Here is a 57,218-nt window from a genome sequence, read left to right as displayed (position 1 = left end):
CGGCCCAGGCCCTGGTGCTGTGCGCCAGCCTGGGCAAGCTGCTGGTGCTGGGCCTGGCCTGCCTGCTCGGCCAGCGCCATAACGGCGAGCACGGCTTCTGGCTGGCCGGGTTGGCCGCCACCCTCGTCCTGCTGGTGTTTGCCGAATACCTGCCGCGGCGCCTGGCCCGGCGCAACCCGCAGGCGTTCGTCAGCCTCGGCACCAGCCTGCTGAAAGTACCCCTCGCCCTGCTGCAACCGCTAGCCTGCCTGCTGGATGGCATTGCCAAGCTGATCCTGCGTCCGTTCCGCGTGCAACCCACGGCCGTGGCCCTGCACCCGCAGGAAGCCGACGAATTCGACGAGGATGAGGAACACGAAGCACCGCGCCACGGCCTGCTCGACGGCCTGCAGTCACTGGACAAGATGACCGTCAACGACATCCTGGTACCGCGCAACGAAGTGGACGGCATCAGCCTAGACGAGCCGATCGAGCGCATCATCGAGCAACTGATCGTCAGCCGCCACACCCGTCTGCCGGTGTACCACAGCGACATCAACCAGGTTGAAGCAATCCTCAATACCAAGCTGATCAGCCACCTGCTGCCCAAGGCCGAGCTGACCTTGGAGATGCTGCTCGGCGCCTGCTACGAACCCTATTTCGTGCCCGAGAGCACGCCCCTGCAAATGCAGCTGCTGAACTTCCACAAGCAGCAGCGCCGCCTGGGCGTGGTGGTGGACGAGTACGGCGAAGTGCTGGGCATCGTCACCCTGGAAGACATCCTCGAAGAGATCGTTGGCGAGTTCGAGGATGAACACAGCCTGGACAACCCCCACGTGCACCCGCAGCCCGATGGCACTTTCGTCATTGACGGCACCGCTTCGCTGCGTGAAATCAACCGCAGTCTGGGCTGGCACCTGCCCTGCGACGGCGGGCCGAAAACCCTCAACGGGCTGGTCACCGAAGCGCTGGAAAGTATCCCGGAAAGCGCCGTTTGCCTGAAGATCGGCCGCTATCGCCTGGAAATCCTCGAAACAGAGGACAATTGTGCCAGCAAGGTACTGGTGTGGACCGTGACCCGATAGCTATACTCGGGTCACGCTTACCCAGCCCCGCCGTCCCGCCTGCTACCCGCACCCGGCGCTCCACGGCCAGTCCGCTCCACTGACACGCCCCGCGGTCCTGCTTCAACACCCCGAACAGTGCCCGCCCCCGCCCCTATCCCCCTTGGGCTATCGTCAGTCGGGCGCACACAACAACAAAACGCTCCGGCGCCCGCGCCACCGTGCCTGCCCTTTTGCATTGCACGCCGCGGGGCTTATCCCAATGGAGCCGGACCAGACTGTCAGGGACCTATTCAATGACAACCAGCAGCACCTATGCCGAAGCGCCTGCCGCGCCGGTCAACTCGCCCGCGCGGGTAGCCACCGCCAGCTTCATCGGCACCGCCATCGAGTTCTACGATTTCTACGTCTACGCCACTGCCGCCGCCCTGGTGATCGGCCCGGTGTTCTTCCCGTCCGGGTCGGGCACCGCGCAGATGCTGGCGGCCTTTCTCACCTTCGGTATCGCCTTCCTGGCGCGCCCGCTGGGTTCGGCACTGTTCGGCCACTTTGGCGACCGTATCGGCCGCAAGTCGACCCTGGTCGCCTCGCTGCTGCTGATGGGCGTGTCCACCACGGCCATCGGTGTGCTGCCAGGATATGAAAGCATTGGTGTATGGGCGCCGATCATCCTCTGCCTGCTGCGCTTTGGCCAAGGCCTGGGGCTGGGTGGCGAATGGGGTGGCGCGGCCTTGCTGGCCACCGAGAACGCGCCCGAAGGCAAGCGAGCCTGGTTCGGCATGTTCCCGCAGCTGGGCCCGTCGATCGGCTTTTTGGCCGCCAACGGCCTGTTCCTGACCCTGGCCCTGGTGCTCAGCGACGAGCAGTTCCGCGAGTGGGGCTGGCGCATTCCGTTCCTGCTCAGCGCCGCGCTGGTACTGGTGGGCCTGTATGTGCGCCTGAAGCTGGAAGAAAGCCCGGTATTCGCCAAGGCTGTCGCCCGCCACGAGCGGGTGAAAATGCCGGTGGTCGACCTGTTTTCCAGATACTGGCTGCCGACCCTGCTGGGCGCAGCGGCGATGGTGGTGTGCTACGCGCTGTTCTACATCTCCACGGTGTTCTCGCTGAGCTATGGCGTGACCACGCTGGGCTACAGCCGCGAAACGTTCCTTGGCCTGCTGTGCTTCGCGGTGGTGTTCATGGCCCTGGCCACACCACTGTCGGCCTGGCTCAGCGACCGCTACGGGCGCAAACCGGTGCTGATCGTCGGCGGCCTGCTGGCAGTGGCCTCGGGCTTTACCATGGAGCCGCTGCTGACTTCGGGGTCGACCGCAGGTGTGGCGCTGTTCCTGGCCATCGAACTGTTCCTGATGGGCGTGACTTTTGCGCCGATGGGGGCACTGCTGCCTGAACTGTTCCCGACCCACGTGCGTTATACCGGCGCTTCGGCGGCCTATAACCTGGGCGGCATCGTCGGCGCATCGGCGGCACCGTTCTTTGCCCAGAAGCTGGTGAGCATGGGTGGGTTGAGCTGGGTGGGGGGTTATGTGTCGGTGGCGGCGGTGATCAGCTTGATTGCCGTGCTGTGCCTGAAAGAGACCCGCAATACGCAGCTGTAAGTAATTGGGGCCGCGTTGCGGCCCTTCGCGGGCACGCCCGCTCCCACAGGGGTAGCGCCGAAACCTGTGGGAGCGGGCGTGCCCGCGAAGGGCTGCAACGCAGCCCCAATCGGATCAGAACTCGACCTTGACCGCCTGCGAAGCACGGGTCGCCTTGGCACGCGCCGCTTCGACCGATTCGTCACGCGCCAGGCACACGCCCATGCGGCGGGTACCGTTGATTTCCGGCTTGCCGAACAGGCGAATGGCGGTATCCGGCTCGCTCAGCGCTGCACCCAGGTTGGCAAAGCTGGTCTGCTGCGACTGCCCCTCGGGCAAGATCACCGCCGAAGCAGAAGGGCCGAACTGGCGCACTACCGGAATCGGCAGGCCAAGAATGGCACGGGCATGCAGGGCAAACTGCGACAGGTCCTGGGAAATCAGGGTCACCAGGCCGGTGTCATGCGGGCGCGGCGAGACTTCGCTGAACCACACCTGGTCGCCCTTCACGAATAGTTCCACGCCAAACAGGCCACGACCACCCAGGGCATCGGTGACCGCCTTGGCCACCCGCTGCGACTCGGCCAGCGCCTTCGGGCTCATGGCCTGCGGCTGCCACGATTCCTGGTAGTCCCCTTTCTCCTGGCGGTGGCCGACTGGCTCGAGGAAGGTGGTGCCACCGACGTGGCGCACGGTCAGCAGGGTGATTTCGTATTCGAAGTCGATGAAGCCCTCGACGATGACCCGGCCTTTGCCGGCGCGGCCGCCTTCCTGGGCGTAGGCCCACGACTTCTGCAGGTCGGCATCGCTGCGCAGCAGGCTCTGGCCCTTGCCCGACGAGCTCATCACCGGCTTGACCACGCACGGGTAGCCGACATCGGCCACGGCCTTGGCGTAGTCTTCGTAGGTGTCGGCGAAGTGGTACGGCGAGGTTGGCAGGTCCAGCTCTTCGGCGGCCAGGCGGCGGATGCCTTCACGGTTCATGGTGAGCTGGGTGGCGCGGGCGGTCGGCACCACGTTGAAACCTTCGTTTTCCAGCTCGACCAAGGTGGCGGTGGCGATGGCTTCGATTTCAGGGACGATGTAGTGCGGCTTCTCGGCCTCGATCACCGCGCGCAGGGCCACGCCATCGAGCATGTTGACCACGTGGCTGCGGTGCGCCACCTGCATTGCCGGGGCATTGGCGTAGCGATCGACGGCGATCACTTCGACGCCCAAGCGCTGCAGCTCGATCACCACTTCCTTGCCCAGCTCGCCACAGCCGCAGAGCAGTACACGGGTCGCGGTGGGCGACAAAGGGGTTCCGATACGGGTCATTTCAGGTCCTCGAAGGCGTCCGGGGCCGCACCAGGCTTGGCGCCGCCCGCTGAAAAAGGACCGCTATTCTACACCATCAACCCGCCACGGCGGCCCGCCGGGCGCGAAATGCCATGGCCAGCCATACGGCGGTGACCCCGGCGAATTTCGAGGCCATGGCGGTGCCGATCACGGCTGGGGTCAGGGCACCGATCATGCCGAAGAAGATGAAGGTGTCCACCGGGATGCTCAGCGCCGAGCTCAGCCACAGGCGGTCGCGCAGCGGTCGGCGCGTGACGCTGAACACCAGCCAGTCGATCAGTTCGGAAATGAAGAAGGCGGTGGCGCTGGCCAGAGCGATGGCCGGTTCCGAGGTGACGTAGGACAGCACCAGCGCCGCCAGCATGGCGACCAGGGCGCCATGGCCGAAGCGGGTTTGCACCATGTCGCGCAGGATGAACACCAGGCCGCCCCAGGCGGACCAGATGATGTCCAGGTGCGGCGCGCTGGAGAAGGCGTAGTTGATCAGCACTACGCTGCTGATGTAGGCAATCAGATAGAACATGGCGGGTAGTCTGTGGGCAAGCCGCACAGATTACCGCTGGCTGGTTCGCGGGTAAACCCGCTCTCACAGGTACAGCATCAGGTTCGAGGGCTACGCGATGCCTGTGGGAGCGGGTTCACCCGCGAAGAATCCAACACGGTGGATGGCACCGGCTGCGCCGGTGTTCGCGGGTGAACCCGCTCCCACAGGGGGGGGGGGGGGCGAGTCAGCCTTACAGGATGAGGCCGGCCTTTACTGCCCTTTCATGGCAAAGTTTGAGCACCGCCCGGCGCTCGTCGTTGTCCATCCGCCCCCAGCGGCCGATCTCGGCCACGGTCCGCTGGCAACCTGTGCAGATATCCTGCTCGTCCAGCGCACAGATACTCACGCACGGCGAGGCCACCGGCCGCTCCACCACATCACTCATCGTCAACCACCAACTCCCGTGCATAACGCTGGGCATTGTGCACGTAATGCGCTGCACTGGCTTCGAGCATGCGTTTCTGCTGTTCGGTCAGCTCGCGCACCACCTTGCCCGGCGAACCCATCACCAGCGAACCGTCGGGGATCTCCTTGCCTTCTGCAATCAGCGCATTGGCGCCAATGATGCAATGCTTGCCGATGCGCGCGCCATTGAGGATGACCGCGTTGATACCAACCAGGCTGTAGTCGCCCACCGTGCAGCCATGCAGCATGGCGTTGTGGCCAACGGTCACGCCCTTGCCCAAGGTCAGCGGCGAGCCCATGTCGGTGTGCATCACCGTGCCATCCTGCACGTTGCTGCCCTCGCCAATGTCAATCAGCTCGTTGTCCCCGCGCAGCACCGCGCCAAACCACACGCTGGCATCGGCCTGCAGGCGCACCTTGCCGATCAGCGTGGCGTTGGGTGCGGCCCAACTGGTGGGGTGGCTCTCGACCCGCAGGTCGCCCAGGCGGTATTTCATGCTTGCTCCTCAGGCTGCAACGCAGACGACGGGGTTGGCCCCGCTCAGTTTTCGATGTAACGCTCCGGGGGCTGGTGCAGGCTGATGCCGGCATCGAACAGCAGGTTGACCAGTTCGACGATCATGATCGCCGACAACCCCCAGATCTTGTATTCGCCATAGCGATAGCTGGGCACATACCAGCTGCGCCCCTGGTAATCGATACGGTGGGTATGGTCGCGCGGGTCCTGGCGGAAGAATTCCAGCGGCACGGTGAATACTGCCGCGATCTCGGCATCATTGGCACGGTATTCGACAAAATCGGGGATGAGCCCGACGAATGGCGTCACTTTCAGGCCGTGCAGCGAAATCAGCGGGCTGAGCGGGCCGATCACTTCCACCAGGCCTGGTGGCAGGCCGATTTCTTCTTCGGCTTCACGTAGCGCGGTGAACACCAGGTCCGGGTCTTCCGGGTCGCGGCGGCCACCGGGAAAAGCCACTTCGCCGCCGTGGGTGGACAGGCCCTTGGCGCGCAGGGTCAGGACCAGCTCGGGCGCTTCGCTGCGGGTAATGGGCAAGAGGACCGCCGCTTCGGGGAACCGCCGGTCGGTTTCCAGTGATGCGGGTTGGTGGTTGCTCATTCGGCGAAGTAGCTCGTCCAGCATTGCGCACGCTCATATCCAAGGCCTGCCTTGCATGATGCACCAAAGGCGCGAAGCACCCAAGCCCCGTGCGCTTGCGACGGCACGGCCGGCGCGCCAAGATAGCCCGGAGCAAAAGGAACGACACATGAAATTCTGCAGCGCGTGCGGCCAGCCGGTCACTCAGCGGATCCCCGAGGGCGACAGCCGCCTGCGGTATGTCTGCGAGGTTTGCCAGACCATCCACTACCAGAACCCCAACATCGTCGCCGGCGTGTTGCCGACCTGGGGCAGCCAGGTGCTGCTGTGTCGGCGCGCCATCGAGCCACGCCGCGGCTTCTGGACCCTGCCCGCCGGTTTCATGGAAAACGGCGAAACCCTGGACCAGGCCGCCCGTCGCGAAACCGTCGAGGAGGCCTGCGCCCGGGTCGGCAGCATGAGCCTGTACCAGCTGTTCGACCTGCCACACATCAACCAGGTGCACGTGTTCTTCCGCGCCGAGCTTGCGGACCTTGATTTCGCTGTCGGTGTCGAAAGCCTGGAGGTGCGGCTGTTCGAGGAACATGAGATTCCGTGGGGCGAGCTGGCTTTCCGCACCGTCACTCGCACACTAGAATGCTACTATCGCGATCGCATCGGGCAGCACTACCCCATAGGCCATGAATACCTGCCGCCGATGAACGTCTCGCCCACCACCTAGAAGCCTTCAGGGATACCGTTACATGCGCTGGTTGCTTGCCCTTTTCTGCCTTTGCGTTACCTCGGTGTCCCAGGCGGCCTTCACCGAGACCATCATCCGCAAGCCCCAGCCGGCAGTGCAAACCCCGTCGCCTTCGCAGCAGGCCATGCAACCGCTGATCGACAAGGTGCTGGTGATCAAGTCCGAGCGCCGTCTGCAACTGATCAGCCGTGGCGAACCGCTGAAGACCTACCGCATCTCGCTGGGCAAGCAGCCAAAAGGCGCCAAGGAGCGCGAAGGCGACAAGAAAACCCCCGAGGGCCTTTACTGGCTGGACTGGCGCAAGCAAAGCGACCGTTTCAACCTGGCCATACACATCAACTACCCGAACATCAACGACGCGGCCCGTGCCACTCGTGAAGGGGTGAGTGCCGGCAGCATGATCATGATCCATGGCACGCCGATCAACGACGAGTATCCGGAGTGGTACTTCCACACCCTGGACTGGACGGATGGGTGTATTGCCATGCGTAACCGCGACATGCAGGAAGTGTGGGACCTGGTGCGGGATGGCACGTTGATCGAAATTCGGCCCTGATAGCGGGCCTTTCAACTGATGCTGTAGGAAGCTTCCCACCATCAGGCAAGAACGCGCCCTACAAGCGCTTAGGCCGGGTACTGCATCCAGGCGAACCCCTTAATTTTTAGCATCCACGCAGACGAGTACGAAATCCGTACATCATTTGCGGGGTGCTTCAATGCCGTTCCACATTCATCGCGCCACCTGCTGGGCGCTCACCTGCTGCCTGTCAGGTTTGCTGGCCGCACCACAGGCGTTGGCCGACGACCCGGCCAGCCAGCAACTGCGCGATCAGCAGCGCGGGCTGCGACAGCTGGAACAGCAACAGCGCCTGGAACGCTGGCAGCGCCAGCCCGCCCCTGCCGAAAGCCACGACGCCACCGCACCCCTCCCCCACGACCAGCGCTGCTGGGCCATCACCGGCGTACGCGTGGCCGGCAACCGCGAGCTTTCCGACTCGGCGCTAACGCCAACCCTCCGCAGGTTCATTACCCCGTGCATGGGCATCGCGGAAATCAACGGGCTGCTGAAAGCCATCACCCAGCGCTATGTGCAAGCCGGATACCCGACCAGCCGGCCCTACCTGCAGCAACCGCCACAAGACGGCGCACCGCTGAACCTGGTCATCGTCGAGGGGTTCGTCGAGTCCATCGAAATGGCCGGCCCCGAGTTGCCCCTGTCGCTCCCCGGCGCCTTTCCCGGCCTGCTCGGGCAGCCACTGTTCCTGCCAGCCCTGGAGCAAGGCCTCGACCAGCTCAACCGACTGCGCGCTTATGACCTGTCCGCAGAGTTGCTACCCGGCGAACTGCAGGGCGGCACCCGGGTTGTCGTGCAGCCGCGCAAGGTGGCCTCGCGCGGGCACCTGGACAGCCGCTTCGACAACCGCGGCAGCGACCTGACCGGGCGTCATCGCCTGAACTTAGGCTTCGGCCTGGACAGCCCGCTGGGCCTCAATGATGACCTGCGCCTGTCACTGAACGGTACGGTGCTCGATGCGCCCGGGCAAAGCCAAGGCATCTCGCTGTACTACAGCATCCCCTACGGCGCCTGGACCTTCGCGCTCAGCGCCAGCGAGCTGCGCTACGAGGCGCCGCTCCCCCACAGCCGCCAGGTAGCCGACGGCAGCAGCAGCTACCAGGGCCTGAGCGTCGAACGGGTGCTGTGGCGCAACCAGCAAGGCATGCTCAGCGCCAGCGCCCGGCTTGACCGCAAGCAAATGGTCAACCGCAGCGCGGGCGCGGTGATCGTCCAGCAGAGCCCCACCCTGGTCTGCGTGGAAGCGGGTATCAACCTGCTGTGGCTCCAGGGCGGCCTGTGGAATGGCTACCTCGGTGTCGCCCAGGGCATCGATGCCTTCGGCGCCGACCGCTCACCGCTGGGAGCGGAACGCCTGCGCCCGGATTTTCGCAAGTACCGCGCCAACCTGCTGCACCTGCGCCAGGGCCCGGCCAGCCACCCATGGCGCTGGCAGAGCGAACTGGCTCTGCAATACAGCAGTGACCCGCTACCCGCCGTCGAGCAGTTGCTGGCCAGCGACGATTCGGCCGTGCGCGGGTTTCGCCTGCGTACCTACTCCGGTGCCAGCAGCGCCGTCTGGCGCAACACCGTCAGCCAGCCGCTGCCGGGGGGCTGGGCCGCTCCCCTGCAAGTACGCCCCTACATCGGCCTGGACCTGGGCTGGACCCGCACTGCCGAAGGCAAGCCTTCACAACGCCTTGCCGGGGCCACCGCCGGTGCCGAACTGAGCCTGCCCGGCAGCCACCTGCGCCTGGGTTACCAACGCGCGCTGTACGCCAGCGACCTACCCCGCCCGCTGCTGGAACCCGGTTTCTGGGTAGTGGAACTGGCCCTGAACATCTGATTCACCCACAACAAAGAGAACGAGAACATGCAAACACTCTCGCAGTCGTCTTCCCGCCCAGATACCTTGCGCTGGGCCATCTTCCTCGCCCTGCTCGGGCCCGGCGCCGCACTGGCCCAGGGCGGCCTGACAGCAACCAGCGGCCCCGGCGGCACACCGGTCATCAACGACGGCCACGGCGTCCCGGTCATCGATATTGTCGCGCCAAACAGCAACGGGCTGTCGCACAACCAGTTCCTCGACTACAACGTCGACCGCTCCGGGGTGGTGCTGAACAATGCCACCCAGGCCGGGCAGTCGGAGCTGGCCGGTGCCCTGGCGGCCAACCCGCAATTCCAGGGCCAGGCCGCCTCGACCATCCTCAACGAGGTGGTCAGCCGCAACGCCTCGCTGATCGAAGGGCCGCAGGAAATCTTCGGGCGCCCGGCCGACTACATCCTGGCCAACCCCAATGGCATCACCCTCAACGGCGGCAGTTTCATCAACACCACGCGCGCCGGCTTCGTGGTGGGCACCCCCGAGTTCGACGGCCAGCAACTGAAGTTCCTCGACACGCTGAACGCCAGCGGTACCCTGCAAGTGCTCGAGGGCGGCCAGCGAAACCCCAACGGCGCCCTCGAGCTGATTGCCCCGCGCGTGGACAGCAAAGGGCTGCTGATGGCGCGCAACTCCATCGATATCACCGTGGGTCGCAACCGCATCGACAGCACCAGCGGCGAAATTGTCGAGCACCTGCCCGGCACCCCGTCCAGCATCGATGCCAGCCTGTTCGGCGCCATGCGCGCCGGGCGCATTCGTGTGGTGAGCACGGCAGAAGGTGCTGGTGTGCGTGTGGGGGCATCGCAGCTGCTTGGCATCGACGGGGTCGACATCCAGTCGGCCGGCGCCCTGCAGGTCAGCGGCAAGGCCGACAGCCCCGTCGAACTGCACAGCGAACAGGGCGATCTGCGGCTGACCGCTGCCGATGACCTGACACTCGAAACCGTCGATGGGCAGGCTCGGCGAATCGAGGCCAAGGCGGGCAAGAAGCTCAAGCTGGATGCCACAACCCGCGAGAACATCGAGCGCGACAGCGACAGCTGGAACAAGAAGTTCCTGTTCGTCACCCGGGAAACCTACAACCGCGAAACTACCACCACCCAGCAACAGCAACAGGGCAGCCGCTTGCAAGGCAAGGACAGCGTGCTGCTGCAATCCGCTGACGACATGCGCCTGGTGGCTGCCAAGGTGGATGCTGGCAATGAGCTGACCCTCGACAGCGGCGCCAACCTGGCCATCGCTGCCGGCATCGACAGCCAGCACACCGAAGAGCAGGTTCGCCACCGCAAGGACTTGTGGCGCGGTGACAGTGATACCGACCAGTACAAGGAAACCGCACAAGGCAGTGCGCTCCAGGCCCAGCGCATGACGCTCAAGGCCAAGAATACTGTCGCTGTGAAGGGGAGCAGCCTGCACAGCCGCGGCGACATGGCGATCGAAGCCAAGGAGGCAAACATCGCTACCACCGCCCTGCAGCAGCGCGGTACCCGGCGCGACTATCGCGGCGACCTGGTATCCGGCACCTTCTTTGGCGACCGCAAGGGTAACGACAGCGAAGGCCAGGCCGTTGCCGGCAGCAGTGTCACGGCGGATGGCAAGCTTACCGTGACAGCTGACCAGGTAGCCATCAAGGGCAGTACCGTGTTCGGCAAGGAGGACTCGGTGCTCTATAGCACAAAAGGTTCACTGGCCATCGAAGCCGACCATGGTCGAACCACCTCTACCGACCGTACCAGCGACAGCAAGCTGTTCGGCCTGATTGGCAGCGACCGCGAGAACACCGAGCGTACGCAACAGGTGCTTACCAGCGACGTCAGCTCGGCCACCAATCTGCGCCTGGCCAGCGCCGAGGAAATGCGCATCCAGGGCGCCAAGGTCGTAGCGGGCGAGCACCTGCAGGTAGAGGCCAAGGGCGACCTGCTGATTACCAGCGCGCAAGCGGTTGACGAGCGCGAAACCCGTAACCAGCAACGTGGTTTCACTGCCAGCGCCAAGCAGACCCAGGAGGCCGAGGATGGCAAGCCCGAGTCCCGCCAGTATTCGGCCGGCATTGCCTATGACGTCGCCACCACCAGCAGCAGGCAGCGCACCACCAGCCAGGTCGCCAGTGAGCTCGAGGGCGCCTCGGTTAGCCTTGGCAGCAGGGCTCACCTGCAAGTCAACGGTTCCACGGTGAAAGCCGCCGCAGGCGACCTCGATGTGCAGGCCCAAAAGGTGACGCTGGGAGCAACCCGCAATGACCGCGACAAAACCACCAGCACCACCCGCAGTGGCGGCGGTTTGACGGTGACCGGCGGCATCGACCGGCTGGGCAGCTTGTTCGAAGGCCATCACAACCGCCAGGTGCAGACTGAACGCGACAGCAAGGCGCAACGCAGCACATTGCAGGCCAGCGGCGACCTGAAGCTCAAAGGCGATGAACTGGTCACCGAGGCCGCACGCGTCAAGGCTGGCAACACTCTGCAGGTAACGGCCAAACGCATCGACAACCGCGCGGTGCAGGATACCGAGGAACGTGAACAAAGCCGTGACGACTGGTCGGGCAGCCTCGGCGCCAGTGTCGAGTATCGCGACCTTACCCGCCCCATCGAACGCCTGGTGCTGGGCGAAGAAGCCGCACGCTTCCAGCAAGCCTCCCCCGAAGACGCCATGGCGCCGCCCAGCGTTGGCGCCGACATGACCGTGGACCACCTCAAGCGCCTGGAAAACCAGCGCCGCGGCTTTGCCCAGGTGAGCGAGTTGTCCGGGGCCAAGGTTGAAGTCAAGGCCGACAACATCACCGACCAGGGCACCGCCTGGCGCGCCAACGCCGGCAAGCTGCAGATCGAGGCCCGACAACACCAGATGCAGGCGGCCGAGAACACCCAGGAAAATACCGTGCAACGCCTGGCCTACGGCGGCGATGTGCGCCTGGACACCAGCACCGGCGAAGACCTCAATGTACGCGCCGCCGGCAAAGGCGGCTCGCTGGACAAAAAGGACAGCACCAGCAGCGCCGTACCCGGCAGCCTGTATGGGCAACAGGGCATCCAGGTGCAACTGGGCAGCTCAGGGCATTATGAAGGGACGCGCATCGATGGCGGTGAAGGCAGCGTGGTCATGAGCAGTGCCGGTTCGCTGACATTGCCCCAGGCAACCGACCAGGTCGAACAGCAGTCACGCCAGCTCGACGGCAATGCCTGGGCCAAGGTCGGCAACCGCCCGGGCAGCACCGGCGTCGATGGCCGGGGCTACCTCGACCATGGCCAGAGCCAGAGCACACAGCGCAAGGCCCAGGTGGCGCAGATCGACGCCAAGGGCCAGGTACAACTGAGCAGTGGCGGCGACCTGTTGCTCGAAGGCACCCGCATTGGCAGCCGTGAGGCCAAGACCGGCGACATTCAACTGCAAAGCGGCGGTCGGCTGCAGGTCAAGGCGGCCAGCGATACCCAGAACGCTACCGGCGCCAAGATGGGCGGCGGCGTGGAGCTGGCGGTCAAGGCTGGCGACACCAAGGGCGGTGCCATCGGAGGCCACTTCAGCCACGGCAAGCAGGATGAAGAGGCACGCCAGGCGGTGAATGCCCTGTTCGCAAGCAACGGCACAGTGACCCTGGGCAGCAGCGCCCGCGAGAATGTCGCCCTGCACCTTGAGGGCCTGCAGGCTTCGGCCGAACAAATAACCCTCGACGCATCGAATGGCGGCATGCTGGTGGAAGCGTCATCCAGCCAGGAGCGACGTGACAATCTCGACATCACCGCCGGGGCCGGCTTCGACATGGCCAAGGGCGCGCTCGATACTCGCGGCCTGCATGGCCGCGTCAAAGTGGAGCTCGACAAGCGCAACAACCTCTCCTGGAATGCCAGCGACCTGCGCGCCGAGCGCATCGACTTGCAAAGCCGCGGCGATACCCGCCTCGAAGGCGCCACCGTGGAAGCTGGGCATATCAAGGGAATGATCGATGGCGACCTGCGTATCGCCAGCCGCAAGGACAGCGTCGATACCCTGAGCGTGAAAGGTGATGCCCGTCTGAGCCAGGAGAAAAACCCGCGGGGCTACGTCAACGCGGCCACTTCGGTGGCAGGGCCGCTGGGGAGCAAGGTGAATGAAAAAGCTGGCTCCGCCCTGAGCAAGGCAGACCCGGGGCTGTCGCCCACTTTCAGCCTCGACGTGTCGCACGCGCAGCGCGACAGCGTAGGCCAGCAGGCCACGCTCAAAGGTAGCGACGGCATCGACCTGCAGATTGGTGGCAACGCTCAGCTGGTGGGGGCACGCTTGCAGTCGGCCAAAGGCGATGTGGTACTCGACGCCAACTCGGTTAGCCGGGAAACACTGAGCGGTAACGACTATCGCCGGGATGTGTCGATCGATGCGTCCAACTCGCCAGTGGACCTGGGCACCGCGGTGGCCGAAATGGCCAAGGGCAAGGGTGCGGCGGATGGGGAAAATGCACTGGACCTGGGGTTGTTGAGGACCAGTGGGCACAATCGCAGTGAGCAGTGGGCTTCGAGTGTGCAGGGCAAGAAAAACTGAGGCAGGCGCCGCGCTGGAGGGCACGGGCTTCGCCCGTGTTCGCGGGTAAACCCGCTCTCATGGAACTCATTGGTTCAGTGAGTTTTTGTAGGAGCCGAGCCAGTTTGCCGGCGACAACATCTGTCTACCAGCGCAAATCCCGCTGCCCTGCCAGCGCCTGCGGCCCAAGCCACTGCACGCCACGCAGCAAAGGCGTCAGCGCCGCTTCTGGCTGCAACTCCACCACCACTTGCGCCCGGCGTGCTGGCAGGTCAGCATCCACGGCCAACAGATGCTGCCCCGGCTGCGCCAACTGCCCGCGCAGGTGCCAGCCGCTGCGGCAGTCCATTTCCAGCCAGCCCTGCCCCAGGCCCAGTGACCAGGGCTCGCTCAAGGCAAGGTCGGTTACCGCGATGCGGCCTTCGCTGGCACGGCATTGCCGCCCTGCTCCCTGCACCCGCAACGCGCCTTGCCACTGGCCGGCCAAGCGGAAATCCGTCGTCACCGTCGCCTGGGCACCCATGGCCGTCGCCCCCAACCGCCAGCGCCATGGCCAGCCTTCGACGCGCAACTGCCAGGCCTGGCCCTGAAAGCCCAGCTGTGAATCCGCCTGCAAGCGCCAGGGCTGCACCGCCCAACGCAATGGCCCGACCGGCCCCAGTTGCTGCGCCTGGCCTTGCCACAGGCTGCCGCTGACATCGCGCGCTGGCAGGCCTATCCCGCGCACCACCCAGCTAGCCGGCAGTTCCACCAGCAATGTCACGGTGAATACCAACAGTACCCACGCCACACTTCTTCGGCTCATGGCCGCACCACCAGGTCGAAGCGCAATCTCTTTTCATGCTGTTCCAACCCCCACTGCAATGGCTGTACGCCTTCTGCACGCAGGGTCTGCAACCAGCCTTGCAGCACTCGCTCGTCGGCCACCTGCCCACGCAGTTGCCAGGTCTTGCCCTGCGCATCGACCTCGGCCAGTTCGATCTGCCGCGCCTGGGCCGACTGGCGTAGCCGCTCCAGGCTCAACCCCGGGCCGCCTTGAAGGCTGGCCGCCTGTTCGGCCAGCCCGCGCCACTGGCTGAGCTCGCGCCATTGCGCAAGGCCTGTGCGCAGGGCCAGGAAGGCCAGCAAAACAGCAATCAGTAGCCAGGCGAACTTCAAACGGTGACGCTGTATCCAGTCCCGGTTCATGAGGCTGCTCCCAGGTCGAACACCACTTGGCCGTCCTGCACCTGGACAGAGGCCCCGGCGGCTGTCGCCATGTCGCTCAATGGCGGCGCACCGCCCTCGCCTTCCAGCCGCAAGTGCCAGCGCTGGCCATCGAAGCGCACCGCTTGCAGGCGCCAGCCGGGATGGTCACGCAGCCAGGCCTGCAACGCAGCCTGCAGGTCTTCGAGCTGGCGCGTGCGCAGCTTCTGTTGCAATTCACTTTCGCCCAGGCGCTTGAGGGCCTGCGCGGCGTGCCGGGGGCTGGCCTGCTCACCGGTCACGGCGATGACCTGGCTGCGCCAGAGTTGCGCCTGGGCCCACTGCTTGCTCAACCACAGCCCGCCCCAGACGGCAGCCAGTACCAGGCAGGCCGCAAGCAACCGTTGCTGCGGCCGGGACACCACCGGCAGCGAACGCACCTTGCGGGTACGCTCGAACAGGCCGGGTAATGAGTCGAGCGGTGCCAACGTACAGGGCCAGTCGCCACTCAGCGCGACCTTTTGCAGCTCCGCCCATGGTTGCCGTGGCACCTCGCCAAGTGCATCCGGCCAGGCCAGCCAGTGCTCCTGCCCGCCTTCGGCCAGCCCTTTGTACAAATACATGCCGGGTGTGCGCTGCCATTGCCATGCACGTCCCGCCTCGGGCAGCGGCAGCAGCTGTAGTTCTGCCCAGCAACCTGCCACCTGCAAGCCCCATTCGGCGCACTGCCCGCGCCAGTCCTCCAGTTGCTGACGGGCCACTACCAGTAACCGAAGGTGGCCAGGCTCGCGGGCCAGGCAGGCGCATGCCACCTCGTCGACTGCCTGCAGCAAACGGTCTTCGAGCAACAGCGGCCATTCTTCACGCTTGAGCCCGGGCGGTGCCGGCACGCGGAAATAGCTGCAGGCCTCGGCAGGCAGGATCAACGCCACACGGGCCTGCAGGTTCGCCGGGGGCTCGCCCTGCCCATGGCGTTGCACAAGGCCGCCCTCGGCCAGCGCCCAGTGCCAGGCAACGCCCGGTCGCAGCAACAGCCACGACTGGGCCGGGCTGCGCCGCCGCCATTCAAACTTCATGAGCGCCCCCACGGGAGCGCGAAAGTGCAGACATAGGGTGCTCCGTCACGCTGCAGTTCCAGACGCACGCCACGGCCGGGGTGCGCAGGTTGGTCGGAAGGCCAGGCCAGCCAGCGGCCGCCCTGGTAATAAAGAACATTCATGGCGCTGACCCGGTCGAGCCGCTCGCGCTGGACCCAGCGTGGGGCGGCGGCGGCATAGAGATCGGCCGAGCTTTCCAGCAGCAGTCGCTGCTCACGCGCCTCGAAGCGCAGGCGCTGGCGCTGCAGGCGCGAGCCGCCTTCGGCTTCCGGCATGCCGGTAATGGCGACCCAGAGCAACTGGTTGCTTGCCGGTTGCCAGTCCAGCCAGCGGCTGGCCAAGGGCAGGCGCTGGTCGTAGACACGGCGCATTACCGGGCTGTCGAAGCGACGCTCCAGGGCCAGGCATAAATCCAGCACCGAGGTTTCCTGATTGGTGACCTGCAGGCGTTCGCGAACCTTGAGCCAGCCGTTGACCAAGGCGGCGAGCATGATGCCGAGCACGGCGGTAAGTGCCAGGGCTACCATCAGCTCGATCAGGGTAAGGCCGGCCTGGCGGTGCTTCACAGGCTGGATGCTGGGCTGACGGGTATACGCCCTCCCTGTGGGAGCGGGTTCACCCGCGAACACCGGCGCAGCCGTTGCCATCCACCGAGTCGCCTGCTTCGCGGGTAAACCCGCTCCCACAGGGACCGCACAAGCTTCACGATCTCTGTCACTCACGGCTGATCCAGGGGCAGGCACCTGCGCGGGGTGGTACTGGGCCTCTGTGGGAGCGGGCGCGCCCGCGAACACCGGCGCAGCCGGTGCCATCCACCGAGTCGCCTGCTTCGCGGGCATGCCCGCTCCCACAGGGACCGCGCAAGCTTCACGATCTCTGTAACTCACGGCTGCTCCAGGGGCAGGCCGGCCTGTCGCTGCTTCACACGCTGGATACTGGGCTGACGGGTATACGCCCTCCCTGTGGGAGCGGGTTCACCCGCGAACAACGGCGAAGCCGGTGCCATCCACCGAGTCGCCTGCTTCGCGGGTAAACCCGCTCCCACAGGGACCGCGCAAGCTTCACGGTTTCTGTAACTCATGGTCGCTCCAGGAACACGGTGTACTGGCCTAGCGGCAGGCGCTGGTCGCGGTCGGCGAACAACAGCAGCTCGCCACGGCGCAGGTCGCGTACGCCGGTGCGGCGCAGTTGCAGTTGCCAGTGGCAGCGCTGGCCGCCTTGGCTCAGTTCACCGCCAACCTGGTTTTCCGCCGGCCAGTACTGCTCGACGGCAAAGCGGGTTTGCAGTTCTCGCGCGCATAGCAGGCCAAGGCGGTGTTGCTGCAGGTTGTCCTGCACCGCCAGGCGCTGGCGCAAAACCTGGCTGGTGATCACCGCCAGCACCGCGGCAATCGCCAGGGCCACGGTCACCTCCAGCAGGGTGAAGCCACGCTGATGCCGCTTCATGGGGCGACCACCACCTGCAAGCGGCCATCGCGGCTCCAGGCCCATTGCTGGCTGCCATCAGCCCAACGCCAGCGCACGTTGCCTGGTTGCGCCCAGCCATGCGGAGTGAACAACAGGCGCGGCTGCGGGCTGGCCGGCCAGTCCGGGCGCAGCCCCTTGGGCCAGTCACCAAGGGCGACTGCCTCGACCACCCAGCCATTACCCTCGCGCCGGACGAACTCCGGACGCTGGCCATTCCAGCGCAGCCCGCGCAGCTGCCCGGCATGCCGGGCCAGCACGGCCTGCGACCGGGCCTCGCTCGCCAGCCGTTGCAGCGCCTGGTCGACACTGGCCTGGCTGTTGCCGAACCCGGCCACCGCCAATCCGGTCATCAGCCCGGCGATGGCCAGCACCACCAGCAATTCGATCAGGCTGAAACCCCGCTGACGACGCACCCGTTACAGCTCCCAGTTACCCAGGTCGGCATCCTGGCCTTCGCCGCCCGGCAGCCCGTCGGCACCCAGCGAGTACACGTCGACCCGGCCATGTTCGCCGGGCATGCGGTACTGGTAAGGGGTGCCCCACGGGTCTTCCGGCAGGCGGCGCACGTAGCCGTCGCTGCGCCAGGCCCGTGGCAGCGGCTCCTGGGCCGGCTTTTTCACCAGCGCGGCCAGGCCCTGCTCGCTACTGGGGAAGCGCAGGTTGTCCAGGCGGTACATGTCCAGCGCTTGCTCCAGGGTGGCCAGGTCGGCCATCACTTTCTGCTTCATGGCCTTGTCCTGGTTGCCCAGCACGCTGGGCGCGACCACGGCGATGAGCAGGCCGATGATGAAAATCACCACCATGATTTCCATGAGGGTGAAACCGCGCTGGCGGTTACGTCGATGCTGCATGGCAGTACTCCTTGTCGTCACAGTTGCAGGCCCTGGTTGAGTTGCATGATCGGCAACAGCACCGCCAGCACGATGAACAGCACCACGGCGCCCATCACCAGGATCATCAGGGGTTCGAACAGCGCCATGGCGGTATCGACCTGGCGGGCGAAGCCGCGCTCCTGGTCATCGGCCACGCGCTCGAGCATGTCGGCCAGGGTGCCGCTGGCCTCGCCGCTGCCGACCATGTTCACCAGCAGCGGCGGGAACTGCTGGCTGGCATCCAGCGCGCGATGCAGGCTGGTGCCGCCCTGAACTTGCTGGCGCACCTGCTCCATGGCCAGGCGGATACGCCGGTTGCCGACGGTTTCGGTGGCCACTTGCAGGGCTTCGAGCAGGGCCACGCCACTGCCGCTGAGGATTGCCAGGCTGCGTGCCAGGCGCGCGCTTTCCAGCACCTGTAGCAGGTTGCCTATATGTGGCAGGCGTAGCAGCAGCTGGTCACGGCGCAGGCACCAGTGCGGCTTGCGCAGCAACCAGCCGCCGAGCGCTCCAAGCAACAGGGCCAGCGCCAAAAGCCAGGGCCCGGCCTGCACCAGCCCTTGGCTCAGGCCGATCAGCAACGAGGTAATGAGCGGCAGGCTCTGCCCGGCATGGGCGAATTGTTCGGTGAGCTTGGGTACGACGAAGGTCATCAGGCCTACCACCACGGCAAGCGACACCCCCATCAACACGGCGGGGTAGATCAGCGCGGTACGTGCCTTGTGCTGCTGTCGTTGAACCTGCTCCAGGTGGTCGGCGAGGCGGGTCAGCACCTGGGCCAGGCGGCCGGACCGCTCGCCGGCCTCGACCAGCGCGCAGTACAGGCCGGTAAACGGTGCCCCCTGACGTGCCAGGCTGCGAGCCAGGCCCAGGCCTTCGGCCAACGAGCCGCGCAAGGCCACCAGCACACCGTGCAGGGCGGGATGGCGCAGTTGCCGTTCCAGGGTAGCCAGGGCGTCGACCAGAGGGATGCCGGCACCGGTCAGGGTGGCCAGCTGACGAGTCAGTTCGCACAATTGGGCGCGGCTCAGGCGCTGGCGCCGGGGTTGCCGGGTGCCGGCTTCGTGACGCTGCAAGCGGCGGGCGAACAGGCCCTGCTCACGCAACAACTGGCGGGCATGACGTTCGCTGTCGGCCTGCAAGCTGGCCTTGTGGGTCTTGCCGGCGAGGTCGACGGCCTGGTAGCGATAGGTCGGCATGGCTCAGCCCTGCACCACGCGTAGTACTTCGGCCAGGCTGGTCTCGCCACGGGCCAGGCAGTCACTGGCCATCGCCACCAGGCTCTGCCGGCGCCCGGCCAGGTAGTCCTGCATGGCCAGTTCGCTGGCGCCGTCGTACAACAGGCCGATCAGCCCGGCATCCAGTTCGACGAATTCATACAGGCCCAGGCGCCCGACATACCCGCTGCCCTGGCACTGCTCGCAGCCCACCGCGTGGTAGCTGCTGCCCAGCGCTGCCAGCTCGGGCCACAGGTCGCGTTCCGCCGGCTGCAGCGGGTGCGCCACGGCGCAACTGCACAGGCGCCGCACCAGGCGCTGGGCCAGTACGCCGCGCAGGCACGAGGCGATCAGGAACGGTTCGATGCCCATGTCGCGCAGGCGGGTCACCGCGCCCACCGCACTGTTGGTGTGCAGCGTGGACAACACCAGGTGGCCGGTGAGGCTGGCCTGCACGGCGATCTGCGCGGTCTCCGGGTCACGGATTTCGCCAAGCATGATCACATCCGGGTCCTGGCGCAGGATGGCGCGCAGGCCGCTGGCAAAGGTCAGCCCGGCACGCGGGTTGATGGCGGTCTGGCCGATGCCGGCGATAGCGTATTCCACCGGGTCCTCGACCGTGAGGATGTTGCGGCTGCCGTCGTTGAGGCTGTTGAGGCTGGCATACAGGGTCGTGGTCTTGCCCGAACCGGTCGGCCCCGTGGACAGCACGATGCCGTTGGGCCGCGCCAGGCAACTGCGCAGGCCCTGCAACACCGCCGCCGGCATGCCCAGGTTGCCCAGCGCCAGCAGGCTGGCCTGCTTGTCGAGCACGCGCATCACCACCCGTTCGCCGTGGATGCCGGGCAGTGTCGAGACCCGCACATCCACTTCGCGCCCCGCCGCACGCAGGGTGATGCGGCCATCCTGTGGCTGGCGCTTTTCGGCGATGTCCAGACGGGCCATGACCTTGATCCGCGACACCAGCATGGCCGACAGCGCACGCGGTGGGCGCAACACTTCGCGCAGGTGGCCATCGACCCGCAGGCGCACCACCAGGCTCTGCTCGAAGGTTTCTATATGAATGTCCGAAGCGCGCAGGCGCAGGGCCTGGCCGAACAGGCCGTTGATCAGGCGGATTACCGGGGCTTCGTCGTCGCTTTCCAGCAGGTCCTCAATGCGCGGCATTTCGCTCATCAGGCTGTCCAGGTCGACCTGGTCGCCGATGCCCTCGATCAGCGCCTCGGTGGCAGCATCGCCGGCCTGGTACAGCTGGCCGAGGCGTTCGTCGAACAGTGCAGGCTCCAGGTATTCGAGCAGGCTGGGCTGGCCGTGCACGCGCAGCAGCTCCTGCAATTGGGCGCTGTCGGCGTCGGGCCGCAGCCACAGCTGCCAGCCGTGCTCCGCCGGTGCCATGGCCACCCCGCTCTGCCGCGCCTGGCGATAAGACAGCATCACCAGTCACCGCCTTCCAGCCGTGCGCGGCTGGAGGGGAACACCTGCAGCAGCGGCGTAGCGCCTTGCGCATCAGCCAGGTCGGGCAACTGCAGCGGCGTGGTCTGCTGCAAGGTGCGGTACTTGTCTTCGCTGAGCCCGGCCAGGCTCGGCCCGTCACGCAGGATGCGCGGGCGGATGAACACCATCAGGTTCTGCTTGGTGTTCTTGGTGGCGTCGGAGCGGAACAGCCGGCCCAGGTAAGGGATATCGCCAAGCAGCGGCACACGCTGGTCGCTGGTGCTCAGTTCGTCGCTGATCAGGCCGCCGAGGATCACCAGGCCGTTGTCCTCGACCATGACCTTGGTCTTGATCTCGCGCTTGTTGGTGATCACGTCGCTGGCAGCCGTAGTGTCGGCAATCGATGACACTTCCTGGACGATGTCCAGGCGCACGCTGTTGTCGACGTTGATCTGCGGCTTGATGCGCAGCTTCACCCCGACTTCCTTGCGCTCGATGGTCTGGTACGGGTTGGCGTTGTTCTGCGTCACCGATCCAGTGACGAAGGGCACTTCCTGGCCGACTAGGATCGACGCCTCGGCGTTGTCCAGGGTCAGCAGGGTGGGCGTGGACAGCAGGTTGAAGCCGCTCTTGCCCTTCAGCGCGTTGACCAGCATGGCGAAATTGAAACCGCCGCCGAAATGGCCGATACCCGCCATGGCGCCGGTGGTGCTGGACAACAGGTCACCAAGGGCCTCGTTGTCGCCACTGGCAGCGGCCCCGGCGATGCTGGCGATGTTTACCCCGTTGCTGCCGAAATTGACGATGCCGGCACCGAACTTCTCGTCGGCGAACAGCCACTGCACGCCCAGTTCCTGGGCGCTGCTGTCGGACACCTCGGCGATGATCGCTTCCACCACTACCTGGGCACGGCGGATGTCCAGTTGCTCGACGATGGCGCGGTAAGCCGCCAGCTCGCTGTCGGGGCCGACCATGACCACGGCGTTGGTGCCCTCTTCGTATTCCAGGCGGATGCCCGAGCCCCCGGCGACAGGCACTACGGGCCTGTCCTTGCCCTCTGCTTCGCCCGCACCTTCAGAGGGCGCCATGCCTTCCTGGCTGAGCCCGCGCAACACCTTGACCACTTCACCAGCATTGGCATGGCGCAGGTAGATGACCTGGGTACTGCCACTGCCTGGTGCATCCTGGGGGCGGTCGAGCTGGCGCAGCAAGCTGGCGATACGTTCCAGGTTGCTGCGCCAGTCGGTAACTACCAACTGGTGCGCTGCCGGATAAGGTGTGATCACACCGACCCGTGGGTCGATCAGGGGCTTGAGAATGCCCAGCACCTGCTCGCTGGCAGCGTTGCGCACATTGAATACCCGCGTGGCCACGCTGTCGCTGCCTTCCCCCTGCTGCCCTCCCGCCTCCACCGGCACAGGCTCCAAGCGGGCGGCCTGGTCGGGAACGATCTTCACGCTGCCGTTGGGCAGGTCGACAGTGGCGTAGCCCTGGGCGCGCAGCTGGGCCAGAAAGATGTCGTAGATGGCATCGGCGTCGTGCAGGTCGACGGTGCGCACGGTGACCTTGCCCTTGACCCGGGGGTCGACGATGAAGGTGGTGCCGGTAATGCGCGACACGCTGTCGATGAACTCGCCCAGTTCGGTGTCGACGAAGTTCACCTCGTACATCGGCGTGCCGTTGTCGTCGAACACCGGCTCTTCAGCACAAGCCATGGACAGGGCCAGGCTCAGCGCGGCCGCCACACAATATCTAACAGGCATCGTTCATCCTTGCCGCTTGAAGCCGGTCACGGCGGGGCGTGGCGGCCAGGGCAGGCGTTCACGCCGCCCCTGGTTGTTGAAAATCAGGCCATCGCTGTCGATGTCCTGCAGCACGATCCCTGGCGCCAGGCGCTGGCCGCGGGCCAAGGTGCGCACCTGCTCGCCATAGCGCAGCACCACTACGCTGGAGCCCAGCGGCTGGGCCTTGAGGCCGCCCAGGTATTGCAACGGCAGGCGGGTGATAGCGATGGCACCGTCGTCGACAGGTACCTGCCAATGGCCGACCATCAAGCCAGGCAACGGTTTGTCGGCCACGGCAGGCGCAGTGGCCGGTTGCGGCTGGCGGCCCAGTTGCAGCACGCACTGGGCGGCCAGCCAGCCGGCCAGGGTCAGGCCAGCGCCAGTCAGCAGGCGCGAGGCGAGCATCACGAGGCCAGTTGCCTTGGGTGCCAGCCCGGGTGCCCCTGCACATAGCGCACTTCGGGCAGTTGCAGCGGTGCCAGTTGCCAGTCGGTCGCCTGGCGGGCGAGCCAGGCTTCGACCCGTTGCCACAGCGGCTCGCCGGCCTGGGTTTCGAATTGCAGGCCAAAGGTGCGGCACAGGCCCTGCACCGGTTCCAGGCCACTGATGCGCTTGCCTTGCGGGCTGTAGCTGACACGCCAGGCCTGGCCCTGCCAGCGCGGCAGGTCCTGGCTGTTGTCCAGCAGCAGCGGGTCGCCGAACAGTTGCTCCGCGGCGTTTTCCAGCACTTGTTCGACCTGCCGGGCCGGCGCTTCGACCACCGGTGCCGGGTAGCCACCGGTGAGGCTGATCAGGTGTTCGCGGGTAATGGCCGCCCCGGCGGGCAGCGGGTAGTCATAGCGCAGGCCCGGCAGCAGCACCGGCATGCTGCTGTCATCGGCCAGGGCCTGATGCAGCAGACGGTCCCAGCTGCCGCCTCGGGTGTCGCGGCGCCAGAGCGCCTGGGGCGCGCGGGCCAGCGGTTGGTCGAGCCAGGCCGCGTGGCCGGCGCGCTGCTGGCGCAGTTTTGCCTGCAATGCCCCGATACGCTGCTGCGCGGCGGGTGCCAGCTGGTGCTCAAAGGCCGGGTAGAAACGCCCATCGAACTGCCACAACCCCGCCACACGCTGGCAGCGCAGGCGGAAGGCGCCGCTGCCCCGGCACCCAGCGAACAGCACCGGCACGCGGCGGCCGCTGGCCTGGCTCACCTCGACAGGCGCCGGCCACAGGTCCTGGCCGCGGGCGCACAGCAACACGTCGATCTGCGGCACCCGCTCGGCCAGCCACAGGCCCGGCCCGGTACCGACATCGGCCATGGCTACCACCAAGTCAGCATCGCGCCGCGCCTGTTCGAACACCGGCTGCAATGACTGGTACCACTGTTTAAGAGAGGCTTTCTGGTCCTGGGCGTAGGGGTCGGTCACGCCGACCACAGCAATACGTGCACCGCCACGTTCGAAGACGTGCAAGGCTTCCAGGCCCAAAGCCCGGCGTTGCGTGTCTGCCAGCCCGGCGCCCAGGGTAACGGTGCCAGCCTGGCGATACAGCGCCGGGCTGCGCTGTGGCCACAGCACGCGCTCGTCGCTGCTGACCCGCGCTTCGCTGCCCAGCAGCTGGCTGCCCTGCAGGCCGCTTTCGCCCTGGGTCAGGTAGGCCAGGCCACTGCCATTCCAGCCCTGGCCGTTTTCCAGGGTCAGGCTGTTGCCCGCCCCAGCCTCGCCGCGCAGTTGCTCGAGCAACGCCGCCAGCACCGCATAGCCGCCAAGCTGGGCAGATGCAGCCTGGCTGGCATCGAGCAGTGGCGCCAGTTGCGGGTAGGCGATACTGGCACTGCTGCCGGTCATCCATGGTGCGCGGCCCAGGTGGCTGACCGGCCCCAGGCGGGTGGCCGGCACCACGGCCTGGCCAGGCTGGCGGGCATCGAGGGTGTCGGCCACGTACAGCAGGTCGAGGCTGGCGTTGCCGCCCTGCTGCCCAGGGAAGGCGGAGCAGGCGCCGAGCAACGGTGCCAAGGCGCCGATACCCATCCAGCCGATCACTTCGCGCCTGTGCACACTGCTTGCCATCGAACCCGCCATCCTTATCCATGTTCATTCAGGGCACCGGATGTTGCGGCGTTGGCATTACAGTTTGATGGCAGAAATCCGACAGCCATTCCAAATTGATCTGTAGAGCACACTTCTAAGAGCGAGTTGTTTTAAAACCCCTTTAACATTTCTGCCAATGAATCATCATATTTGCGCACTAAAGTCGCGGTTCCTCCAACTCAGCCAACATAAGGACACCCTGATGAGTCGAGATACCGGCGACAACCTGGACCGGAACCAAAGCGGCAACCTGCCGATGGCCAGCGTCATGGACGCCTACCTGAGCCGCCGCAGCGTGATGCGTGGCAGCCTGGGCGCCGCCATCGCCATGATTGCCGGTACCGGCCTGACAGGCTGCTTCGACGGCGGGGGTTCCGATCACGATGATCCGGTCACCGAGCCACCCGTGACTGAGCCGGAAGTGCCGAAACTGGCACTGGGCTTCCAGTCCATTCCGGGCTCGCGCACCGACGCCTGCGTGGTAGCCGCCGGCTACAGCGCCTACGTGCTGGCGCCCTGGGGCACGCCGATCAACAGCAATGGCAACCCGTGGAAATCCGACGGCAGCAACACCTCGACCGACCAGGCCAACGCCATGGGCATGCACCATGACGGCATGCACTTCTTCCCCATCAACGGCAGCTCCGAAGACGGCCTGCTGGCGATCAACTTCGAGTACATCGACACCGCTGCCCTGCACCCGGCCGGCCCGACCACCGATGTGAACGGCAAGCGCCCGGTCGAGGAAGTGCGCAAGGAAATCAACGCCCACGGTGCCGGCGTGGTGCGCCTGCAGAAAATCGGCGGCCGCTGGCAGGTGGTCGACAACGACCCGCTCAACCGCCGCTTCACTACTGCCTCGCGCATGGAAATCAGCGGCCCTCTGCGGGGTACCGACCACGTCAAGACCAAGTACTCCACCGCTGGCACCCACTGCCGCGGCACCAACAACAACTGCGGCAACGGCTACACCCCGTGGGGCACCTACCTGACCTGTGAAGAGAACTGGCCAGGCATCTTCGTCAACAAGGGCACCCGCCCCGAAGACCAGCGCCGTATTGGCGTGGGCACCTCCAGCGGCCAGTACAAGTGGGAAACCGCAGCCGGTGACAGCAGCGAAGTGGATGACGAATTCGCCCGTTTCGACGTCACCGTCAAAGGCGCCAGCGCCACCGACGACTACCGCAACGAAGCCAGCACCTACGGCTACATCGTCGAAATCGACCCGTACAACAGCAACACCCTGGCCACCAAGCGCACCGCGCTGGGCCGCTTCCGCCACGAAGGCTGCGCCCCAGGCCTGCCCGTCGTCGGCAAGCCGCTGGTGTGGTACATGGGTGACGACTCGAACAACGAGTACCTGTACAAGTGGGTGTCCACCGCGGTGTGGGACGCCGCCGACGCCAACCCGGCCGACCGCCTGGCCACCGGCGCCAAGTACCTTGACCAGGGCAAGCTGTACGTGGCCCGCTTCAATGCCGACGGCACTGGCGTTTGGCTGCTGCTGGACGTGGGCACTGCGACCACTGGCGGCAGCACCTTGGGTGCACTGTATGGCGACCTGCCGGGCATCATCCTCAACACCCGTGGTGCTGGCGATGCCGTGGGCGCAACGCCGATGGACCGCCCGGAATGGACCACGGTCAACCCGCTGAACGGCGACGTGTACCTGACCCTGACCAACAACAGCGCGCGCACCCCGGAAAAGGTCGATGCAGCCAACCCGCGCGGCCCGAACCGTCACGGCCACATCATCCGCTGGCACGACAGCGACGACCAGCTGAGCTTCACCTGGGACATCTTCGTGTTCGGCGCCAACGCTGCCGGCACCGCCGACATCAACCGCTCCGGCCTGACCGAACTGAACCAGTTCGCCAGCCCGGACGGCATGAGCTTCGATAGCCGTGGCGTGCTGTGGTTCGAGACCGACAACGGCGAGAGCACCGTGACCGACTACACCAACGACCAGCTGCTGGCTGTGATCCCCACCAACCTGGTGGATGCCAGCGGCAAGCAGGTGCCGGTGAACGCGCAGAACCAGGTGGACCTGCGCCGCTTCTTCGTCGGACCGAATGGCTGCGAAGTGACCGGGATTACCTTTACCCCGGACAACAAGACGCTGTTCGTCAACATCCAGCACCCGGATAACTGGCCGTATACCGACAAGGCCACCGATGCCACCCCGGCAGGTGCCACGGTAAGGCCGCGGGCTGCGACCGTGGTGATCCAGCGTATCGATGGCGGGGAGATCGGCACCGCCTGACAGGGCGCCGGTCAGTCAGCCTTGTGCTGGCTGTACCGGCCTCTTCGCGGGTAAACCCGCTCCCACAGGGACCGCACAGTTTTTGAACACTTTGCAGTACCTGTGGGAGCAGGTTTACCCGCGAAGAGGCCGGTGAATATTACCGAACAATCGGCTCCCGACTACGCACCCGCACCTGCTGCGCAGGCACCCGCGCATGCCATTGCACCACCCCCAGCGCCTCCACCTGGAACTCGCTGCGTATCACCCGCCCCTCCTCCGCGAACGACAGCTGCAACAGGAAATACCCGCTGTTCAGCAGCAGCCCTTCGCTCAACCGTTCGAAAGTTTCGTCATCCACCGCCCCGAGGGCCTGGCGTAGCGCAGTTGCATCCACATAACCCGACGCCGGCCGGCCGCTGATGATGCGGCTGAGCAACGAGCGCGGATAACGCCCTTCATACAGCGCTTCCAGCAACGGCAGATGCTCCAGCCCCAAGGCATTGGCATTCAGCCGCCAGCCGGTGGTCTGCGGCAAGGCGCACAGCATCGGGTAACGGCTTTGGCGGCTGGCATCCGGCTCCAGTAGCAGGTTCAGCTCGCTGGTATCGAGCATCGGCTGGTTGGCCGCCAGGCGCGGTGGTTGCTGGCGCAGGTACTGGGCGCTCTCGGCGCCCTGCAGGCGGGCATCGCTGTCGGCATCCAGCCAGTCGGCCAGGGCATCGACCAGGCGCTCGGCAGCCATGTCGTCGCCCAGCAGGTAGCGCAACTGGCGCGCAGCCCGCTCGCCGTCAGCACCGAGCAACGCATTGACATTGAAACAGGTGTGCTGGTCGCGCACCCGCAACTGCGCCTGGCCGGCGCCAAAATCGTAGTTCAACGGCTGCCCGCGCAAGGCCTGCCAGAACAGCGGGCTAAGCCGCCAGCTGGGGTCACGCAGGGCCTGCTCGGCATAGGCCAGGCCGGCCTGCTCCATCGCTCGCGCCTGCACCCGCTGGTGCAAGAGGCGCACATCATCGACCTGGCGCCGGCCATCTTCCACCAGCCAGGCCATGCCCGCCGCCAGCATCGCCAGCACCACCATCACCATCAGCAGGGCCGCGCCCTGCTGTTGCCTGCCACCCATCCTTGCCTGCCTCTGTCGCCGAATAAAGACGCCAGTCAACACGCCCGGTGTTGCAGGTAGATGGCAGTGACCGTTCGTCATGTGTACGTCATCTGCGCGCGGCAGGATTGTCTTTCCTTTTCATGACCTTACAGGAGTGGTCGCAATGGGTGGCATTGGAATCTGGCAACTGGTGATCGTACTGCTGATCGTATTCCTGCTGTTTGGTACCAAGCGCCTCAAGGGCCTGGGCAGCGATATGGGCGAGGCGATCCAGGGTTTTCGCAAGTCCATGGGCGGTGACACTGACGCCACTCCCCCAGCGCAAACGCAGGTGCAGCAACAGTGCCCGCTGACCGGTCAGGGTACGCAGCAACCGCAAGCGGACCGTCAGCCCTGATGTTCGAGGTAGGCTTCAGCGAGTTGCTGTTGGTCGGCATCGTCGCACTGTTGGTGCTGGGCCCGGAGCGCCTGCCGGTAGCGGCACGCACCCTCGGGCGCGGCCTGGGCCAGGCGCGCAGGGCCATGCACGCCTTGCGCAGGCAGGTGGAGCGGGAGATCGAACTGCCCGCTGTCGAGCTACCCAATCTCGACAGTGCGCCTTTGCAGCGCCTGGAACAGGAGATCCGCCAAGGCATCAGCCTGAAGGCGGAACCGGCCAATGATGCGGCCACGGTCGCTGCCCCAAAGGAAAACCTTTCATGAGCATTGCCCTGGACCCGGCGGCGAGCATGCCGCTAACCGAACACCTGCGTGACCTGCGCAAACGCCTGGTGCGGTGCCTGGCGCTGGTGGCGCTGGTGTTCGCCGGCCTGTTCCCCTTCGCCCAGGCGCTGTACACGCTGATCTCCGAACCGCTGCGGCGCTTCTTGCCAGAAGGCGCGAGCATGATCGCCACCAGCGTCACTTCGCCATTCCTGACGCCGTTCAAGCTGACTGCGATGTGCGCAGTGTTTATCGCCATGCCACTACTGCTGCACCAGGCCTGGGGCTTTCTGGCGCCGGGGCTGTACCGCCGTGAACGGCGCATTGCCCTGCCGTTGCTGGTATCGAGCATCGTGCTGTTCTACGCCGGCATGGCCTTCGCCTTTTTCCTGGTGTTCCCGATGATGTTCGGCTTCTTTGCCAGCGTGACACCGGAGGGGGTGGCGATGATGACCGATATCAGCCAGTACCTGGACTTCATCCTTGCGCTGTTTCTGGCGTTCGGGCTGGCATTCGAGATCCCGGTAGCGACGTTTATCGTGGTCTGGGTGGGGTTGGCCGATGTGGCTACATTGCGGCGCAGCAGGCCCTACGTGATCGTCGGCTGCTTTGTGGTGGGGATGATCCTGACGCCGCCGGATGTGTTTTCGCAGACGATGCTGGCGGTGCCGATGTGGGTACTGTTCGAGGTGGGGTTGCTGGCTTGTGGGTGGTTGAAGCGGCCTGGGCAGGGCAAGGAGATTGTGGCTGGATTGTAGGGCCCTATCGCCGGGAAGCCAGCTCCCACAGAGATATCACAGGTTCTGATGACTGCGATATTCCTGTGGGAGCTGGCTTGCCGGCGATGGCCTTGATGCGGTCTAGAACTCGGCGAGCCGCCAGACTTCGTAGGCTGGCGTCTCGTACGGGTGGCTCTGCTTGAGTGCAGCGACTACCTGGGCAATCAGGTCGTCAGCCACCACCAGCTCAACCTTCCACTCTTCCACCACCTCGACCTGGCCGGTTTGCCCGAGGAACGGCTGGCTGCCGTCCAGCGGGCGGAACTGGCCCTGGCCCAGCGTCTGCCAGGCGCAGTGGTCATAGTCACCGATGCGACCGCCACCAGCGGCGAACACAGCGGCCTTGACCACTTCGACGTGGCTGGCGGGGACGAAGAAGGCGAGCTTGTACACGCCTTAGTTCACCCACACCCGTGCGTTACGGAACATACGCATCAGCGCGGCATCTTCCTGCCACTCATCCGGGCGCCAGGAGTTCTGCACGGCACGGAACACACGCTCCGGGTGCGGCATCATGATGGTCACGCGGCCGTCGCGGCTGGTGAGGCCGGTGATACCACGCGGCGAGCCGTTCGGGTTGGCCGGGTAGGCTTCGGTGACCTTGCCGTGGTTGTCGACGTAGCGCAGGGCCACGCAACCGGACAGGTCGGCTGCCAGCAGTGCTTCTTCGCTGGCGAACTCGGCATGGCCTTCACCGTGGGCGATGGCGATCGGCATGCGCGAACCGGCCATACCCTGCAGGAAGATCGAGTTGGACTTCTGCACTTCGACCATGGCCACACGCGCCTCGAACTGCTCCGAGCGGTTGCGCACGAAGTGCGGCCAGTGCTCGGTGCCCGGGATCAGTTCGTGCAGGTTGGACATCATCTGGCAACCGTTGCACACGCCCAGGGCGAAGCTGTCGGTGCGCTCGAAGAAGGCCTGGAAGGCGTCACGGGCGCGGCTGTTGAACAGCGCCGACTTGGCCCAGCCTTCACCGGCACCCAGCACGTCACCGTAGGAGAAGCCACCGCAGGCGACCAGGCCCTTGAAGGCTTCGAAGTCGACACGGCCGGCGAGGATGTCGCTCATGTGCACGTCGATGGCGGCGAAGCCGGCGCGGTCGAAGGCGGCTGCCATCTCGACCTGGCCGTTGACGCCCTGCTCGCGCAGGATGGCCACTTGCGGACGCACGCCCTTCTTGATGTACGGCGCGGCGATGTCGTCGTTGACGTCGAAGCCCAGCTTGACCGACAGGCCCGGGTTGTCTTCCTCGAGCAGCAGGTCGAATTCCTGATCGGCGCAGTCGGCGTTGTCGCGCAGGCGCTGGATCTGGTAGCTGGTCTCGGCCCACTGGCGCTGCAGCATGCGGCGGTCGTCGTCGAACAGCACTTCGCCGTTCAGGCTGATGGACACTTCACCGTTGTTGACCGGCTTGCCGATCACCGCGACGCAGCCTTCACCCAGGCCAGCGGCGCTGAACTGTGCAAGTACGTCCGGGGTGGCATCCTGGCGAACCTGGATGACCGCGCCCAGTTCTTCGTTGAAGAGGATGGCCGGCACGTCGCCTTTGCTGTCGGTCAGCGGGTCGAGGTGCAGGTCGAGGCCGCAGTGGCCGGCGAAGGCCATTTCCAGCACGGTGGTGACCAGGCCGCCGTCGGAACGGTCATGGTAGGCCAGCAGGTGACCATCTTCGTTCAGGCCCTGGATCACGGCGAAGAACGCCTTCAGGTCTTCGGCATCATCGACGTCCGGTGCCTGGGCAGCGATCTTGCCGTAGGTCTGTGCCAGGATCGAAGCGCCCATGCGGTTCTTGCCGCGGCCCAGGTCGATCAGGATCAGGTCGGTCTCGCCCTTGTCCATGCGCAGTTGCGGGGTCAGGGTCTTGCGGATGTCGGTGACCGGGGCGAAGCCGGTGATGATCAGCGACATTGGCGAGGTAACGCTCTTCTCTACGCCCTCGTCGCTCCACTTGGTCTTCATCGACATCGAGTCTTTGCCGACCGGAATGGTAATGCCCAGCTCCGGGCACAGCTCCATGCCGACAGCCTTGACGGTGTCGTACAGGCGGGCGTCTTCACCTGGGTGGCCGGCGGCAGACATCCAGTTGGCCGACAGTTTGATGTCGGACAGCTTCTCGATGCGCGAGGCAGCCAGGTTGGTCAGTGTCTCGCCAATTGCCATGCGGCCGGACGCCGGAGCATCCAGCAGAGCCAGCGGGGTACGCTCGCCCATGGCCATGGCTTCACCGGTGTAGACGTCGAAGCTGGTGGCGGTGACGGCGCAGTCGGCCACCGGTACCTGCCACGGGCCGACCATCTGGTCACGAGCTACCAGGCCGGTGATGGTGCGGTCGCCGATGGTGATCAGGAAGCTCTTGCTGGCCACGGCCGGGTGGCTGAGGACGCGCTGAACGGCGTTGTCCAGGTCCAGCTTGCTCGGGTCGAAGTCATCGCCCAGCTCGGCTTCGCGGGTAACCGAACGGTGCATGCGTGGCGGCTTGCCCAGCAGTACGTCGAGCGGCATGTCTACCGGCGTGTTGCCGAAATGGCTGTCGCTTACGGTCAGGTGCTTCTCTTCAGTCGCTTCACCCACTACGGCAAACGGGCAACGCTCACGCTCGCAGATTGCCTTGAAGCGCTCGAAGTCGACGGCGCTGACGGCCAGCACGTAACGCTCCTGCGATTCGTTGCTCCAGATTTCGTGCGGGGCCATGCCCGGCTCGTCGTTGGGCACGTTGCGCAGTTCGAAGCGGCCACCACGGCCACCGTCGTTGACCAGTTCCGGGAAGGCGTTGGAGATACCACCGGCGCCAACGTCGTGGATGAAGGCGATCGGGTTGTTGTCGCCCAGCTGCCAGCAGCGGTCGATGACCTCCTGGCAACGGCGCTCCATTTCCGGGTTTTCGCGCTGTACCGAAGCGAAGTCGAGGTCAGCCGAGCTGGCACCGGTCGCCACCGACGAAGCGGCGCCGCCGCCCAGACCGATCAGCATGGCCGGGCCGCCGAGCACGATCAGCTTGGCGCCGACAGTGATCTCGCCTTTCTGCACGTGGTCTTCACGGATGTTGCCCATGCCACCGGCCAGCATGATCGGCTTGTGGTAGCCGCGAACTTCTTCACCGTGCGGGGTGTTGATGGCCTGCTCGAAGGTACGGAAGTAGCCGGTCAGGGCCGGGCGACCGAATTCGTTGTTGAACGCAGCGCCACCCAGTGGGCCTTCGATCATGATGTCGAGGGCGTCGACGATGCGCTCAGGCTTGCCGTAGGCCTGCTCCCACGGCTGTTCGAAGCCCGGGATACGCAGGTTGGACACGGTGAAGCCGGTCAGGCCAGCCTTGGGCTTGGCGCCACGGCCGGTCGCGCCTTCGTCGCGGATTTCGCCGCCGGAGCCGGTGGAGGCGCCGGAGAACGGGGCGATGGCAGTCGGGTGGTTGTGCGTCTCGACCTTCATCAGGATGTGCACTGGCTCCTGCACCGCGCCGTACTGGCGGGTTTCAGGGTTCGGGAAGAAACGGCCGGCAACGTTGCCGACGATCACCGAGGCGTTGTCCTTGTACGCAGACAGCACGCCTTCGTTGTGCATCTGGTAGGTGTTCTTGATCATGCCGAACAGGCTCTTTTCCTGAGCCTGGCCGTCGATGTCCCAACTGGCGTTGAAGATCTTGTGGCGGCAGTGCTCGGAGTTGGCCTGGGCGAACATCATCAGTTCGATGTCGTTCGGGTTGCGCTTGAGGCCCTGGAAGGCGTTGACCAGGTAGTCGATCTCGTCTTCGGCCAGGGCCAGGCCCAGGTCGATGTTGGCCTTGGCCAGGGCATCACGGCCACCGCCGAGGATGTCCACCGAGGTCATCGGCTTGGGCTGGGCATGGCTGAACAGGTCAGCGGCCTGCTCCAGCTGGCCGAGCACGCGCTGGGTCATGCGGTCGTGCAGCTCGGCGGCGATCAGTTCGGCGTCGGCTTCGCTCAGGTTGCCGGCAACGTAGTAGGCGATACCGCGCTCCAGGCGCTGGATCGACTGCAGGCCGCAGTTGTGAGCGATGTCGCTGGCCTTGCTGGCCCACGGCGAAATGGTGCCCAGGCGCGGCACGACCAGGAACAGGCGGCCGCTCGGCTCCTGTACCGGCACGCTCGGGCCGTACTTGAGCAGACGCCCCAGCACCTGCTGCTGGTCGGCGGTCAGCTCGCCGTCGACATCGGCGAAATGGGCAAATTCGGCATACAAACCAGTAACAGCGGGGACTTTCTGGCTCAGTTGCTCGAGTAATTTACCGTGGCGAAAGGCAGAAAGGGCAGGAGCGCCGCGCAGGATCAACATCGTCGGGACAGCCTCAGGAAGGGGTGTGCTTAGAGGCCGTGCATTCTAGCCTAATTCGAAGGGTTTCGGCACCCGCTCTAAGCCACGGCTGCCGGGCGGCGGAACCGGACTTGCGGGTCAGAATTCAGGGGGCCTACCTTTAGAGATTTAGCGCCTGTGAAATCGAGCGCCGCCCGCGCGGCGCTCGATCTCCCAGGCGCTGAACCTCCAAAGGCAAGCCCCCAAAGCACAGAACCCGCTACCAGACAAGCTAACAGTTGTCGAGATATGGTTGGGCCAGTCCTTTGCGTATACTGCAACCTATGTTCGCCCACACTGCTTTGCGCCAGCGTTGCGCCAGATGGCTTTTCGCAACCGGACTCTTTCTGCTGCTCGGTGCCTGCGTTGAAAAACCCAGCACCCTCGAGCGCGTGAAGGAGGATGGCGTGCTGCGCGTGATCACCCGCAACAGCCCGGCCACCTACTTCCAGGACCGCAACGGCGAAACCGGCTTCGAATACGAGTTGGTCCAGCATTTCGCCGAAGATCTGGGCGTGAAGCTGCAGATCGAGACCGCCGACAACCTCGATGAGCTGTATGACAGCCTCGGCAAGCCCTCCGGCCCGGTGCTGGCAGCGGCCGGCCTGGTCACCAGCGAACGGCGCAAGGCCCAGGTCAGGTACTCCCACCCTTATCTGGAAGTGACCCCACAGGTCATCTACCGCAACGGCCGCACGCGCCCCACCAACGCCAAGGGCCTGGTCGGCAAGAAGATCATGGTGCTCAAGGGCAGCAGCCATGCCGACCAGCTGGCCGAGCTGAAAAAGCAGTACCCGGGCCTGGAATACGAGGAATCCGACGCCGTCGAGGTGGTCGACCTGCTGCGCATGGTCGATGAAGGCCAGATCGACCTGACCCTGGTCGACTCCAACGAGCTGGCGATGAACCAGGTGTACTTCCCCAACGTGCGGGTTGCCTTCGACCTGGGCGACACCCGCGACCAGCGCTGGGCGGTGGCGGCCGGTGAAGACAACAGCCTGCTCAACGAGGTCAACGAGTTCCTCGACAAGGCGCAGAAGAACGGCACCCTGCAACGCCTGAAGGACCGCTACTACGGCCATGTCGACGTACTGGGCTATGTGGGTGCCTACACTTTCGCCCAGCATCTGCAGCAGCGCCTGCCCAAGTACGAGAAGCACTTCAAGAGCTACGCCAAGGTCGAGCAGGTGGACTGGCGCCTGCTGGCCGCCATCGGCTACCAGGAATCGATGTGGCAGCCCGAGGTCACCTCCAAGACCGGCGTGCGCGGCCTGATGATGCTGACCCAGCGCACCGCCCAGGCCATGGGCGTGTCCAACCGCCTGGACCCGAAACAGAGCATCCAGGGCGGCGCCAAGTACTTCATGAAGATCAAGGAAGAGCTCGACGACAGCATCCAGGAACCGGACCGCACCTGGTTCGCCCTGGCTGCCTACAACGTCGGCAGCGGCCACCTGGAAGACGCCCGCACCCTGGCCAAGCGCGAGAAGCTCAACCCGAACAAGTGGTTGGACGTGAAGAAGATGCTGCCGCGGCTGTCGCAGAAGCAGTGGTATCGACAGACCAAATACGGCTATGCACGTGGCGGCGAGCCGGTGCATTTCGTGGCCAACATCCGTCGCTACTACGACATCCTCACCTGGGTGACCCAGCCGCAGCTCGAAGGCCAGGTGGCCGAGGGCAGCCTGCATGTGCCCGGGGTGAACAAGGACAAGCCGGCGGAGCAGTCGCCGCCGATGTAGGCCTGCACCGGCCTCTTCGCGGGCACGCCCGCTCCCACAGGAATATCAATCTCCTCAGGCCTGCGGTGTACCTGTAGGAACGGGCGTGCCCGCGAAGGGGCCGGAACAGGTCAAGACTTGGCTCGGCGAGCCTTGAAGAAGTCACTGAGGATCTGCCCGCACTCCTCCGCCAGCACCCCGCCCTCCACCATCACCCGGTGGTTCAGGAAGCCCTGCCCGAAGAACTGCCCTTGGCTCTGCACGATCCCCGCCTTGGGCTCCAGCGCACCGAATACCACTCGCATCACCCGCGAATGCACGATCAACCCAGCACACATGCTGCACGGCTCCAGGGTCACATACAGGGTGCTGCCGGGTAGCCGGTAGTTACTGGCGGATTTCGCCGCCGCGCGAATGGCCACCATCTCGGCGTGCGCACTGGGGTCACTGTCGATGATCGGCCGGTTGAAGCCCTGCCCGATCACCTGCCCATGCTGCACCAGTACCGCGCCCACCGGCACCTCGCCCATGGCCGCACCTTCGGCGGCCAGGGCCAGGGCCAGGCGCATGAATTCCTGATCGCGACTGCGATCGATGATCTGCGGGCGCATCAGACCACCGCGATCGCGGCCATCAGGCCGGTTTCCATGTGGTCGATGACGTGGCAGTGGAACATCCAGGTGCCCGGGTTATCCGCCACCAGCGCCACCTGGGCGCGCTCGTTCTTGCCCAGCAGGTAGGTATCGGTGAACCACGGCTCCTTGATTTCATGACGGTTGGAGCCGATCACCTTGAAGCTCATGCCGTGCAGGTGGATCGGGTGCTGGTACTGGGTCATGTTCTTCAGCTCGAAGATGTAGCTCTTGCCCTTCTGCAACGTGGCAATGGGGCGCTCGGCGCAGGTCTTGTCGGTGATGTCCCAGGCCTGGCCGTTGATCTGCCACATGCTCGACGGCTTATCCTGGTCCGTAGTGACCGAGACTTTCGCCGCCCACTCGAAATTGAAGTTGAGCTTTTCGGCATTCTCCAGGTCCGGCTCGGCGATCGGGTTGGGCGGTAGCGCCGGCGGCCAGTCACTTGGCGCGTCGTTGCTGGCAACCGAACGTAGGGTGCCCAGGCGCACGAAACCGTCGCGCAGTGAGATCTCCTCCCCCGCCTCAGGAATACGGATAGCGAGGCAGATACGCATGCCTGGGCCGAGCCAGTAGTCATCGTCCAATGGGCGCGGGGTTACCGGATTGCCGTCCAGAGCATAGATTTTTGCCTCGCAGTTGCCCTTGAGGTTGATGCGGTAGGTCCAGGTGTTGTCCAGGTTAAGCAGACGCACCCGCACAACCTGGCCGGCTGGCAGCTCGGTGACCGAATCGGCCTGGCCATTGATAGTGATCAGGCGCCCGGCGGTGCCGTTGCGCGCGGCCTCACGCGGAATGCTGAAAGGCAGCCAGGCGCCCTGCTCGTCCACGTGCCAGTTCTTCAGGCTGAGCGTGCGTTCATGCTTGAACCCGGTCGGCTCGCGCTCCTCGACGATCAGCGGGCCGACCAGGCCACGGCCCAGCTCTTCGGAACTGCTGACATGCGGGTGGTACCAGTAGCTGCCGGCGTCTGGCACACGGAACTTGTAGTCGAAATACTCGCCCGGCTTGACTGGCAGTTGCGACACATAGGGCACACCGTCCATTTCCAGCGGCAGGCGGATACCGTGCCAGTGGATGGTGGTTTCGACCGGCAGGTGGTTGATGAAGCGCACCCGCAGCCAGGTGCCCTGGCGTACGCGCAACTCGGTACCTGGTGCCGACGGGCCGAAGGCCCAGGCTTCGGTCTTGAAACCCGGTACCAGTTCCACATCCAGAGGCGCGGCAATAAGCTCGTAGTCGTGCCCTGCGTTCTCGTCCTCGACCTTGCCCAGCCAGTAGCGGGCCGCGCCTCCGGCGCCCAGGCCCACCACAACCAGGCCAGTGAGGCCTTTGAGCATTTGTCGACGAGTAAAGGACATCGGTGCGGGTACCTCATTCTGCGCAATCAGTCTGCCAGCAGGGGCTGGCGATGAAGGGCGAATACGATACACCTGCATTTGCGAAAGATTAAGTGAAGTCTTGTCGCACGACCGGTTATCTGCCCCGACCACCTGTGGCAACCTGCTCCCCCCGGTACCAAACTGACGCCCAGGGGCTGACTTGCCCGATTCAGGGTGGGCTGCTTAAGTTCAACAGACGGGGTGCACAGGTGCTGGCCTTCTGCCCGCCTTATCGCTTCAGACAAGACGCCTGCTCTGTGAATGCGAAGGTTTGACACCATGTGGCACAGGAATTCATTACTGTATTTTTCGCTGCTGCTCACTTCAGGCCTTCTTCTGGCACCGAAGATCATCCTGATCGAGTTTTTCTCCTATCGATGGGTGGAGACCGGTGTTCTCGATATTGCTCTGTACTTGCTTCAAGACGTGCTGCTGGTGGTCGCCTTCTTTGTGATTGCTGCCACCACCATTACCAGAAACAAATTCAATTTTTATCTGTTAAGCATCGCCTCAGGCGCCTTGCTGCTGTTCCTGCTGGTGGACATGCGAGTTCGGGAGCTATGGCTGAAGCCACTGGACTGGCAACTGATACGCTACAGCCTGCAGAACGCAAGCAACCTGACCTCCGGAGCCGAGGTGTTCCTCACCCAAGCCGCCGGGTTCGGGCACACATTCAGGTTCATTGTCTTTGTGCTTTTTCTTGCCTACCTGGTGACCTGGTCTTTCGCTGGGCTGGCAACCTACATCGCTTATAAAGAACAGCGCACGAAGAAAAGACAACACCTCTGGGCGTCGCTGCTGGTGATAGGCGCCCTGCTCATCGGCTCCATCCATGCCAAAGACGCACGCTATCACCTGAACGAAAATATTGTCGTCAGTCCGCTGGTCACAACACTCAGAAGCACCACCTTCTTGAATGCAGCTCCGCATAGACCGCCGCTGCCATTCGAACAACCCGCCTACCCGCTAACCAGCGTCAACGACATCCGAAAACTTCAATCTCATGCCACACCAGACTTCAAGAACCTGGTCTTCATCATTCTGGAGTCGGTGCGCTGGAACAGCGTTTTTGCGCCCGACATCAAAACCGCCGAGAGGTATCCCACCTTCGATAAGCTCTCTCGGGAGGGCATGCTCTTCAAAACGTACGTATCAGTGCCTCACTCGTCCAAAGGCTACCACGCGATCCTGACGGGGCTGCACGCCTACCCAGATATTGAAATCAAAGAGGCCATGTACCTGCTACAACCCAGCGTCATCCATGAGCTGAAAAACAGGAAAAACATGGAAGCCGTCGCATTCAGCTCGCTGTACCTGCAATTCGAAAACATGGAGGGTTTCCTGAAGTCCATCGGCGTATCGAATGCCTATGCAGTTTCGGAGATCACCCACGCCGAAAATCGCTCACAACACGCCAGTAGCTTCGGTGAGAGTGATGAACAGCTGTTTTCGGCCAGCATCTCTTACCTGGAGAAGATAAAAAAGAATGGCCAGGGTTTCATCGCACTCTACTTCCCAAGCGCAGCCCACTACCCCTACCAATGCAGCCAAGGGCCCCCATTACTGAGCGAGCTGGAAAAGTATGAAGACTGCATAGCCAGAACAGACAGCGTACTGGGTGAAATGCTGACATCATTCGACAAGCAAGGCCTTCTGGACTCGACATTATTCGTGCTCGTGGGTGACCACGGTGAGTCGTTTGGTGAGCACGGTCTCTTCATTCACAACGCTTCCATGCACGAAGAAGAAGTGACCGTACCCCTGATTTTCTGGGCCAAGGAAAAGTCACTGCCCAAACCCGCCACAACGACCAGTCACCAGATCGATGTTGCGCCCACGGTCGCCGACTTTTTTGGCGTGATCGAGTCGCCCCTGTCTGTCCAAGGCATCAGCTTGTTGAGGGAACATGGCAAACGCACATTTTTCATGTCCACGTTCTTTGACCAACTGGCGTCAGCCTTGGTGGAGCACCCTTACAAATACATATACGAATTCAGTTCGGACACCCTGACCAAATACAATATCGAGAATGACCCGCAGGAAAAGCACCCGCAGCGCGTGGAGGGCGATGAGTTCGTCGCGGTGAAGAGCAGGTTGCTTTCCTATAATGTCTACCAGAAAGCGCTATTTGCCAAAAAGCCAAAAGAATAAGCAAATCTGAATGAGCAAGAACCAGAAAGCCCGCAATTATGCGGGCTTTCTGGTGTATCCGTGCCTACGGGCACCAGCCTGAGCTGGCTACCCGATCATTCCCACTCGATAGTCGCTGGCGGCTTGCTCGACACGTCGTAGGTAACGCGCGAGATACCATCGATTTCGTTGATGATACGGCCGCTGACGGTTTCCAGCAGCTCGTACGGCAGGTGCGCCCAACGCGCGGTCATGAAGTCCACGGTCTCGACGGCGCGCAGGGCCACGACCCAGGCGTAGCGACGGCCGTCGCCGACAACGCCGACCGACTTGACCGGCTGGAACACCACGAATGCCTGGCTGGTCTTGTGGTACCAGTCGGCCTTGCGCAGCTCTTCGATGAAGATGTGGTCGGCGCGACGCAGGATGTCGGCGTATTCCTTCTTCACTTCACCAAGGATACGCACGCCCAGGCCCGGGCCCGGGAACGGGTGGCGGTAGACCATGTCGTACGGCAGGCCCAGCTCCAGGCCGATCTTGCGCACTTCGTCCTTGAACAGTTCACGCAGCGGCTCGACCAGCTTGAGGTTCATTTCCTCCGGCAGGCCACCGACGTTGTGGTGCGACTTGATCACGTGGGCCTTGCCGCTCTTGGCACCCGCCGACTCGATCACGTCCGGGTAGATGGTGCCTTGGGCGAGGAACTGGATGTTTTCCAGCTTGCTGGCTTCGGCATCGAACACGTCGATGAAGGTGCGGCCGATGATCTTGCGCTTCTTCTCCGGGTCGGCTTCGCCGGCCAGGTTGTCGAGGAACTGCTTTTCAGCGTCGGCGCGGATGACCTTGACGCCCATGTTCTCCTTGAACATGGCCATCACCTGGTCACCTTCGTGCAGGCGCAGCAGGCCGTTGTCCACGAATACGCAGGTCAGCTGGTCGCCGATGGCGCGGTGCAGCAGTGCGGCAACGACGGAGCTGTCGACGCCGCCGGACAGGCCCAGCAGGACGTTGGCCGAACCGACCTGCTCACGCACCTGGGCAATGGCGTCTTCGACGATGTTGGACGGAGTCCACAGGGCTTCACAGCCGCAGATGTCCTGCACGAAGCGGGACAGGATGCGACCGCCCTGCTTGGTGTGGGTCACTTCCGGGTGGAACTGCACGCCGTAGTAACCGCGCGCGTCGTCGAACATGCCAGCGATCGGGCAGCTCGGGGTGCTGGCCAGCACGTGGAAGTTGCCCGGCATCTGGGTGACCTTGTCGCCGTGGCTCATCCACACGTCCAGGCCCAGCAAGCCGTCGGCGTCGATGTGGTCTTCGATGCCGTCGAGCAGGCGGCTCTTGCCAACCACGTCCACGCGGGCATAACCGAATTCACGCAGGTCGGAACCTTCGACCTTGCCGCCCATCTGCTCGGCCATGGTCTGCATGCCGTAGCAGATGCCCAACACTGGTACGTTCAGGTCGAACACCGCCTGCGGGGCGCGCGGGCTGTTGGCTTCGTGGACCGACTCGGGGCCGCCGGCGAGGATGATGCCGCGCGGGTTGAATTCGCGGATCGCTTCATCGTCCATGTCGAACGGATGCAGCTCGCAGTACACGCCGATTTCGCGCACGCGGCGGGCGATCAGCTGGGTGTACTGGGAACCGAAATCGAGGATCAGGATGCGGTGAGCGTGAATGTCGAGGGCCATGACTCAATCTCGTCAGTGGAAATCGGAAACGACGCGGGGCTGTCATGACAGCCCCGCTTTCTGTTGTAGCTGGAAGCCTCAGCCTACGCGGTAGTTAGGGGCTTCTTTGGTGATCTGCACGTCATGCACGTGGGACTCGGCCATGCCGGCACCGGTGATGCGCACGAACTCCGGCTTGGTGCGCATCTCTTCGATGGTTGCGCTGCCGGTGTAGCCCATGGACGAACGCAGGCCGCCCATCAGCTGGTGGATGATCGCGGCCAGGGCGCCCTTGTAGGGAACACGGCCTTCGATGCCTTCCGGTACCAGCTTCTCGGCGCCGGCCGAGGAGTCCTGGAAGTAGCGGTCGGACGAGCCTTGCGCCTGTGCCATGGCACCCAGCGAGCCCATGCCGCGGTAGGCCTTGTAGGAACGGCCCTGGAACAGTTCGACTTCACCCGGAGCCTCTTCGGTACCGGCGAACATCGAACCCATCATCACGCAGGAAGCACCGGCAACGATGGCCTTGGACAGGTCACCCGAGAAGCGGATGCCGCCGTCGGCGATCAGTGGCACGCCAGTGCCTTCCAGTGCAGCGGCAACGTTGGCGATGGCGCTGATTTGCGGCACGCCTACGCCGGCAACGATACGGGTGGTGCAGATCGAGCCTGGGCCGATACCGACCTTGACCGCGTCAGCGCCAGCTTCGGCCAGAGCCTTGGCGGCAGCGCCGGTGGCGATGTTGCCGCCGATCACCTGCACTTGCGGGTAGGTTTCCTTGACCCAGCGAACGCGATCGATCACACCTTTGGAGTGACCGTGGGCGGTATCGACCACAACCACGTCAACGCCAGCAGCCACCAGGGCGGCAACACGCTCGCCGGTGTCCTTGCCGGTGCCGACCGCGGCGCCGACGCGCAGGCGACCCTGGTCGTCCTTGCTGGCCAGCGGGTAGGCCTTGGCCTTTTCGATGTCCTTGACGGTCATCATGCCCTTGAGGTTGAACTTGTCGTCAACGATCAGGACTTTTTCCAGGCGGTGCTTGTGCAGCAGCTCGCGGACTTCGTTCTTGTCGGCGCCTTCGCGGACGGTGACCAGACGCTCTTTCGGGGTCATCACGTCGCGGACCTTGGCGTCCAGGCGGCTTTCGAAGCGCACGTCACGGGAGGTGACGATACCGACCAGGTCGCCGTTCGCCAGCACCGGAACGCCGGAGATGTTGTTCAGGCGGGTCAGGTCGAACAGGTCGCGCACGGTGGCGTCGGCGTCGATGGTGATCGGGTCCTTGACCACGCCAGCCTCGAACTTCTTGACCTTGCGGACTTCGCTGGCCTGCTGTTCGATGGTCATGTTCTTGTGGATGATGCCGATGCCGCCTTCCTGGGCCATGGCAATGGCCAGGCGCGCTTCGGTCACGGTATCCATGGCAGCGGATACCAGCGGAATGTTCAGCTCGATGCCACGGGTCAAACGGGTCTTGAGACTGACTTCATTAGGCAGTACCTCGGAATAGCCAGGTACAAGGAGGATATCGTCGAAGGTCAGGGCTTCTTGGCTGATACGCAGCATCGCGGGGGCTCCCGGGCGGGAAAAATGGAAGCGCGCCATTATACTCATGCACGGCGCGCCGCTCAATGCAAAATAAGGGCCTTCGGTCAGCCTTGTGGCAGTTTTACCTGTACCACGGCCACCGGCTGGTCGAGCCAGTCGGCGAAGCTGTCGAGAAAGGCCTGGGTGAACCCGGCCTCGCCCCAGTTGTTGAAGATGAACCCCAGGTTGGAAAAGGCACATGGCTGCAGGTAAATGAAGCCATTGATGTCATCTTCGAAGCCGCACAACGGGCAGGTGAAGTTGTCGCTGACTGCCGGCATCCATTCTTCCAGGCTTTCGAACAGCGGCTCACCCACCTCGCGCCGGCACTCGGGGCAACCGGCCTCTTCGAGGAAACCTTCGGTAGGGGTATAGATGCAGCGCTTGAGCATCACCTCCAGGCCGTTGACCTGTTCGCCGAAGGGCAGTTTCTCCGGATGCAGGGCCACTTTGCGGGCACCTTCGGCCAGGGCATGGCCCATGCGATTGCCGGTGCGGCCACAGGTGGTCAGCTGTTCCTCGACGACTTTCTCGCGCACCAGCCAGCGCAGGATGGCGCGGGCACGGGCTTCGTGCACCGGGACGGTAGAAAGCTTGGGAACGATGATGCTCTGGGTGTTCATGAACGGGGCAAGCCTGAAAAACTGCGGTAATAGCGCAATTCTACCGCCTGCTCAGGCGCTCAGGTAGCGACCGATCAGCGCCAGGCCGCTGGCCAGCACCAGCCAGGTGACCAGGCGCACGAAGGCTTCGCGAGACAGCCGATGGGTAAGCCTGCGCCCTGCCCAGAGGCCGACGAGCATGACCGGCAACAGGCAGGCGGCGAGCAACAGCAGGCTCTGGTCGGCATAGACGCCTGCGATAAGGAACAGCGTCAGCCGCACCACCGTACTGCAACTGATCAGCGCGCTCTGGGTAGCGCGCACCTGTTCCTTCACCTCCAGCCGCGCGCTCAGGTACAGCGCATAAAGGAAGCCGCCGCTGCCGAACAAGGCGCCGAACAGCCCGCCTGCCGTGCCCATCGGCATTGCCCAGAAACCCGACAGACTGGCCGGCCGTACCTTCACCGCCAGCCCGTACAGGGCATACGCCGTGACGAACAGCCCCATCAGCAGCAGCAACAGGTCTGACTTCAGCTGTAGCAGGAATACCACACCCAGCGCGCAGCCAATGGCCATGAACGGCAGCAGCCGCAGCAGTTCGCCGCGCACGACATCGCGGCGCGAGGGCAGCAGGTTGCCGAAGGCGGCGACGAAGTCCAGCAGCACCAGCAGCGGAATGATCCGCGACAGCGGCATGAAGTGGATCAGCACTGGGCCGGCCACCAGCGCGGTGCCGAAACCGGCGATGCCGAAGACGATGTAGGCAGCGCCGACACCAAGCAGGATAGGCAGCCAGTCGAGGCCGGAAAACGACAGTTGGGCGAGCATGGCAGCAGTTCCTGGGAAGACAGGCAAAGGTTAGCCAGCCATGAGCCATGCCGACTAATATGCCTTTGTCGCCACACTCATCTCGAAAAGGCATGACATGACGTCGATCCGCCAACTGCGTTACTTCGTGGAAATCGCCGAATGCGGCAGCTTCAGCGCTGCCGCCGAGCGGCTGTACATCGCCCAGTCGGCGCTGAGCCGGCAGATCAAGGAACTGGAGCAGCAACTGGGCACGCCGCTGTTCGAACGCACCGCGCGCCTGCCGCGCCTGACATTGGCTGGCCAGGCCTTTTTGGAACGGGCGCGGCGCTTGCTGGCCGACCTAGCGCAGGCCGAGAGGGTTACCCGCGATATTGGCGAAGGGTTGCAGGGCAGTCTGCGCCTGAACCACTCCAGTACAGTGCCGCTGACCGGCCCGCTGCTGGCTCGCCTGGGTGGTTACTTGCGCGACAACCCAGGGGTTTCGCTGGAAATTGCCCAGCAGTCGTCGGAGGCGCAGTTGGAGGATATCGCTGCCGGGCGGTTGGATATCGGCCTGCTGCGCTTGCCGGTGCTGCGCCAGCATGAAGGGGTGGTGCTGCATGAACTGTTCAGCGAACCCCTGCTGCTGGCGGTCGCCGCCGCGCATCCCTTGGCCCGCGCGCCACAGGTGAAACTGGAACAACTGCGGGAAGAGCGCTTCATTTCCATTCCGCACCGGGACCGTGGCGGGCTGAGCTACCTGTCGGCCTCGATGTGCATGGAGGCAGGCTTTTTCCCGCGAGCAGCGCAGGTGCTGTCGCGCAAGACCACCCAGTTGCAGTTGATTCAGGCGGGGTTTGGGGTGGCGTTGTTGCCGGAATGCATGCGTGAGATTGCGCCGGCGTCGGTCAGCTTCGTGGCGCTGGAGGGGGGGTGTGAGAGTACTGTGGCGATGGCTTGCAGGCGTGACGCAGGCTCGATGGTTCGCCAGTTCGTGACGGCGATGCAGGCCTGAAGGGCCGGCCCCCATACAACTGCACGTAACTCATTGAATTAGCAGGGGCCCTGTGGGAGCGGCTTTAGCCGCGAACACCGGCGCGGCCGGTGCCATGCACCGCGTTGGATTCTTCGCGGCTAAAGCCGCTCCCACAGGGTATGCGGACTGCTTGCACTTTCAGTTATCTACGCGACAGCGCAGCCCAAAGGGCTGGGCCGGCACCCACAGGGACAGCATGAGGCCCAAGCCAGCGCGATACCTGTGGGAGCCGGCTTGCCGGCGATAGGGCCGGGACAGACAACCGGGGCCGATGTCCTTTATGATGCCCGCCATGATCAGAGACCCTTTCGAACGACTCGGCCTGGACCGCGAGGTCCTTACCGTCAGCCAACTCAACGGCCGCGCCCGCGTGCTGCTGGAAGACGTGTTCCGCAGCGTGTGGGTGGAAGGCGAGATTTCCAACCTCGCCCGCCCGGCGTCCGGCCACATGTACTTCACCCTCAAGGACAGCGGCGCACAGGTGCGCTGCGCGCTGTTCCGGCAGAACGCCACGCGGGTGCGCCAGGCCCTGCGCGACGGTCTGGCGGTGCGGGTACGCGGCAAGGTTTCGCTGTTCGAAGGGCGTGGCGATTACCAGCTGATTCTCGACACCGTCGAGCCGGCCGGTGATGGCGCCTTGCGCCTGGCCTTCGAGGCATTGAAAGAGAAGCTCGGTGCCGAGGGGCTGTTCAGCGCCGAACGCAAGCAGCCGCTGCCGGCCCACCCGCAGCGCATCGGCATCATTACGTCGCCCACCGGCGCAGTGATCCGCGACATCATCAGTGTGTTCGGTCGCCGCGCCCCGCAAGTGGAACTGAACCTGATCCCCACCGCAGTGCAGGGCCGCGAAGCCATTGCACAGATCGTGCGCGCGATCCGCCTGGCCGATAGCCTGGGGTTCGATGCGCTGATCCTGGCCCGGGGGGGCGGCTCGCTTGAAGACTTGTGGTGCTTCAACGAAGAAGCAGTGGCGCGAGCCGTGGCCGCCTGTGTCACGCCGATTGTCAGCGCCGTGGGCCATGAGACCGATGTCTCGATCAGCGACTTTGTCGCCGACGTGCGCGCGCCTACACCGTCTGCTGCCGCCGAGCTGCTGGCCCCCGACAACAGTGGCCTGCAGCAACGCCTGGATGGCCTGCAACGGCGCCTGCTGCTGCGCATGCAGAACCGCCTGACCCACGACCGCCTGCGCCTGGAGTCACTGACCCGGCGCCTGCGTCACCCGGGCGAGCGCCTGCGCCAGCAGGCCCAACGCCTGGACGACCTGGACATGCGCTTGCGCCGCGCGTTCATGCTCAACCTCAACCAGCGCCACGAGCGCCTGGCACGCCTGGACACCCGCCTCGCCGCGCAGCACCCGGGGCGAACCCTGAAAATGCTGGGCCAACGCCTGGACAGCCTGGCCGAGCGCCTGCCACGGGCCATGCGCGAGGTGCTCAAGGACCGCCGCCAGCGCTTCCAGGCCCAGTTGCAGACGCTTCAGGTGGTCAGCCCGCTGGCCACCCTCGCCCGCGGCTACAGCATCCTGCTGGACGAACAGGGCCAGGCCATCCGCAGCGCCGAACAGACCCGCAATGGCCAGCGCCTGACCGCCCGCCTGAACGAAGGCGAGCTGTTGGTGCGGGTCGAAGACAACCACCTGACCCCGGTCACCTTCTCACTTCTGGACTGACACATGCCCCGCCTGCTCGCGCCCCTGCTTGCCCTTTCCCTCCTGCTGCTGGCCGGCGGCGCCCAGGCCAGCTACATCACCCGCACACTGAACAAGCCGGTACCCGGCGGCGTGGCGGTGGTCGACCTCGGCCCCGCCGCCAGCGCGCCCAGCGCCCGCTTCGACGGCAAACCGGTGCTGGTGGTGAAGGAGCAGGACAACTGGCTGGCCATCGTCGGCATCCCGCTGACCCAGAAGCCCGGCACCGCGATGCTGAGCCAGGGCGGCCGTACCCTGCCCTTCACGGTCGGTAGCAAGAAATACCCCGAGCAGCGCATCACCCTGAAGAACACCCGCCAGGTCAACCCGAACCCGGCCGACCTCAAGCGCATCGATCGTGAGCTGGCCGAGCAGATCAAGGCATACCGCAGCTTCAGCCCGACCCTGCCCAGCAACCTGATTCTCGACAAGCCAGTCAGTGGCCCGCTGTCGAGCAAGTTCGGCGTGCGCCGTTTCTTCAATGGCGAAGAACGCAACCCGCATGCCGGGCTGGACTTCGCGGTACCGGCCGGCACGCCGATCAAGACCCCGGCCAATGGCAAGGTGATCCTGGTGGGCGATTACTTCTTCAATGGCCGTACGGTGTTCGTCGACCACGGGCAGGGCTTTATCAGCATGTTCTGCCATATGTCGAAGATCGATGTGCAGGTGGGGCAGCAGCTGCGCCGGGGCGAGGTGGTGGGGCGCGTGGGCTCGACCGGGCGGGCTACCGGGCCACATATGCACTGGAACGTCAGCCTGAACGATGCGCGGGTGGATCCGGCGATTTTCATTGGTGCGTTCCAGCCCTGAGAGCGGTACTGCCTGTGCCGGCCTCTTCGCGGGTAAACCCGCTCCCACAGGGATGGCGCTGCACCTGTGGGAGCGGGTTCACCCGCGAAAGGGCCAGCACAGTCGACATCAGTTCAACTGTGTTGCGCCATCGAAAAATACTGCGCAACAATCAATAAGCCAGCCTTGCTTTCATGCCATAAAATCTCGCCTTTCAGCTTTTTTTAAGCATTCCTCTCAATTTTTCCTGAACGCTTGCCATCACCCACCCCACTGGTTAGGGTTGAAGGCATGAAAACCTTCAGCACCCTCATCCTGCTCCGACAACATCGCAGCCTCTGCCTGGTCAGCGCCCGACTACCAGGCTGAATCGCGTCGCCTCGCCTTTTATCTCGTTATCGCTCGGCAGGCCCGATCTCGGCCGCACACAAAAGGATTGCTTCCATGACCATGCTCAAAGACCCTTCGAAGAAATACCGCGCTTTCCCGACCATCGACCTGCCTGACCGTACCTGGCCGTCGAAGACCATCACCGCCGCGCCAATCTGGTGCAGCTCCGACCTGCGTGATGGCAACCAGTCGCTGATCGAGCCGATGGATTCGGAGAAGAAACTGCGCTTCTGGAAGACCCTGGTGCAGGTTGGCGTGAAGGAAATCGAAGCCTCATTCCCATCCGCCTCGCAGACCGATTTCGACTTCGTGCGCATGCTGATCGAAGACGGCCACATCCCGGACGACACCACCATCCAGGTGCTGACCCAGGCCCGTGAAGACCTCATCGCCCGTACCTTCGAATCGCTGCGCGGGGCGAAGAAGGCCATCGTCCATCTGTACAACGCCACCAGCCCGTCGTTCCGCCGTATTGTCTTCAACCAGGACAAGCAAGGCGTGAAGGACATCGCGGTGAACGCGGCCAAGCTGTTCGTCAAGTACGCCGCCCAGCAACCGGAAACCCAGTGGACCTTCCAGTACTCGCCGGAAACCTTCAGCGCCACCGAGATGGAGTTCGCCAAGGAAGTCTGCGACGCGGTCATCGAGGTGTGGAACCCGACCCCCGAGCACAAGATCATCCTCAACCTGCCGGCCACCGTGGAAGTGTCCACCCCGAACATCTACGCCGACCAGATCGAGTGGTTCTGCCGTAATGTCAGCCGTCGCGACAGCGTGATCATCAGCCTGCACTGCCACAACGACCGCGGCACTGGCATTGCCGCCACCGAGCTGGGCCTGATGGCCGGCGCCGATCGTGCCGAAGGCTGCCTGTTCGGCAACGGCGAGCGTACCGGTAACGTCGACCTGGTGACCCTGGCGCTGAACCTCTACACCCAGGGCATCGACCCGCTGCTGGACTTCTCCGACATCGACGGCGTGCGCAAGGTGGTCGAAGAATGCAACCAGCTGCCGGTACACCCACGCCACCCGTACGTGGGCGACCTGGTCCACACCGCGTTCTCCGGCTCGCACCAGGACGCCATCCGCAAGGGCTTCGCCAAGCAGCAGGAAGGCGAACTGTGGGAAGTACCTTACTTGCCGATCGACCCGGCCGACATCGGTCGCAGCTACGAGGCGGTAATCCGCGTCAACAGCCAGTCGGGCAAAGGCGGCATCACCTACCTGCTCGAGCAGGAATACGGCATCAGCCTGCCGCGCCGCATGCAGATCGAATTCAGCCAGGTAGTACAGGGTGAAACCGACCGCCTGGGCCTGGAAATGACCGCCCAGCAGATCTACAGCCTGCTGCACAAGGAATACCTGCAGGCCAACTCCCCGTATGCGCTGGTCAGCCACCGTCTGCAGGAAGAGAACGGCCACAGCGCCGTGGAAGTGGAAGTCGCCGGTGAAGGCGAAACCACCCTGCACTGGCGCGGCAAGGGCAACGGCGCACTGGAAGCACTGGTGGCCGGCCTGCCGATTGCCGTGGAGATCATGGACTACAACGAGCATGCCATTGGCGCCGGCACCAATGCCAAGGCCGCGGCCTATATCGAACTGCGCGTGGCCGGTGGCCGCCCGGTGCATGGTGTGGGTATCGACGAAAACATCACCACGGCCAGCTTCAAGGCATTGTTCAGCGCGCTGAACCGCTCGTTGAGCCAGCAGGAAGCCAAGGCGGCCTGAACTGTAGCGTGATGAATGCAAAAGCCCGCATCGTTTGATGCGGGCTTTTTTGTTGGCCTGTGCCGGCCTCTTCGCGGGTGAACCCGCTCCCACAGGGATCGCGCTGCACTTAGCATCTGTACAGTACCTGTGGGAGCGGGTTCACCCGCGAAAGGGCCGGTACAGGCGCTGCAAGATCTCCAGGCAAAAAAAGGGGCGCCGACCAAGCGCCCCACAAGCCGTAAAGCACACAACAAATTCAGTTGGCGTCTAGCAGCGCCATCGCCTCCGCGCTGCACGCTTCGATCCGCGCCCAGTCGCCGTTCTTGATCCAGCTGCTGTCGAGCATCCAGGTACCACCCACACACATCACATTGGGCAACGCCATGTAGTTGCGCACGTTGGCCGGGTTCACCCCGCCCGTAGGACAGAAACGAATATCGCCGAACGGGCCGCCAAAGGCCTTGATCGCCGCTACCCCGCCGCTGATCTCCGCCGGGAACAGCTTGAAGCGGCGGTAGCCCAGGGCGTAGCCCATCATGATTTCGGACGGCGTGCTGATGCCTGGCAGCAGCGGGATCTCGCTGTCCACACCCGCTTCGAGAATGTCTTGGGTAATACCTGGCGTAACGATGAATTGCGCGCCCGCAGCTTCAACCGCGGCGAACATGCCACGATCGAGCACGGTGCCGGCACCGACACAAAGCTCCGGGCGCTGCTCGCGCAACACCTGGATGGCCTTCAGGCCATATTGCGAGCGCAAGGTCACTTCCAGGGTACGGATACCGCCGGCAGCCAAGGCGTCAGCCAGCGGCAGGATGTCTTCCTCACGGGCGATGGTGATCACCGGCAGGATGCGCGCCTTTTCGCAAATGGCGTCGATCCGTGCGGCTTTGTCGGCCATCGAGAGCTTGGGCTGTGGGCGTTCGAGGGTGGTCATGACTGTGGATCCTTGGCTCATGGGCACCAGTAGATGTCCAGGGGGGCGTGAAGAAAAGCGCGTATCGGCATTTCGGAAAGGTCGGTGCCAGCCAGCGCGGCGCGCAGGGTAGCGAGTTTGCCCTGCCCTTGTACGGACAGCGCGGTAAAGGCGGAGCTGGCCAGCAGCGAGCGGGTCATCGACAGGCGCTGGCGCGGCACGCTCGGTGCCAGCAAGGGCAGGCAGCGGCGTGGGTTGGCCAGGTCGAGGCCTGCTTCCAGGTTGGGGCTGGCGGGGAACAGCGAAGCTGTATGGCCATCATCCCCCATGCCCAGCACCAGTACGTCAATTGGCGGCAGCTCGGCCAAGGCCTGATCGGCCTTGCCTGCAGCGGCATCAAGGTTCTCCGCCTGCTGGTAAAGACCAACGAAGCGGGCCTTGGCCGCCGCGCCCTTGAACAGGTGGCGCGCCAGCAGGCCGGCGTTGCTGTCGGCATGCTCCACCGGCACCCAGCGCTCATCGGCCAGGCTGACGGTTACCTTGGCCCAGTCGAGGTTTTCGCTGGCCAGCTTCTCGAGAAACGGCACCGGGCTACGGCCGCCGGATAGCACCACGCAGGCCTGGCCCTTGGCGGCAATGGCTGCGCGCAGGCGCTCGGCCACGTCATGGGCCTGGGCTGCGGCCAGAGCCTTGGCATCCGCCAGCTCATGTACCGTCACAGTCGCTGGCAGTTTCAGTTCAGATATCCCCATACCACGCCCTCCCATCGCGTGTGATCAGTGCAATCGAGCTCATCGGCCCCCAGGAGCCTGCGGCGTACGGCTTGGGCGCATCGCCTGCGTTACGCCAGCCAGCAATCAGCTGGTCGCACCACTTCCAGGCATACTCGATTTCATCCTTGCGCACGAACAGGTTCTGGTTACCGCGCATCACTTCGAGCAACAGCCGCTCGTAGGCATCCGGGATCCTTGCACTGCGCCAGGTATCGGAGAAATTCAGCTGCAACGGGCCGCTGCGCAGTTGCATGCCTTTATCCAGGCCCTGCTCCTTGGTCATCACCCGTAAAGAAATGCCTTCGTCCGGTTGCAGGCGAATGATCAGCTTGTTACCGATCTGCAAACGCTGTTCCGGAGCGAAGATGTAGTGCGGCGTTTCCTTGAAGTGGATGACGATCTGCGACAGTTTCTGCGGCATGCGCTTGCCGGTTCGCAGGTAGAACGGCACCCCCGACCAGCGCCAGTTGCGGATGTCGGCACGCAGGGCGACGAAGGTTTCGGTGTCGCTCTGGGCGTTGGCGTTGTCTTCTTCCAGGTAACCGGGCACAGGCTTGCCATCGCTGTAGCCGGCGATGTACTGGCCGCGCACCACACGGGTGCTCAGCCCTTCGCCAGTGATCGGTGCCAGGGCCTTGAGTACCTTGACCTTCTCGTCACGGATGGCGTCGGCCGACAGTTCGCTGGGCGGGTCCATGGCGATCAGGCACAGCAGCTGCAGCAGGTGGTTCTGGATCATGTCGCGCAGCTGGCCGGCCTTGTCGAAGTAGCCCCAGCGGCCTTCGATACCGACCTTCTCGGCGACGGTGATCTCCACATGGGAGATGGAATTCTGGTTCCACTGGGTTTCGAACAGGCTGTTGGCGAAACGCAGGGCGATCAGGTTCTGCACTGTTTCCTTGCCCAGGTAGTGGTCGATGCGGTAGACCCGGCTCTCTGGGAAGAACCGAGCCACAGCATCATTGACCCGGCGCGACGACTCCAGGTCGTGGCCAATGGGCTTCTCCAGCACCACTCGGGTGCGTGCGGCCAGCCCGGCCTTGTCGAGGTTTTCGCAGATGGCCCCGTACACCGCCGCAGCGGTGGCGAAGTAGGCAATCAGCGGCAGCTCGTCCGGCAACTGCTCGGCCAGGGCCTGATAGCCCTCGGGCTGGAGGAAATCCAGGTGCTGGTAGCTCAGCCTGGCGAGGAAACGGCCCAGTGCGGCGGGCTCGATATCGGCCTCGGGCACATGCCGGCGCAGGTGCGCCTCGATGCTGTCCAGGTGGCCCTGCGCGCTACCGGCCTCGCGGGCCAGCGCCAGCAGGCGGGTTTCCGGGTGCAGCAGGTTGGCCCGGTCGAGCTGATAGAGGGCAGGAAACAGCTTGCGCAATGCCAGGTCGCCTAAGGCGCCAAACAGGGCAAAGGTGCAAGGTTCGACACTGATCGCAGCCATGATGTTGGTTCTTTCCTAAAGTTGGTCTAGGAATACCGCTTTCACATACGGTTTTCAAGGGATAATGTAGTAAAAACCACAACATTACACACAAGTGTTACAGACAAGTGGTACGTCAACCGCGCCGACAGTACGATAGACGACCGTGCAAAAAGCCTGCTGCTCCAACAGCCGGCTGTCTTCCCGACCCAAGGACACACCCATGGACCGCGTGCGAAACCTCCTGGAACAGATCCAGGGCCGCCTCGACGAGCTGAATAAGGCCGAACGCAAAGTCGCCGAAGTCATCCTGCTCAATCCGCAACAAGCCACCCGTTTCAGCATCGCTGCGCTGGCCCAGGCGGCCAAGGTCAGCGAACCGACCGTCAACCGCTTCTGCCGCTCGTTCGGCGTCAGCGGCTACCCCGAGCTCAAGCTGCAGCTTGCGCAGAGCCTGGCCAGCGGCGCCGCCTACGTCAGCCGCGCGGTGGAGGCTGACGATGACCCGGCAGCCTACACCCAGAAGATCTTCGCCAGTGCCATCGCCTCGCTCGACAGCGCCTGCCAGCAGCTCGACCCGCAACAGGTCAGCCGTGCCGTGGACATGATGATCCAGGCCCGGCAGATCCACTTCTTCGGCCTGGGCGCCTCGGCCCCGGTGGCGCTGGACGCCCAGCACAAGTTCTTCCGCTTCAACCTGGCAGTATCGGCCCACGCCGACGTGCTGATGCAGCGCATGCTGGCCTCGGTGGCGCACACCGGCGACCTGTTCGTCATCATCTCCTACACCGGGCGCACCCGCGAACTGGTCGAGGTGGCCCGCCTGGCCCGGGAAAACGGCGCCTCGGTACTGGGCCTGACCGCTGCCGGTTCGCCACTGGCCAATGCCTGCAGCCTGAGCCTGCACATTCCGCTGCCGGAAGACACCGACATCTACATGCCGATGACCTCGCGGATCATCCAGCTGACCGTGCTCGATGTGCTGGCCACCGGCATGACCCTGCGTCGCGGCGTGGACTTCCAGCCGCACCTGCGCAAGATCAAGGAAAGCCTCAACGCCAGCCGCTACCCGATCGAGGACGACGAGCTCAACTGAGCCGGTGCGCCTGCAGGCGCAGGTGGGCACGCTGCCCCGGCGCCAGGCTCAGGCCCTCGCCACTGCCGCTGGCGGCCTCGACACAGACGAAGCGCTGGCATTCACGCCCGGTCACGCCCATCAGCGGGCGGTTGCCCGGGTGCCACACCACCGTGTCGTCGCTGTCACCGGTATCGATGCACAGCTCGCGCTGCCAGGCCGGGTCCTGCAATTGCACCCGCGGCGTGCCGGGGTAGACCTTCTGGCAACCGCCCTTGAGCTTCAGCGCGCCATCTTCACGGCAGGCCTGGCGGTTCAGGCGGTCGTAGCCTTCGATATCCTCCAGCCCGGACAGCGCTATCTCTGATACGTCACTGATGCGCCAGTAGGCCAGCAGGGCATGGCTCAGCTGGCAGGGTTCGCTGTCCTGGTGCTCGGTGCTCAGGCTCAGCTCCATGCGGCTACCCAGCCGGGCATGCAGGTCAACCTGCCAGTCGCACAGGTCCAGCCGCCATTTCAGGGTTACGCCCTCCTCGTCCTCGCGACTGTCCACCAGCTTCCAGTCGAGCAGGCGCGCCCAGCCATGGGCGGGCCACAAGTCCTCACTGGGGTGGCGGCCATACCATGGCCAGCACACCGGCACGCCACCGCGGATCGCCCCCACCTGCGGCCACTGCTCGGCGCACCACAGCCAGGGCCGTTCACCCGCTGGTTGAAAATGCAGCAGTTGCGCACCCTGGCGGCTGAACACCGCCTGGCAACGGGGATGGTCGATGATCAGCACATCGCGCTGCTGGTAACGCTCCCACTCGAATGTCGGCCGGGGCCGCTGCGAGATGAAGAAGCGATGGAGCGGATGTTCGGGCATGGTTCAGAGCTCTTGTTGTTTGAGATAGCGCTGTCTCGGCCTATCCCCGACAACCACTGAAGACCAGTGGTTGCCGGGTACCGAAGTGGATTGGCGTAAATTTACAACAATTGCTCTCAGAATGACGACTGAATCTTCAACCCTGCGACCAGCGCGTTGTCCACCTCATCCACGCCGCCGGGGCTCTTGATGTACTGCAGGTTGGGCCGCACGGTCAGCCAGTTGGTGACGTGGAAGCCGTAGTAGAGCTCGGCGTTGTACTCGGTACGCTGCAGCGGCACGAAGCCTGGGTTGTCGTAATCGCTGATGCCGCTCTGGGCGTTGAGCAGTTCGGCGCGTTTCTTCACATCGTCATTCACATGAATGCGCGCCACGCCAAAGCCGATATCGTCCTTGGGCCGGGCGTCGAATGCGCCTTTGTAGACCAAGCCCAGTTGCTGATAGTTGTCGACGACGTTGGTGGCCTTGTCGTGCACGGTGAAGTTGGCGAACAGGCTCAGGCCACGGTTGACGTCGCCGCCATGGGCAGTCACCTGCTGCTGTGCCACCACCCACCAGCCATGCTTGCTGGAGTGCGACTTGAAGGCCTCGCCCGTCAGCGCCTGCGGGTTGCCGTTGACGTCATCGAACACATCGTCGGCCTTGGCCGTGCTGTAGTAATAACCTAGGCGGTACTCGCCCGGCAGGCCATTGACCTTGGGTGACCACACCGCTTCCACCGGCAGGATCGCGCCTTTGGTGCCGCTGCCACTGAGCTTGAAGCCGTTGCCGGTCTCCAGGTTGGAAGGGTTCTGCTCGAAGGCACCGACCTGAACGAAGAATTCCGGAGTGATGTTGTATTTCACCCGCAGCGCCCACTGGCTGACCGGCCAGTTGTACCAGATGCCGCCAACCCAGTTGCCCACCTGCGAGCCGCAAAAGGCCAGGTTCTGGAAGTCGCAGGGGAAACTGTTGAAGTCCTCGCCCTCGCCGAAGCGGCCGAATTTCACGTCCAGCGCACCGTCGAAGTACTTCTGCTTGACCCACATCTGGGTCAGGCGCCAGGTCTGGCCGCGGCCCCACACCTCCTGCACCGAGCTGAACTGCCCGGCGCGCGGATCGCTGATGCGGTCGTTGGACAGGTTGCGGCCGCTGCGCTCAGTGATCGCCAGCTTGAACTCGGCGTCATGCCAGCCGAAGATTTTCTGCAGGTCCAGGTGCGCGCCCAGGGCGAACTGGTCGCTATAGCGCGCGGTCTTGTCGTCGTTGTATCCACCGTGCAGGTTACCGGCAACCTCGCCGACGTAATCGAGGGTGAAGTCATAGCCCTTTTCCAGCAACTCGGTGCGGGTGCCGCCCCAATCGCCGGTCATCCACTTCGATTCGCTGGAGAAAGCTTCGGCAGCCTGAACGCTGCTGCCAACAGCCATCGCCAGTGGCGCGAGCAAGGCCAGCGAGCCCAATGTCCTGATGCGTTTGCGCTGTTCCATCCCTTTGCGTCCTCTTTTTCTTATTTGATGGTGTAGACGAGTTATCGGCCCTTGAAGTGCGCCACGTTGTCTTTCATGGTTGCAGCAGTGGTGGCCAGGTGCAGGCGCTCGCCGCTGGCGGCGTCGAACAGCAGCACCCGGGCTGGGTCGAATTGCAGGTTCAGGTTATCGCCGACCCGGCACGCCACATCCGGCGCCAGGCGGCAGCAGACCTTGGTCTGGTTGAGGGTGACGAATACCAGCAGGTCTGGCCCGGTGGGCTCGGTCACCTGCACCTCGGCGCGAATGCCGGGCAGGCCATTGCCCTCGGCTGCGCCCAGGGCAATCTGCTCGGGGCGGATGCCGAGGATGACCTCGCGGCCATCCATCTCGTCCGCGGCCATTCCCAAGGGCAGCTCGCAACGCGCCTGGCCGCTGTCGAGCACGGCCAGCAGGCGCCCGTCCTGTTGCGTGAGGCGCACCGGGATGAAATTCATCGGCGGCGAGCCGATGAAGCTGGCGACGAACTGGTTGGCCGGATCGTTGTAGATCTGCTGCGGGGTGCCGAACTGCTGGATGATGCCGTCCTTCATCACCGCCACCTTGTCGCCCAGGGTCATGGCCTCGATCTGGTCATGGGTGACGT

Annotated in this window: 49 protein-coding genes (2 of these 49 cut by a window edge); 17 read left to right on the top strand and 32 right to left on the bottom strand. The window is 64.4% G+C overall.

What is annotated here, in order from left to right; translation table 11 throughout:
- Both RR51_RS05030 and RR51_RS05025 read left to right on the top strand, forming a co-directional pair.
- Positions 1 to 1,064, top strand: partial view of a transporter associated domain-containing protein gene (locus tag RR51_RS05030; RefSeq protein ID WP_039612789.1) — the 3' portion only. 142 nt of this gene lie to the left of the window's left edge; only the last 1,064 of its 1,206 coding nucleotides appear in the window; its start codon lies off the left edge, out of view; the stop codon is at positions 1,062 to 1,064.
- A gap of 275 nt (positions 1,065 to 1,339) precedes the next feature.
- On the top strand, positions 1,340 to 2,641 hold the full coding sequence (locus tag RR51_RS05025) for an MFS transporter (RefSeq protein WP_039612788.1): 1,302 nt from the start codon (positions 1,340 to 1,342) through the stop codon (positions 2,639 to 2,641).
- A 114-nt stretch (positions 2,642 to 2,755) separates the two neighbouring features.
- Here the strand turns inward: RR51_RS05025 and purT are convergent, their stop codons facing one another.
- The 5 genes from purT to RR51_RS05000 form a co-directional block, all read right to left on the bottom strand.
- Positions 2,756 to 3,937 (bottom strand): formate-dependent phosphoribosylglycinamide formyltransferase, encoded by a 1,182-nt coding sequence (gene purT, locus RR51_RS05020; protein ID WP_013971185.1) that lies wholly within the window; start codon positions 3,935 to 3,937, stop codon positions 2,756 to 2,758.
- A 76-nt stretch (positions 3,938 to 4,013) separates the two neighbouring features.
- Positions 4,014 to 4,481 (bottom strand): VUT family protein, encoded by a 468-nt coding sequence (locus RR51_RS05015; RefSeq protein ID WP_039612787.1) that lies wholly within the window; start codon positions 4,479 to 4,481, stop codon positions 4,014 to 4,016.
- Between the two features lie 211 nt (positions 4,482 to 4,692).
- Positions 4,693 to 4,887: a DUF1289 domain-containing protein gene (locus RR51_RS05010; RefSeq protein ID WP_039612786.1), complete on the bottom strand. Its 195-nt coding sequence runs from the start codon at positions 4,885 to 4,887 to the stop codon at positions 4,693 to 4,695.
- Positions 4,880 to 5,404, bottom strand: coding sequence for a gamma carbonic anhydrase family protein (locus RR51_RS05005; protein WP_015269134.1), 525 nt, complete (start codon positions 5,402 to 5,404; stop codon positions 4,880 to 4,882). Before RR51_RS05005 ends, RR51_RS05010 begins: the two co-directional genes overlap by 8 nt.
- Positions 5,405 to 5,448: 44 nt before the next feature.
- The gene (locus RR51_RS05000; RefSeq protein ID WP_003252125.1) at positions 5,449 to 6,048 is read right to left on the bottom strand and encodes a CoA pyrophosphatase; all 600 of its coding nucleotides are present in this window, start codon (positions 6,046 to 6,048) and stop codon (positions 5,449 to 5,451) included.
- A gap of 124 nt (positions 6,049 to 6,172) precedes the next feature.
- Here RR51_RS05000 and RR51_RS04995 point away from each other — a divergent pair, with 124 nt between their 5' ends.
- The 4 genes from RR51_RS04995 (at position 6,173) to RR51_RS04980 (ending at position 13,695) form a co-directional block, all read left to right on the top strand.
- Positions 6,173 to 6,724, top strand: coding sequence for an NUDIX hydrolase (locus RR51_RS04995; RefSeq protein ID WP_039612785.1), 552 nt, complete (start codon positions 6,173 to 6,175; stop codon positions 6,722 to 6,724).
- Between the two features lie 22 nt (positions 6,725 to 6,746).
- Positions 6,747 to 7,301 (top strand): L,D-transpeptidase family protein, encoded by a 555-nt coding sequence (locus RR51_RS04990; protein WP_013971179.1) that lies wholly within the window; start codon positions 6,747 to 6,749, stop codon positions 7,299 to 7,301.
- A 160-nt stretch (positions 7,302 to 7,461) separates the two neighbouring features.
- Positions 7,462 to 9,144 carry a ShlB/FhaC/HecB family hemolysin secretion/activation protein gene (locus tag RR51_RS04985; RefSeq protein WP_039612784.1) on the top strand — a complete coding sequence of 561 codons (1,683 nt, stop codon included), beginning with the start codon at positions 7,462 to 7,464 and terminating at the stop codon, positions 9,142 to 9,144.
- Positions 9,145 to 9,171: 27 nt separating this feature from the next.
- Positions 9,172 to 13,695 carry a hemagglutinin repeat-containing protein gene (locus RR51_RS04980; RefSeq protein ID WP_039612783.1) on the top strand — a complete coding sequence of 1,508 codons (4,524 nt, stop codon included), beginning with the start codon at positions 9,172 to 9,174 and terminating at the stop codon, positions 13,693 to 13,695.
- A 124-nt stretch (positions 13,696 to 13,819) separates the two neighbouring features.
- Here RR51_RS04980 and RR51_RS04975 read toward each other — a convergent pair whose 3' ends face one another.
- The 12 genes from RR51_RS04975 to RR51_RS04920 all read right to left on the bottom strand — a co-directional run bounded on the left by RR51_RS04975 (position 13,820) and on the right by RR51_RS04920 (position 24,775).
- Entirely contained in the window at positions 13,820 to 14,479 is a 660-nt protein-coding gene (locus RR51_RS04975) for a general secretion pathway protein GspN (protein ID WP_039612782.1), read from the bottom strand.
- Positions 14,476 to 14,862: a type II secretion system protein GspM gene (gspM, locus tag RR51_RS04970; RefSeq protein WP_039612781.1), complete on the bottom strand. Its 387-nt coding sequence runs from the start codon at positions 14,860 to 14,862 to the stop codon at positions 14,476 to 14,478. Before gspM ends, RR51_RS04975 begins: the two co-directional genes overlap by 4 nt.
- Complete coding sequence (gene gspL / locus RR51_RS04965) at positions 14,859 to 15,935, bottom strand: type II secretion system protein GspL (RefSeq protein ID WP_039612819.1); 1,077 nt, start codon at positions 15,933 to 15,935, stop codon at positions 14,859 to 14,861. Before gspL ends, gspM begins: the two co-directional genes overlap by 4 nt.
- Positions 15,932 to 16,522 (bottom strand): prepilin-type N-terminal cleavage/methylation domain-containing protein, encoded by a 591-nt coding sequence (locus RR51_RS04960; RefSeq protein WP_039612780.1) that lies wholly within the window; start codon positions 16,520 to 16,522, stop codon positions 15,932 to 15,934. The genes gspL and RR51_RS04960 overlap by 4 nt, the downstream gene beginning before the upstream one ends.
- Before the next feature lie 511 nt (positions 16,523 to 17,033).
- On the bottom strand, positions 17,034 to 17,402 hold the full coding sequence (locus RR51_RS04955; RefSeq protein WP_015269126.1) for a type II secretion system protein GspI: 369 nt from the start codon (positions 17,400 to 17,402) through the stop codon (positions 17,034 to 17,036).
- The gene (gene gspH, locus RR51_RS04950; RefSeq protein ID WP_039612779.1) at positions 17,399 to 17,836 is read right to left on the bottom strand and encodes a type II secretion system minor pseudopilin GspH; all 438 of its coding nucleotides are present in this window, start codon (positions 17,834 to 17,836) and stop codon (positions 17,399 to 17,401) included. Before gspH ends, RR51_RS04955 begins: the two co-directional genes overlap by 4 nt.
- Positions 17,837 to 17,839: 3 nt before the next feature.
- Positions 17,840 to 18,274, bottom strand: coding sequence for a type II secretion system major pseudopilin GspG (gene gspG / locus RR51_RS04945; RefSeq protein WP_013971171.1), 435 nt, complete (start codon positions 18,272 to 18,274; stop codon positions 17,840 to 17,842).
- 17 nt (positions 18,275 to 18,291) lie between these two features.
- Positions 18,292 to 19,494, bottom strand: coding sequence for a type II secretion system inner membrane protein GspF (gspF, locus tag RR51_RS04940; protein ID WP_039612778.1), 1,203 nt, complete (start codon positions 19,492 to 19,494; stop codon positions 18,292 to 18,294).
- A gap of 3 nt (positions 19,495 to 19,497) precedes the next feature.
- Positions 19,498 to 20,946, bottom strand: coding sequence for a GspE/PulE family protein (locus tag RR51_RS04935; protein WP_039612777.1), 1,449 nt, complete (start codon positions 20,944 to 20,946; stop codon positions 19,498 to 19,500).
- Entirely contained in the window at positions 20,946 to 22,709 is a 1,764-nt protein-coding gene (gene gspD / locus RR51_RS04930) for a type II secretion system secretin GspD (protein WP_177328642.1), read from the bottom strand. Before gspD ends, RR51_RS04935 begins: the two co-directional genes overlap by 1 nt.
- Before the next feature lie 3 nt (positions 22,710 to 22,712).
- Complete coding sequence (locus RR51_RS04925; protein ID WP_003257988.1) at positions 22,713 to 23,138, bottom strand: hypothetical protein; 426 nt, start codon at positions 23,136 to 23,138, stop codon at positions 22,713 to 22,715.
- Positions 23,135 to 24,775, bottom strand: a complete 1,641-nt coding sequence (locus RR51_RS04920) for a lipoprotein UxpA (protein WP_039612818.1) — start codon at positions 24,773 to 24,775, stop codon at positions 23,135 to 23,137. The genes RR51_RS04925 and RR51_RS04920 overlap by 4 nt, the downstream gene beginning before the upstream one ends.
- A 223-nt stretch (positions 24,776 to 24,998) precedes the next feature.
- Between RR51_RS04920 and RR51_RS04915 the strand changes: the two genes are divergently transcribed.
- Positions 24,999 to 27,059, top strand: coding sequence for a PhoX family protein (locus tag RR51_RS04915; RefSeq protein ID WP_039612774.1), 2,061 nt, complete (start codon positions 24,999 to 25,001; stop codon positions 27,057 to 27,059).
- A 139-nt stretch (positions 27,060 to 27,198) separates the two neighbouring features.
- On the opposite strand, the gene gspK is transcribed toward RR51_RS04915, so the two are convergent.
- On the bottom strand, positions 27,199 to 28,164 hold the full coding sequence (gene gspK, locus RR51_RS04910; protein ID WP_039612773.1) for a type II secretion system minor pseudopilin GspK: 966 nt from the start codon (positions 28,162 to 28,164) through the stop codon (positions 27,199 to 27,201).
- A gap of 145 nt (positions 28,165 to 28,309) precedes the next feature.
- On the opposite strand from gspK, the gene tatA reads away from it, so the two are divergent.
- From tatA to tatC, 3 genes are read left to right on the top strand one after another with little or no spacing between them, the layout of a single operon-like run.
- Entirely contained in the window at positions 28,310 to 28,543 is a 234-nt protein-coding gene (tatA, locus tag RR51_RS04905) for a twin-arginine translocase TatA/TatE family subunit (RefSeq protein WP_015269117.1), read from the top strand.
- Positions 28,543 to 28,848 carry a Sec-independent protein translocase protein TatB gene (gene tatB / locus RR51_RS04900; protein ID WP_039612772.1) on the top strand — a complete coding sequence of 102 codons (306 nt, stop codon included), beginning with the start codon at positions 28,543 to 28,545 and terminating at the stop codon, positions 28,846 to 28,848. Before tatA ends, tatB begins: the two co-directional genes overlap by 1 nt.
- Entirely contained in the window at positions 28,845 to 29,606 is a 762-nt protein-coding gene (tatC, locus tag RR51_RS04895; protein ID WP_003257986.1) for a twin-arginine translocase subunit TatC, read from the top strand. The genes tatB and tatC overlap by 4 nt, the downstream gene beginning before the upstream one ends.
- Before the next feature lie 102 nt (positions 29,607 to 29,708).
- Here the strand turns inward: tatC and RR51_RS04890 are convergent, their stop codons facing one another.
- A complete protein-coding gene (locus tag RR51_RS04890; RefSeq protein WP_015269114.1) occupies positions 29,709 to 30,020 on the bottom strand; it encodes a hypothetical protein in 312 nt (103 codons plus the stop codon).
- Between the two features lie 3 nt (positions 30,021 to 30,023).
- The gene (gene purL, locus RR51_RS04885; protein WP_015269113.1) at positions 30,024 to 33,923 is read right to left on the bottom strand and encodes a phosphoribosylformylglycinamidine synthase; all 3,900 of its coding nucleotides are present in this window, start codon (positions 33,921 to 33,923) and stop codon (positions 30,024 to 30,026) included.
- A 302-nt stretch (positions 33,924 to 34,225) separates the two neighbouring features.
- On the opposite strand from purL, the gene mltF reads away from it, so the two are divergent.
- Positions 34,226 to 35,683 (top strand): membrane-bound lytic murein transglycosylase MltF, encoded by a 1,458-nt coding sequence (gene mltF / locus RR51_RS04880; RefSeq protein ID WP_015269112.1) that lies wholly within the window; start codon positions 34,226 to 34,228, stop codon positions 35,681 to 35,683.
- A gap of 110 nt (positions 35,684 to 35,793) precedes the next feature.
- Here mltF and tadA read toward each other — a convergent pair whose 3' ends face one another.
- Both tadA and RR51_RS04870 read right to left on the bottom strand, forming a co-directional pair.
- Positions 35,794 to 36,273 (bottom strand): tRNA adenosine(34) deaminase TadA, encoded by a 480-nt coding sequence (gene tadA, locus RR51_RS04875; protein WP_013971157.1) that lies wholly within the window; start codon positions 36,271 to 36,273, stop codon positions 35,794 to 35,796.
- Positions 36,273 to 37,655, bottom strand: coding sequence for a multicopper oxidase family protein (locus RR51_RS04870; protein WP_039612771.1), 1,383 nt, complete (start codon positions 37,653 to 37,655; stop codon positions 36,273 to 36,275). The genes tadA and RR51_RS04870 overlap by 1 nt, the downstream gene beginning before the upstream one ends.
- A gap of 300 nt (positions 37,656 to 37,955) precedes the next feature.
- Here RR51_RS04870 and RR51_RS04865 point away from each other — a divergent pair, with 300 nt between their 5' ends.
- Positions 37,956 to 39,827 (top strand): LTA synthase family protein, encoded by a 1,872-nt coding sequence (locus tag RR51_RS04865; RefSeq protein ID WP_039612770.1) that lies wholly within the window; start codon positions 37,956 to 37,958, stop codon positions 39,825 to 39,827.
- Positions 39,828 to 39,922: 95 nt separating this feature from the next.
- Here the strand turns inward: RR51_RS04865 and guaA are convergent, their stop codons facing one another.
- The 4 genes from guaA to RR51_RS04845 form a co-directional block, all read right to left on the bottom strand.
- Entirely contained in the window at positions 39,923 to 41,500 is a 1,578-nt protein-coding gene (gene guaA / locus RR51_RS04860; RefSeq protein ID WP_015269106.1) for a glutamine-hydrolyzing GMP synthase, read from the bottom strand.
- A gap of 78 nt (positions 41,501 to 41,578) precedes the next feature.
- On the bottom strand, positions 41,579 to 43,048 hold the full coding sequence (gene guaB, locus RR51_RS04855) for an IMP dehydrogenase (protein ID WP_013971138.1): 1,470 nt from the start codon (positions 43,046 to 43,048) through the stop codon (positions 41,579 to 41,581).
- An 86-nt stretch (positions 43,049 to 43,134) separates the two neighbouring features.
- Positions 43,135 to 43,692, bottom strand: coding sequence for a hypothetical protein (locus RR51_RS04850; RefSeq protein WP_003257977.1), 558 nt, complete (start codon positions 43,690 to 43,692; stop codon positions 43,135 to 43,137).
- A 51-nt stretch (positions 43,693 to 43,743) separates the two neighbouring features.
- Positions 43,744 to 44,499, bottom strand: coding sequence for a sulfite exporter TauE/SafE family protein (locus RR51_RS04845; RefSeq protein ID WP_013971137.1), 756 nt, complete (start codon positions 44,497 to 44,499; stop codon positions 43,744 to 43,746).
- A gap of 97 nt (positions 44,500 to 44,596) precedes the next feature.
- On the opposite strand from RR51_RS04845, the gene RR51_RS04840 reads away from it, so the two are divergent.
- The 4 genes from RR51_RS04840 to leuA all read left to right on the top strand — a co-directional run bounded on the left by RR51_RS04840 (position 44,597) and on the right by leuA (position 50,096).
- The gene (locus tag RR51_RS04840) at positions 44,597 to 45,475 is read left to right on the top strand and encodes a LysR family transcriptional regulator (RefSeq protein WP_039612769.1); all 879 of its coding nucleotides are present in this window, start codon (positions 44,597 to 44,599) and stop codon (positions 45,473 to 45,475) included.
- Between the two features lie 313 nt (positions 45,476 to 45,788).
- Entirely contained in the window at positions 45,789 to 47,168 is a 1,380-nt protein-coding gene (gene xseA, locus RR51_RS04835) for an exodeoxyribonuclease VII large subunit (protein WP_039612768.1), read from the top strand.
- Between the two features lie 3 nt (positions 47,169 to 47,171).
- On the top strand, positions 47,172 to 47,999 hold the full coding sequence (locus RR51_RS04830; protein WP_015269103.1) for a M23 family metallopeptidase: 828 nt from the start codon (positions 47,172 to 47,174) through the stop codon (positions 47,997 to 47,999).
- Positions 48,000 to 48,422: 423 nt separating this feature from the next.
- Positions 48,423 to 50,096, top strand: coding sequence for a 2-isopropylmalate synthase (gene leuA / locus RR51_RS04825; RefSeq protein WP_013971133.1), 1,674 nt, complete (start codon positions 48,423 to 48,425; stop codon positions 50,094 to 50,096).
- Between the two features lie 238 nt (positions 50,097 to 50,334).
- Here the strand turns inward: leuA and RR51_RS04820 are convergent, their stop codons facing one another.
- The 3 genes from RR51_RS04820 to zwf are packed head-to-tail and all read right to left on the bottom strand — an operon-like array spanning position 50,335 to position 53,202.
- Positions 50,335 to 51,015 (bottom strand): bifunctional 4-hydroxy-2-oxoglutarate aldolase/2-dehydro-3-deoxy-phosphogluconate aldolase, encoded by a 681-nt coding sequence (locus tag RR51_RS04820; RefSeq protein WP_039612767.1) that lies wholly within the window; start codon positions 51,013 to 51,015, stop codon positions 50,335 to 50,337.
- A 17-nt stretch (positions 51,016 to 51,032) separates the two neighbouring features.
- A complete protein-coding gene (gene pgl / locus RR51_RS04815) occupies positions 51,033 to 51,746 on the bottom strand; it encodes a 6-phosphogluconolactonase (protein WP_015269101.1) in 714 nt (237 codons plus the stop codon).
- Positions 51,733 to 53,202 carry a glucose-6-phosphate dehydrogenase gene (zwf, locus tag RR51_RS04810; protein WP_013971130.1) on the bottom strand — a complete coding sequence of 490 codons (1,470 nt, stop codon included), beginning with the start codon at positions 53,200 to 53,202 and terminating at the stop codon, positions 51,733 to 51,735. The genes pgl and zwf overlap by 14 nt, the downstream gene beginning before the upstream one ends.
- 211 nt (positions 53,203 to 53,413) lie before the next feature.
- Between zwf and hexR the strand changes: the two genes are divergently transcribed.
- Positions 53,414 to 54,277, top strand: coding sequence for a DNA-binding transcriptional regulator HexR (hexR, locus tag RR51_RS04805; RefSeq protein WP_169774905.1), 864 nt, complete (start codon positions 53,414 to 53,416; stop codon positions 54,275 to 54,277).
- On the opposite strand, the gene RR51_RS04800 is transcribed toward hexR, so the two are convergent.
- The 3 genes from RR51_RS04800 to RR51_RS04790 all read right to left on the bottom strand — a co-directional run.
- Positions 54,270 to 55,124 (bottom strand): D-hexose-6-phosphate mutarotase, encoded by an 855-nt coding sequence (locus RR51_RS04800; RefSeq protein ID WP_039612766.1) that lies wholly within the window; start codon positions 55,122 to 55,124, stop codon positions 54,270 to 54,272. The two genes, hexR and RR51_RS04800, sit on opposite strands and share 8 nt — an antisense overlap.
- 116 nt (positions 55,125 to 55,240) lie before the next feature.
- Positions 55,241 to 56,533: a carbohydrate porin gene (locus RR51_RS04795; protein WP_230397116.1), complete on the bottom strand. Its 1,293-nt coding sequence runs from the start codon at positions 56,531 to 56,533 to the stop codon at positions 55,241 to 55,243.
- Positions 56,534 to 56,634: 101 nt separating this feature from the next.
- Positions 56,635 to 57,218: the 3' portion of an ABC transporter ATP-binding protein gene (locus tag RR51_RS04790; protein WP_013971127.1), read on the bottom strand. 571 nt of this gene lie beyond the right edge of the window; the window shows 584 of its 1,155 coding nt (coding positions 572-1,155); its start codon lies off the right edge, out of view; it ends in the stop codon at positions 56,635 to 56,637.

Source organism: Pseudomonas sp. C5pp (assembly GCF_000814065.1).
Taxonomy (GTDB): Bacteria; Pseudomonadota; Gammaproteobacteria; order Pseudomonadales; family Pseudomonadaceae; genus Aquipseudomonas; species Aquipseudomonas asiatica.
This window is presented reverse-complemented; position numbering and strand designations above follow the sequence as displayed.

Excerpts from the sequence above, each read along its gene's own strand:
- guaA (WP_015269106.1), bottom strand. The coding sequence starts at position 41,500 with ATGGCCCTCGACATTCACGCTCACCGCATCCTGATCCTCGATTTCGGT.
- RR51_RS04820 (WP_039612767.1), bottom strand. The coding sequence starts at position 51,015 with ATGACCACCCTCGAACGCCCACAGCCCAAGCTCTCGATGGCCGACAAA.
- xseA (WP_039612768.1), top strand. The coding sequence starts at position 45,789 with ATGATCAGAGACCCTTTCGAACGACTCGGCCTGGACCGCGAGGTCCTT.
- gspM (WP_039612781.1), bottom strand. The coding sequence starts at position 14,862 with ATGAACCGGGACTGGATACAGCGTCACCGTTTGAAGTTCGCCTGGCTA.
- tadA (WP_013971157.1), bottom strand. The coding sequence starts at position 36,273 with ATGCGCCCGCAGATCATCGATCGCAGTCGCGATCAGGAATTCATGCGC.
- RR51_RS04995 (WP_039612785.1), top strand. The coding sequence starts at position 6,173 with ATGAAATTCTGCAGCGCGTGCGGCCAGCCGGTCACTCAGCGGATCCCC.
- gspL (WP_039612819.1), bottom strand. The coding sequence starts at position 15,935 with ATGAAGTTTGAATGGCGGCGGCGCAGCCCGGCCCAGTCGTGGCTGTTG.
- guaB (WP_013971138.1), bottom strand. The coding sequence starts at position 43,048 with ATGCTGCGTATCAGCCAAGAAGCCCTGACCTTCGACGATATCCTCCTT.
- RR51_RS04980 (WP_039612783.1), top strand. The coding sequence starts at position 9,172 with ATGCAAACACTCTCGCAGTCGTCTTCCCGCCCAGATACCTTGCGCTGG.
- RR51_RS04955 (WP_015269126.1), bottom strand. The coding sequence starts at position 17,402 with ATGAAGCGGCATCAGCGTGGCTTCACCCTGCTGGAGGTGACCGTGGCC.
- tatB (WP_039612772.1), top strand. The coding sequence starts at position 28,543 with ATGTTCGAGGTAGGCTTCAGCGAGTTGCTGTTGGTCGGCATCGTCGCA.
- gspF (WP_039612778.1), bottom strand. The coding sequence starts at position 19,494 with ATGCCGACCTATCGCTACCAGGCCGTCGACCTCGCCGGCAAGACCCAC.
- tatC (WP_003257986.1), top strand. The coding sequence starts at position 28,845 with ATGAGCATTGCCCTGGACCCGGCGGCGAGCATGCCGCTAACCGAACAC.
- purT (WP_013971185.1), bottom strand. The coding sequence starts at position 3,937 with ATGACCCGTATCGGAACCCCTTTGTCGCCCACCGCGACCCGTGTACTG.
- RR51_RS04985 (WP_039612784.1), top strand. The coding sequence starts at position 7,462 with ATGCCGTTCCACATTCATCGCGCCACCTGCTGGGCGCTCACCTGCTGC.
- mltF (WP_015269112.1), top strand. The coding sequence starts at position 34,226 with ATGTTCGCCCACACTGCTTTGCGCCAGCGTTGCGCCAGATGGCTTTTC.
- RR51_RS05000 (WP_003252125.1), bottom strand. The coding sequence starts at position 6,048 with ATGCTGGACGAGCTACTTCGCCGAATGAGCAACCACCAACCCGCATCA.
- RR51_RS04990 (WP_013971179.1), top strand. The coding sequence starts at position 6,747 with ATGCGCTGGTTGCTTGCCCTTTTCTGCCTTTGCGTTACCTCGGTGTCC.
- pgl (WP_015269101.1), bottom strand. The coding sequence starts at position 51,746 with ATGGGGATATCTGAACTGAAACTGCCAGCGACTGTGACGGTACATGAG.
- RR51_RS04795 (WP_230397116.1), bottom strand. The coding sequence starts at position 56,533 with ATGGCTGTTGGCAGCAGCGTTCAGGCTGCCGAAGCTTTCTCCAGCGAA.
- RR51_RS04915 (WP_039612774.1), top strand. The coding sequence starts at position 24,999 with ATGAGTCGAGATACCGGCGACAACCTGGACCGGAACCAAAGCGGCAAC.
- RR51_RS04870 (WP_039612771.1), bottom strand. The coding sequence starts at position 37,655 with ATGTCCTTTACTCGTCGACAAATGCTCAAAGGCCTCACTGGCCTGGTT.
- tatA (WP_015269117.1), top strand. The coding sequence starts at position 28,310 with ATGGGTGGCATTGGAATCTGGCAACTGGTGATCGTACTGCTGATCGTA.
- RR51_RS04920 (WP_039612818.1), bottom strand. The coding sequence starts at position 24,775 with ATGGCAAGCAGTGTGCACAGGCGCGAAGTGATCGGCTGGATGGGTATC.
- RR51_RS04975 (WP_039612782.1), bottom strand. The coding sequence starts at position 14,479 with ATGAGCCGAAGAAGTGTGGCGTGGGTACTGTTGGTATTCACCGTGACA.
- leuA (WP_013971133.1), top strand. The coding sequence starts at position 48,423 with ATGACCATGCTCAAAGACCCTTCGAAGAAATACCGCGCTTTCCCGACC.
- zwf (WP_013971130.1), bottom strand. The coding sequence starts at position 53,202 with ATGGCTGCGATCAGTGTCGAACCTTGCACCTTTGCCCTGTTTGGCGCC.
- RR51_RS04830 (WP_015269103.1), top strand. The coding sequence starts at position 47,172 with ATGCCCCGCCTGCTCGCGCCCCTGCTTGCCCTTTCCCTCCTGCTGCTG.
- gspD (WP_177328642.1), bottom strand. The coding sequence starts at position 22,709 with ATGCCTGTTAGATATTGTGTGGCGGCCGCGCTGAGCCTGGCCCTGTCC.
- gspG (WP_013971171.1), bottom strand. The coding sequence starts at position 18,274 with ATGCAGCATCGACGTAACCGCCAGCGCGGTTTCACCCTCATGGAAATC.
- RR51_RS04935 (WP_039612777.1), bottom strand. The coding sequence starts at position 20,946 with ATGCTGTCTTATCGCCAGGCGCGGCAGAGCGGGGTGGCCATGGCACCG.
- purL (WP_015269113.1), bottom strand. The coding sequence starts at position 33,923 with ATGTTGATCCTGCGCGGCGCTCCTGCCCTTTCTGCCTTTCGCCACGGT.
- RR51_RS05010 (WP_039612786.1), bottom strand. The coding sequence starts at position 4,887 with ATGAGTGATGTGGTGGAGCGGCCGGTGGCCTCGCCGTGCGTGAGTATC.
- gspK (WP_039612773.1), bottom strand. The coding sequence starts at position 28,164 with ATGGGTGGCAGGCAACAGCAGGGCGCGGCCCTGCTGATGGTGATGGTG.
- RR51_RS04850 (WP_003257977.1), bottom strand. The coding sequence starts at position 43,692 with ATGAACACCCAGAGCATCATCGTTCCCAAGCTTTCTACCGTCCCGGTG.
- RR51_RS05005 (WP_015269134.1), bottom strand. The coding sequence starts at position 5,404 with ATGAAATACCGCCTGGGCGACCTGCGGGTCGAGAGCCACCCCACCAGT.
- RR51_RS04800 (WP_039612766.1), bottom strand. The coding sequence starts at position 55,124 with ATGCCCGAACATCCGCTCCATCGCTTCTTCATCTCGCAGCGGCCCCGG.
- RR51_RS05015 (WP_039612787.1), bottom strand. The coding sequence starts at position 4,481 with ATGTTCTATCTGATTGCCTACATCAGCAGCGTAGTGCTGATCAACTAC.
- RR51_RS05025 (WP_039612788.1), top strand. The coding sequence starts at position 1,340 with ATGACAACCAGCAGCACCTATGCCGAAGCGCCTGCCGCGCCGGTCAAC.
- RR51_RS04865 (WP_039612770.1), top strand. The coding sequence starts at position 37,956 with ATGTGGCACAGGAATTCATTACTGTATTTTTCGCTGCTGCTCACTTCA.
- RR51_RS04845 (WP_013971137.1), bottom strand. The coding sequence starts at position 44,499 with ATGCTCGCCCAACTGTCGTTTTCCGGCCTCGACTGGCTGCCTATCCTG.
- RR51_RS04840 (WP_039612769.1), top strand. The coding sequence starts at position 44,597 with ATGACGTCGATCCGCCAACTGCGTTACTTCGTGGAAATCGCCGAATGC.